The sequence below is a fragment of the Kitasatospora sp. NPDC127116 genome (assembly GCF_042677365.1).
Lineage (GTDB): Bacteria > Actinomycetota > Actinomycetes > Streptomycetales > Streptomycetaceae > Kitasatospora > Kitasatospora lactacystinica.
Genome location: NZ_JBHXTL010000082.1, coordinates 1 through 46,204, shown reverse-complemented (window position 1 = coordinate 46,204; position 46,204 = coordinate 1). Strand labels below are relative to the sequence as shown.

At 73.7% G+C, this 46,204-nt stretch carries 41 protein-coding genes and 2 pseudogenes; 25 read left to right on the top strand and 18 right to left on the bottom strand.

Annotated features, from left to right (window positions below):
• Positions 1–140 precede the first annotated feature (140 nt).
• The 7 genes from ACFVHV_RS28690 to ACFVHV_RS28660 all read right to left on the bottom strand — a co-directional run bounded on the left by ACFVHV_RS28690 (position 141) and on the right by ACFVHV_RS28660 (position 6,221).
• On the bottom strand, positions 141–1,526 hold the full coding sequence (locus tag ACFVHV_RS28690) for an 8-oxoguanine deaminase (RefSeq protein ID WP_380354696.1): 1,386 nt from the start codon (positions 1,524–1,526) through the stop codon (positions 141–143).
• Positions 1,527–1,605: 79 nt separating this feature from the next.
• Positions 1,606–3,093 (bottom strand): nucleobase:cation symporter-2 family protein, encoded by a 1,488-nt coding sequence (locus tag ACFVHV_RS28685; RefSeq protein WP_380354693.1) that lies wholly within the window; start codon positions 3,091–3,093, stop codon positions 1,606–1,608.
• A 359-nt stretch (positions 3,094–3,452) separates the two neighbouring features.
• A complete protein-coding gene (gene pucL / locus ACFVHV_RS28680; RefSeq protein WP_359911801.1) occupies positions 3,453–4,373 on the bottom strand; it encodes a factor-independent urate hydroxylase in 921 nt (306 codons plus the stop codon).
• Between the two features lie 33 nt (positions 4,374–4,406).
• On the bottom strand, positions 4,407–4,742 hold the full coding sequence (gene uraH / locus ACFVHV_RS28675) for a hydroxyisourate hydrolase (protein WP_359911797.1): 336 nt from the start codon (positions 4,740–4,742) through the stop codon (positions 4,407–4,409).
• Between the two features lie 95 nt (positions 4,743–4,837).
• The gene (gene uraD / locus ACFVHV_RS28670) at positions 4,838–5,341 is read right to left on the bottom strand and encodes a 2-oxo-4-hydroxy-4-carboxy-5-ureidoimidazoline decarboxylase (RefSeq protein WP_380354688.1); all 504 of its coding nucleotides are present in this window, start codon (positions 5,339–5,341) and stop codon (positions 4,838–4,840) included.
• Between the two features lie 248 nt (positions 5,342–5,589).
• The gene (locus ACFVHV_RS28665) at positions 5,590–5,970 is read right to left on the bottom strand and encodes a helix-turn-helix domain-containing protein (RefSeq protein ID WP_359911791.1); all 381 of its coding nucleotides are present in this window, start codon (positions 5,968–5,970) and stop codon (positions 5,590–5,592) included.
• Positions 5,967–6,221 (bottom strand): thiamine-binding protein, encoded by a 255-nt coding sequence (locus ACFVHV_RS28660; RefSeq protein ID WP_359911788.1) that lies wholly within the window; start codon positions 6,219–6,221, stop codon positions 5,967–5,969. Before ACFVHV_RS28660 ends, ACFVHV_RS28665 begins: the two co-directional genes overlap by 4 nt.
• Positions 6,222–6,405: 184 nt before the next feature.
• On the opposite strand from ACFVHV_RS28660, the gene ACFVHV_RS28655 reads away from it, so the two are divergent.
• The 14 genes from ACFVHV_RS28655 (at position 6,406) to ACFVHV_RS28590 (ending at position 21,734) form a co-directional block, all read left to right on the top strand.
• The gene (locus ACFVHV_RS28655) at positions 6,406–7,272 is read left to right on the top strand and encodes a TIM barrel protein (RefSeq protein ID WP_380354684.1); all 867 of its coding nucleotides are present in this window, start codon (positions 6,406–6,408) and stop codon (positions 7,270–7,272) included.
• A 167-nt stretch (positions 7,273–7,439) separates the two neighbouring features.
• A complete protein-coding gene (locus ACFVHV_RS28650; protein ID WP_359911782.1) occupies positions 7,440–8,348 on the top strand; it encodes a 2-hydroxy-3-oxopropionate reductase in 909 nt (302 codons plus the stop codon).
• 544 nt (positions 8,349–8,892) lie between these two features.
• Positions 8,893–10,035: a glycerate kinase gene (locus ACFVHV_RS28645; RefSeq protein WP_359911779.1), complete on the top strand. Its 1,143-nt coding sequence runs from the start codon at positions 8,893–8,895 to the stop codon at positions 10,033–10,035.
• A 147-nt stretch (positions 10,036–10,182) separates the two neighbouring features.
• Positions 10,183–11,571 (top strand): allantoinase AllB, encoded by a 1,389-nt coding sequence (gene allB / locus ACFVHV_RS28640; RefSeq protein WP_359911776.1) that lies wholly within the window; start codon positions 10,183–10,185, stop codon positions 11,569–11,571.
• Between the two features lie 10 nt (positions 11,572–11,581).
• Positions 11,582–12,778, top strand: coding sequence for an allantoicase (gene alc / locus ACFVHV_RS28635; protein ID WP_380354679.1), 1,197 nt, complete (start codon positions 11,582–11,584; stop codon positions 12,776–12,778).
• 112 nt (positions 12,779–12,890) lie between these two features.
• On the top strand, positions 12,891–14,351 hold the full coding sequence (locus ACFVHV_RS28630; RefSeq protein ID WP_359911770.1) for a catalase: 1,461 nt from the start codon (positions 12,891–12,893) through the stop codon (positions 14,349–14,351).
• A 253-nt stretch (positions 14,352–14,604) separates the two neighbouring features.
• The gene (locus tag ACFVHV_RS28625; RefSeq protein ID WP_359911767.1) at positions 14,605–15,384 is read left to right on the top strand and encodes an IclR family transcriptional regulator C-terminal domain-containing protein; all 780 of its coding nucleotides are present in this window, start codon (positions 14,605–14,607) and stop codon (positions 15,382–15,384) included.
• 207 nt (positions 15,385–15,591) lie between these two features.
• A complete protein-coding gene (locus tag ACFVHV_RS28620; protein ID WP_359911764.1) occupies positions 15,592–16,506 on the top strand; it encodes a metal-dependent hydrolase in 915 nt (304 codons plus the stop codon).
• A 39-nt stretch (positions 16,507–16,545) separates the two neighbouring features.
• Positions 16,546–17,634 (top strand): PDR/VanB family oxidoreductase, encoded by a 1,089-nt coding sequence (locus tag ACFVHV_RS28615; RefSeq protein ID WP_359911761.1) that lies wholly within the window; start codon positions 16,546–16,548, stop codon positions 17,632–17,634.
• Positions 17,635–17,648: 14 nt separating this feature from the next.
• Positions 17,649–18,581 (top strand): M24 family metallopeptidase, encoded by a 933-nt coding sequence (locus ACFVHV_RS28610; RefSeq protein WP_380354674.1) that lies wholly within the window; start codon positions 17,649–17,651, stop codon positions 18,579–18,581.
• Positions 18,578–20,338: an SDR family oxidoreductase gene (locus ACFVHV_RS28605; RefSeq protein WP_380354671.1), complete on the top strand. Its 1,761-nt coding sequence runs from the start codon at positions 18,578–18,580 to the stop codon at positions 20,336–20,338. Before ACFVHV_RS28610 ends, ACFVHV_RS28605 begins: the two co-directional genes overlap by 4 nt.
• Before the next feature lie 95 nt (positions 20,339–20,433).
• Positions 20,434–20,628 carry a type II toxin-antitoxin system VapB family antitoxin gene (locus ACFVHV_RS28600; protein ID WP_359911752.1) on the top strand — a complete coding sequence of 65 codons (195 nt, stop codon included), beginning with the start codon at positions 20,434–20,436 and terminating at the stop codon, positions 20,626–20,628.
• The gene (locus ACFVHV_RS28595; protein ID WP_359911749.1) at positions 20,625–21,041 is read left to right on the top strand and encodes a PIN domain nuclease; all 417 of its coding nucleotides are present in this window, start codon (positions 20,625–20,627) and stop codon (positions 21,039–21,041) included. The genes ACFVHV_RS28600 and ACFVHV_RS28595 overlap by 4 nt, the downstream gene beginning before the upstream one ends.
• 72 nt (positions 21,042–21,113) lie before the next feature.
• Positions 21,114–21,734 (top strand): LysE family translocator, encoded by a 621-nt coding sequence (locus ACFVHV_RS28590; protein WP_359911746.1) that lies wholly within the window; start codon positions 21,114–21,116, stop codon positions 21,732–21,734.
• 21 nt (positions 21,735–21,755) lie between these two features.
• Here the strand turns inward: ACFVHV_RS28590 and ACFVHV_RS28585 are convergent, their stop codons facing one another.
• The 6 genes from ACFVHV_RS28585 to ACFVHV_RS28560 form a co-directional block, all read right to left on the bottom strand.
• On the bottom strand, positions 21,756–22,049 hold the full coding sequence (locus ACFVHV_RS28585) for a hypothetical protein (RefSeq protein WP_359911743.1): 294 nt from the start codon (positions 22,047–22,049) through the stop codon (positions 21,756–21,758).
• A 100-nt stretch (positions 22,050–22,149) separates the two neighbouring features.
• Positions 22,150–23,355: an XdhC/CoxI family protein gene (locus ACFVHV_RS28580; protein ID WP_359911740.1), complete on the bottom strand. Its 1,206-nt coding sequence runs from the start codon at positions 23,353–23,355 to the stop codon at positions 22,150–22,152.
• 119 nt (positions 23,356–23,474) lie between these two features.
• Entirely contained in the window at positions 23,475–24,971 is a 1,497-nt protein-coding gene (locus tag ACFVHV_RS28575) for an NCS2 family permease (RefSeq protein ID WP_380354666.1), read from the bottom strand.
• Between the two features lie 248 nt (positions 24,972–25,219).
• Entirely contained in the window at positions 25,220–27,598 is a 2,379-nt protein-coding gene (gene pucD / locus ACFVHV_RS28570) for a xanthine dehydrogenase subunit D (RefSeq protein ID WP_380354663.1), read from the bottom strand.
• Positions 27,595–28,083 (bottom strand): (2Fe-2S)-binding protein, encoded by a 489-nt coding sequence (locus ACFVHV_RS28565; protein WP_359911731.1) that lies wholly within the window; start codon positions 28,081–28,083, stop codon positions 27,595–27,597. The genes pucD and ACFVHV_RS28565 overlap by 4 nt, the downstream gene beginning before the upstream one ends.
• Positions 28,080–28,967, bottom strand: a complete 888-nt coding sequence (locus ACFVHV_RS28560; protein ID WP_359911728.1) for an FAD binding domain-containing protein — start codon at positions 28,965–28,967, stop codon at positions 28,080–28,082. The genes ACFVHV_RS28565 and ACFVHV_RS28560 overlap by 4 nt, the downstream gene beginning before the upstream one ends.
• 299 nt (positions 28,968–29,266) lie before the next feature.
• Between ACFVHV_RS28560 and ACFVHV_RS28555 the strand changes: the two genes are divergently transcribed.
• The gene (locus ACFVHV_RS28555; RefSeq protein ID WP_359911725.1) at positions 29,267–30,859 is read left to right on the top strand and encodes a helix-turn-helix domain-containing protein; all 1,593 of its coding nucleotides are present in this window, start codon (positions 29,267–29,269) and stop codon (positions 30,857–30,859) included.
• 106 nt (positions 30,860–30,965) lie between these two features.
• Entirely contained in the window at positions 30,966–31,094 is a 129-nt protein-coding gene (locus ACFVHV_RS28550) for a hypothetical protein (protein ID WP_380354659.1), read from the top strand.
• Between the two features lie 23 nt (positions 31,095–31,117).
• Here the strand turns inward: ACFVHV_RS28550 and ACFVHV_RS28545 are convergent.
• Positions 31,118–31,897 (bottom strand): annotated as a pseudogene (locus tag ACFVHV_RS28545) (alpha/beta hydrolase); the annotation flags it as partial.
• A 484-nt stretch (positions 31,898–32,381) separates the two neighbouring features.
• Between ACFVHV_RS28545 and ACFVHV_RS28540 the strand changes: the two are divergent.
• From ACFVHV_RS28540 to ACFVHV_RS28510, 7 genes are all read left to right on the top strand, one after another.
• Positions 32,382–33,401 carry a substrate-binding domain-containing protein gene (locus ACFVHV_RS28540; protein ID WP_359915496.1) on the top strand — a complete coding sequence of 340 codons (1,020 nt, stop codon included), beginning with the start codon at positions 32,382–32,384 and terminating at the stop codon, positions 33,399–33,401.
• On the top strand, positions 33,398–34,444 hold the full coding sequence (locus tag ACFVHV_RS28535; RefSeq protein ID WP_359915494.1) for an ABC transporter permease: 1,047 nt from the start codon (positions 33,398–33,400) through the stop codon (positions 34,442–34,444). Before ACFVHV_RS28540 ends, ACFVHV_RS28535 begins: the two co-directional genes overlap by 4 nt.
• 8 nt (positions 34,445–34,452) lie before the next feature.
• Complete coding sequence (locus ACFVHV_RS28530) at positions 34,453–35,313, top strand: ATP-binding cassette domain-containing protein (protein ID WP_359915492.1); 861 nt, start codon at positions 34,453–34,455, stop codon at positions 35,311–35,313.
• Positions 35,310–36,416 (top strand): ROK family glucokinase, encoded by a 1,107-nt coding sequence (locus tag ACFVHV_RS28525; protein ID WP_380354654.1) that lies wholly within the window; start codon positions 35,310–35,312, stop codon positions 36,414–36,416. The genes ACFVHV_RS28530 and ACFVHV_RS28525 overlap by 4 nt, the downstream gene beginning before the upstream one ends.
• An 81-nt stretch (positions 36,417–36,497) precedes the next feature.
• The gene (ggt, locus tag ACFVHV_RS28520) at positions 36,498–38,288 is read left to right on the top strand and encodes a gamma-glutamyltransferase (protein WP_359913308.1); all 1,791 of its coding nucleotides are present in this window, start codon (positions 36,498–36,500) and stop codon (positions 38,286–38,288) included.
• Positions 38,289–38,362: 74 nt separating this feature from the next.
• A complete protein-coding gene (locus ACFVHV_RS28515; protein ID WP_359913305.1) occupies positions 38,363–39,211 on the top strand; it encodes an exodeoxyribonuclease III in 849 nt (282 codons plus the stop codon).
• Positions 39,212–39,378: 167 nt separating this feature from the next.
• Positions 39,379–40,002, top strand: coding sequence for a hypothetical protein (locus ACFVHV_RS28510; protein WP_380354650.1), 624 nt, complete (start codon positions 39,379–39,381; stop codon positions 40,000–40,002).
• 77 nt (positions 40,003–40,079) lie between these two features.
• Here the strand turns inward: ACFVHV_RS28510 and ACFVHV_RS28505 are convergent, their stop codons facing one another.
• The gene (locus ACFVHV_RS28505; protein WP_380354647.1) at positions 40,080–40,835 is read right to left on the bottom strand and encodes a lysoplasmalogenase; all 756 of its coding nucleotides are present in this window, start codon (positions 40,833–40,835) and stop codon (positions 40,080–40,082) included.
• Between the two features lie 456 nt (positions 40,836–41,291).
• Between ACFVHV_RS28505 and ACFVHV_RS28500 the strand changes: the two genes are divergently transcribed.
• The gene (locus ACFVHV_RS28500) at positions 41,292–42,851 is read left to right on the top strand and encodes a DUF2398 family protein (protein WP_380354644.1); all 1,560 of its coding nucleotides are present in this window, start codon (positions 41,292–41,294) and stop codon (positions 42,849–42,851) included.
• Between the two features lie 189 nt (positions 42,852–43,040).
• On the opposite strand, the gene ACFVHV_RS28495 is transcribed toward ACFVHV_RS28500, so the two are convergent.
• The 3 genes from ACFVHV_RS28495 to ACFVHV_RS28485 all read right to left on the bottom strand — a co-directional run bounded on the left by ACFVHV_RS28495 (position 43,041) and on the right by ACFVHV_RS28485 (position 45,521).
• Positions 43,041–43,220: a hypothetical protein gene (locus ACFVHV_RS28495; RefSeq protein ID WP_359913294.1), complete on the bottom strand. Its 180-nt coding sequence runs from the start codon at positions 43,218–43,220 to the stop codon at positions 43,041–43,043.
• Between the two features lie 120 nt (positions 43,221–43,340).
• A complete protein-coding gene (locus ACFVHV_RS28490) occupies positions 43,341–44,972 on the bottom strand; it encodes a BCCT family transporter (RefSeq protein ID WP_359913291.1) in 1,632 nt (543 codons plus the stop codon).
• Positions 44,973–45,131: 159 nt separating this feature from the next.
• Entirely contained in the window at positions 45,132–45,521 is a 390-nt protein-coding gene (locus ACFVHV_RS28485) for a MerR family transcriptional regulator (RefSeq protein ID WP_380354640.1), read from the bottom strand.
• Positions 45,522–45,832: 311 nt separating this feature from the next.
• On the opposite strand from ACFVHV_RS28485, the pseudogene ACFVHV_RS28480 reads away from it, so the two are divergent.
• A pseudogene (locus ACFVHV_RS28480) lies at positions 45,833–46,204 on the top strand (hypothetical protein); the annotation flags it as partial.

Below are 46,204 nucleotides of genomic sequence, written 5' to 3'. Positions count from 1 at the left end.
GGGGGGGGGCCGGGCGCCGGCCCCCCGGCGGCCCCCCTCACCCCCGCGGTCCCGCGGGCCCCGCGGACCGCACACCCGTCGGGGTGTGCGGAGTCCGGGGGCGCACCGTCCCTGGGCGCTCCCGGAGTCAGGGGTGGGCGTCAGAGCGGACGGGCCGCCAGTTCGCGGGCGGCGCGGGCGCAGTCGCGCGCGATCCGGTCCTCGTCGACGGTGGCCAGGCGCCCCTTCTCGACCACCGCGTTGCCGTTGACGAAGAGCACCGACAGCGGCGGGAGCGCCCCGAAGGTGAGCGCGGCGACCGGGTCGGCGATGGACGAGTGCATGATCCCGTCGATCTTCCACAGCGCCAGGTCGGCGAGCTTGCCGGGCTCGATCGAGCCGATCTCGTGCTGTCGGCCGAGCACCCGGGCGCCGCCCATGGTGCCCAGGCGCAGCGCCTGCCGCCCGGTCAGTGCGGTGGGGGAGCCGTGCAGGCGGTTGATCAGCAGCGCGTTGCGCAGCTCCGTGCCCAGCTCGCCGGATTCGTTGGAGGCGGTGCCGTCGACGCCGAGCCCGACCGGGACGCCGGCCCGGAGCATGTCGGGCACCCGGGCGATGCCGGCCGCCAGGCGGGCGTTGGAGGACGGGCAGTGGGCGACGCCGGTGCCGGTCTCGGCGAACTTGGCGATGTCGGAGTCGTTCATGTGCACGCAGTGCGCCATCCAGACGTCCTCGCCGAGCCAGCCCACCGACTCGAAGTAGTCGGTCGGCCCCATGCCGAACAGCTCCTTGCAGAACTGTTCCTCCTCGGCCGTCTCCGAGCCGTGGGTGTGCAGCCGGACGCCCTTTCGGCGGGCGAGTTCGGCGGACCGGCGGAGCAGGTCGGTGGAGACGGAGAAGGGGGAGCAGGGCGCGATGGCGATGTGCAGCATCGAGCCGAAGGAGGGGTCGTGGTACCGGTCCACGGCGGCCTCGGAGGCGGTCAGGATGTCGTCCAGTTCCTCGACCGCGTGGTCCGGCGGCAGCCCGCCGTCCTTCTGGGAGCGGTCCATCGAGCCGCGCAGCGCGGTGAAGCGCAGGCCGAGTTCCCGGACGGCCTCGATGGAGGCGCCGAGGACGTCGCCGCCACCCTTCGGGAAGACGTAGTGGTGGTCGGAGGCCGTGGTGCAGCCGGACTTGAGCAGTGCGGCGGCGGAGCCCTGGGCGGCGGCGTGCACGAGCTTCTCGTCGATCCGGGCCCAGGTCGGGTAGAGGGCGACCAGCCAGTCGAACAGGATGTGGTCCTGGGCCAGGCCGCGGGTGATCCACTGGTAGAAGTGGTGGTGGGTGTTGACCAGGCCGGGGGTGATCAGGTGGCCCTCGCCGTTGATCCGGCGCACCACGTTGTCCAGCCACGCGGGGGCGGGGCCGTCGCCCACCGTCTCGATGGTGTTGCCGAGGACGACCACGTGGCCGCGGGCGTACTCGGTGTCGTTCGCGTCCACGGTGGCGATCGCGGCGTTCTCGATCACGATCCGCTGGTCGGCGGGCGGGGGCTGGACTGCCATGGTGTGACTCCTTGGGGGAGGGCCGGGGAAGGGCCGGGGGAGGGCGTGCACCGCACGGTGCACGCCCCTCCCGGGCCGGTCAGGACGGTGTCGCCGTCGGTACCGTCGGTACCGTCGCGCCGGGGGCCTGGCCGGACCCGGACCGGCGGGCGGCTCCGACGTGGTGGAAGAGCAGGTTGAGCAGGACGGCCATCACGCAGCCGGCCGAGATCCCCGAGTGCATCAGGGTCCGGACGGCCTCCGGGAAGGAGTCGTAGAACGTCGGTACGGCGATCGGGATGATGCCGACACCGAGCGAGACCGACACCAGGATGGTGTGCGAGCCGGACTCCATGCCGGCCTCCGCGAGGGTGCGGATGCCGCTGGCCGCGACCGTGCCGAAGAGCACGATCCCGGCGCCGCCGAGGACGGGCTGCGGAACCAGGGAGACGACCGAGCCCAGCACGGGGAACAGCCCCAGCAGGACCAGGATGCCTCCGCCGGCCGCGACCACGAAGCGGCTGCGGATCTTCGTCAGCGCCACCAGCCCGATGTTCTGGGCGAAGGCGCTGGCGGCGAAGCCGTTGAGGACGGGACTGAGCGCTGTGGCCAGACCGTCGGCCCGCAGGCCGGCGGCGAGGGTGGGTTCGTCCGCCTCGCGGTCGACGATCCTGCCGAGGGCGAGCATGTCGGCGGTGGACTCGGTCATCGCGACCACCATGACGATGCACATCGAGACGATCGCGGCGGCGTCGAACACGGGCGCGCCGAAGTGGAACGGCGAGGGGAGCGCGAAGACCTTCGCGTCCCGGACCGCGCCGAAGTCGGCCAGCCCCAGCGGGAAGGCGATCAGGGTGCCGAGCGCCAGACCGATGAGCAGGGACAGCTGCTGCCAGAAACCGCGCAGCAGCCGGTTGCAGAGCACCACCGCGACGAGGGTGATCGCGGCGAGGCCGACGGCCCGCGTGGAGCCGTACCCGGGGGCGCCCGGCGAGCCGCCGCGCGCCCAGTTGACCGCCACCGGAAGCAGGGACACCCCGATGAGGGTGATCACGGTGCCCTGGACGACCGGGGGGAAGAACCGGATGAGCTTGCAGAAGTACGGTGCCGCGAGGAAGCACAGCAGCCCCGCGACGATCACCGCTCCGAAGATCACCGGGAGGGCGTCCTTCGGTCCCCCCGTCTTCTCGATGGAGCCCTTCGCTATGGCGATCATGGGCGCGACCCCGGCGAAGGAGACGCCGTTCACGAACGGCAGCCGCGCGCCGATCCGCCAGATGCCGAGCGTCTGGAGGAGGGTGGCCAGTCCGGCGGTGAACAGGCTGGCCGAGATGAGCAGGGCGAGTTCGGCGGGGGAGAGCCCGACGCCGGCGCCGACGATGAGCGGGGGTGCGACGACTCCCGCGTACATCGCGGCGACGTGCTGCAGTCCGGTGGAGAACAGCTTCACCGGGGGCAGCAACTCGTCCACGGGGTGGGTCCCGGGTCGGGGCGGCCCGCCGGGGAGGTGGTCCGCCGCGCCGTCCGGGCCGTGCGTTCCCGCCGAGGTGGAACCGCCGTCTGTACTGCTGGTGCTGCTGGGTGCCATGTCGAGCCCCTCTTGTGCCCGTGGCTCCCGGCGCGCCCGTGGCGCTGGAGTGCGGCTGGTGCTGATGTGACCGAGGACGGGACGGCGGTGCGAGGATCCCTCGGCCGGCCTCTCCAGTGCCCCGGGCCGGCCGCCGCGAGGCAGGCACGAACTCCGGTGGGTGGGGGTGGGGGTGGAGAAACCGCTGGTGCGGACGGAACCGCTGGAGCGGATGGAACGGCTGGTGCGGGTCGAACGGCTGGTGCGGGTGGCACCGCGGGAGCGGTTGCCGTGGATGGAGCGGTCCGCCCGCACCCGACCGGTCCGTGGGGGCCGGAGGGTGCGGCGATTTCCGGGCGGCGTCCACCGGGTGGGGGAGGTCAGGCGACCGGGATGACCGGGACGACGCCCTCGCGGTGCACGGTGCCCTCGATCAGGCCGTACATGCGGTCCGCGGCGAAGTAGACCTCGTTGTCGTTCTTGAGGCCGAACGGTTCCAGGTCGACCAGGAAGTGGTGCTTGTTCGGCAGTTCGAGGCGGACCTCGTCCACCTCGGCGCGGTTGTCGAGGACCCGGGTGCCCATCGCGTGCAGGGTCTGCTGCAGCGAGTAGGAGTAGGTCTCGGCGAAAGCCTCCAGCAGGTGCCGCCTCACCCGGGTGTAGGAGCGGTTCCAGTGGGGCTGGGCCTCGCCGTCCTTCCCGCTGTAGCCGAACTTCCAGCGGGCGGTGACCTGGGTGGCGAGGATGCGGTCGTACGCCTCCTGGAGGGTGGTGTAGCCGTCCTTGATGTAGCCCCAGAACTCCGAGTTGGTGGAGTTCATGACGACGAGGTCCTTCAGGCCGGAGACGACCTGGACGGACTCCCCGTCGTAGACGATCTCGCTGGTGCGGACCTCCTGGCCGCTGCGGACGAAGGAGTGGCCCACCTCCTCCGAGCCGATGAAGCGGGCCGAGCTGTCCGGCGTCCTGATCCGGTCCCAGGCGTACTCCTCGATCCGGATCCGGGCGCTGTGCACGACGCCGCGCTCGGTGTCGTCGACGAAGTGGCGTGCCAGGAGGATGCCGAACGCCTCGGCCGACTCGATGCCGTGCTCCTTGGCGAAGGCGTAGACGGTGTTCTTGGTGGTGTCGGTGGGGAGGCAGTTGGCGTTGGACCCGGTGAGGTGGACGTCCTCGAACTCGCCGCGGAGCGAGACCGAGACGTTCAGGTCCTTGATCTCGTGCCGGGAGGAGTCGCGGTGGATCCGGACGATGCGGTTCTCCGCCTTGCCGTACTGGTTCTGACCGAGCACGTGGGCCATGACGTGGCTCCTAAGCTTTTCAAGGTCGGTCCACTAGCTTCCGCGGTAGACCGAGTATCCGAACGGGTTGAGCAGCAGCGGCACGTGGTAGTGGTGCTGTTCGGGCGCGACCGTGAAGACGATCGAGACCTCGGGGAAGAACGGCGGTTCGGCGGACTTGAGCGCGTGGTACGCGCCGGTGCCGAAGAGCAGCCGGACGACCGAGCCCGCCTCCACGGCCGGCAGGTCCGCGACCCGGCCGTCGGAGTCCGTGGCGGAGGTGCCGAGCACCTGCCAGCCACCCTCGGTGTGCAGTGCGAGCTCGACCGGGACGCCTTCGGCCGGTCGGCCGAGGCTGGTGTCGAGCACGTGGGTGGAGATGCCAGTCATGGGTGAAGTGGCCTTACTGATGGCAGAGGTGATGATGTGTCAGATTTTCGGTGGGATTCCCGGGAGGGTTCGGTGCGACGGCGTGTGACGGTACGTCAGAAAGTGTCGAGCAGACGGTCGAGCCGGATGTCGTTGATCTTGCGCAGCTCCTCGCGGACGGTCTCCGCCTCGGCGGCGGCGTCGTTGGGGAGGCGCTCGCGCAGGGCGGCGAGCATGCCGACCGCGGTGCGGCCGGTCGCGCAGACCAGGAACACGTGGCCGAACTCGGCCTCGTAGGCGGCGTTGGCCTCGCGCAGTTCGTCGAGGACCGCTTGGTCCGCGCCCCGGATCCCGGCCTGTTCGCGCTCGGAGGTGGCGTCGCCCGCCACGGGCGTGCCGATCCGGGCGTGTCCGGCCATCGCGTCGCGCAGGTCCTCGGTCGTCAGCGACGCCATGGCCGCCGCGTTGGCGGCGAGCAGGGCCTCGCGGTCGGACCACGGCCCGGCCGCGGCGACCGCGGCGGCCCAGCGGGGGCTGGAGCACACCTCCAGCAGGATCTCTTCCAGCTCCGCGGCGTCGGCCGCGGCCAGGGCGTCAAGGGCGTGGGGGTGGTTGGTCACGGGTGGACCTCCTGAAGAGTGGTGCCACCCGGAAAAGCTAGATCGGCCCCACCCGGCCGTCAACACTTTGTTGAACTGTTGGTGGTTACGTTTTGAACCGGGCCGCGATGCCGGGCCCTTTCGTGTGCGATTCGCCAAGTGTGCCCCGCCGCAGGCCGATCCACTCCTGCCGTGCCGGCGGGGTCACCCGTTCGGAAGCCCCCGGGGCGGGGGCCCGCACGTGCCCCGGAGGGCGTCGAACCGGGGCGTCAGGACGGCTTCGCGCCGTCCTGGCGGTTCAGGTAGTTGTACACGGTGAAGCGGCTGACGCCCAGGGCGGAGGCGACGGTCTCCACGCCGTGGCGGACGGTGAAGGCGCCGCGCTCCTCCAGCAGGGCGACGACCCGCTGCTTCTCCAGCCGGTCGAGCTCGGCCAGCGGGCGGCCGTCGAACTGGCGGGTCATCTCGGTGAGCAGCCGGTCCAGTGCGCTGCCCAGGTGGGGCAGTCGGACGGCCAGGGCCGGGACGCCCTCCCACTCCAGGACCACGTCGTCGGGCTTCGCCTCGTCCAGGGGGACGGGCGTCGCGCCGACCGCGGCCAGCAGCGGCTTCACCGCCGCGGCGAGCGGGTGTTCCACGTTCTCGGTCACGGCGTACCGTCCTCCTCGCCCAGCACGCTGACCTGGACCGAGATCCGGGTCGCCCCGGCGTCCAGGGTCTCCCTGAGCAGCTTGGTCACCGCCGCGAGGACCTGCTCGGCCCCGCCCTCGGCGCCGGTGCCGAAGGGGCCGACCGACACGGCCAGGCCGGCCTCGTCGACGACCTTGCGGGCCGCCGCGGCGTGCTCCGGGAACGTGTCCAGTTCGAACGGTTCTGTCGTGAACTCCACCATCAATCGCACGGGGTCACTGTAGCGAGCGGGGGTGCGGGCGGGCAGGGCCCGGGTGATCGAACAGTCCGGCCCAGGGGGCGGCATGGCCATGAGGCGGCTTCAACAAATTGTTGCGACTCCCTTGACACTCGCTCGGCGGGCCGGAGATGCTTCCACCACACAGAATCCCTCTTCCGGATCGTGGAAGTTGCGGATGAAGGAAGAGAGAAGAGAGGTGAGCGACGTGACGGCGGCAGCCCAGTACGGCTTCACGGTCAACCTGTCGATCCTGTTCGGCGAACTGCCGCTCCTGGAGCGCCCCGCCGCGGCCGCCGCGGCCGGCTTCACGGCCGCCGAACTGTGGTGGCCCTTCGGGGCGGAACACGACCCCTCGCAGGCCGAACTGGACGCGCTGCGCAAGGCGTTCACCGACGCCGGCGTACGGCTCACCGGCCTGAACCTCCTGGACGACCTGAGCCTGGGCGCCCGCGGCACCGTCTCGGTGCCGTCCGAGCGGGACCGCTTCCGCGCCAACCTCCCGGTCGCCGCGGAGCTCGCCGCCTCGCTCGGCGCCACCGCGCTCAACGCGCTGTACGGCAACCGGGCCGAGGGCGTCGACCCGGCCGAGCAGGACGCGCTCGCGCTGGAGCACCTGGTGCTCGCCGCGCGGGCCGCCCACGGGATCGGCGCGATCCTGCTCGTCGAGGCCCTGAACAAGGACGAGTCGCCGCACTACCCGCTGGTCTCGGCCGCCGCCGCCGTCGAGGTCGTCGACAAGGTCAACGCCGCCACCGGCCTCGGGAACGCCAGGTTCCTCTGCGACCTGTACCACCTGGCCAGGAACGGCGAGGACCTGCCGGCGGTCATCGACGCGTACGCCGACCGGATCGGCCACGTGCAGATCGCCGACCATCCGGGCCGCAACGAGCCCGGCACCGGCGACCTGGACTTCGAGGACCTCTTCGCCAGGCTCACGGCCGCGGGCTACAGCGGTTCGATCGGCCTGGAGTACCGCCCCTCCACCGGCGTCAGCGCCGACGGCTTCGGGTGGCTGCCGCGCGAGCTGCGCGCCGTCAGGTAGCCGGCCGCGCGGCGGAGCCGATGAGCGCCGCCGAGCCGCAAGCCGCCGACGTGCGCGTCACCGAGCCGTGTGCCGCCGCCTCGCGCGGCGCCGACTCGCGCGGCGCCGCCGGGCCTCGCCGCCGACCCACCCGACCTCCCACCCGCACACGTAAGGAACTCGACGCGATGAGCCGCAAGATCGCCTTCATCGGCCTCGGCATCATGGGCAGCCCGATGGCCGCCAACCTGGTCGGGGCCGGCCACCACGTCACCGGCTTCAACCTCACCCGGCCGCCGATCGACGCCCTGGTCGCGGCCGGCGGCCACGGTGCCACCAGCATCGCGGAGGCGGTGAAGGACGCCGAGGTGGTCATCACCATGGTCCCGGCCGACCCGCAGGTCGAGCAGGTCGTCCTGGGCGAGGGCGGGGTGCTGGAGAACGCCGCGCCCGGCACCCTGGTGATCGACATGTCCTCGATCACCCCGCAGACCTCGATCAAGGTCGAGGCCGCCGCCAGGGAGAAGGGCGTCCGCACCCTGGACGCCCCCGTCTCCGGCGGCGAGGCCGGTGCCGTCGAGGCCGTCCTGTCGATCATGGTCGGCGGTGCCGCCGAGGACTTCGCCGAGGCCCGGCCGCTGTTCGACGCGCTGGGCACCACGGTCGTCCACGTCGGCCCGGCCGGCGCCGGCCAGACCGTCAAGGCCGCCAACCAGCTGATCGTCGCGGTCAACATCCAGGTGCTCGCCGAGGCCGTCGTGTTCCTGGAGAACGCCGGCGTCGACCTGGCGGCCGCGCTGGACGTGCTCGGCGGCGGCCTGGCCGGCTCCACGGTGCTCAACCGCAAGAAGGCGAACATGCTGAACCGCGAGTTCGCCCCCGGTTTCCGGATCGACCTGCACCACAAGGACATGGGCATCGTCACCGACGCCGCCCGCGCCGTGGGCGCCGCGCTGCCGGTCGGCGCCGTGGTGGCCCAGCTGGTCGCCTCCGCCCGGGCCAACGGCGACGGCTCGCTCGACCACTCGGCGCTCCTGCGCGGCGTCGAGCGGCTCTCCGGGCGCGGGGCCGCACGGGGCGGGTCCGACCGGCCCTGATCCCCGGGGGCTCCCGCGCGGAGCCCCCGGTCCGAGCTCCTCCTGGCGGCGTGTACCCATTCCGGTCGTGCCCGCGCCGCCAGGAGGCCAGGCCCGGCCGGCGTGCGGGCCGGGGCTCATCCGCCCGCCCGCCGGTCGCTCCGAGCCGGTGACGCGTACGTCCCCCCTGGGGGCACTTCGGTCGTGCCCGGTACGCGTCGCCGGGCCTCCTCCCCGCCGAGGGGAGCCCCCCGAACGTCGGAAGCGGGACGGGGGACGGCGGGGAGGGGGCGCACCCCTCCGACCGGTCCCCTCCGGACGGTCCCCTCCGACCGGTCCCCTCCGACCGGTCCCCTCCGACCGGTCCCCTCCGACCGGTCCCCTCCGGACCGCTCCTCCGGACGGCCTCTCCGGGCCGATGCCCCCGGATCGCCCCGGCCGGACCCCCGCCGGGCGGCCCGCCGGCCGCCCCGGCCCGGGCACTGGCCCCCCGGGACACCCGGGCCCATGCTGGACGCACACCGCAGAGCCACCGCCAGACCCGTACGGAAGCGAGGACCGCGCCATGCCCGCCATCCCCCACCAGGGCCATGTGGTCGTCGCCCCCGACAAGTTCAAGGGCAGCCTGGAGGGCGCCGAGGCGGCGGCCCGGATCGCCGCCGGCATCCGGCGTGCCGCGCCCGGCACCGAGGTGCGCGAACTGCCCGTCGCCGACGGCGGCGAGGGCACCCTGGCCGCCGCGCTCGCGGCCGGGTTCAGCCGGGTCCCGGCCAAGGTGGCCGGCCCGACCGGCCTGCCGGTGGACGCCGCGCTGGCCGTCCGGGACGACACCGCCGTGGTCGAGCTGGCGCAGGCCTCCGGCCTCGCCCGGCTGCCCGGCGGCCGCGCCGCCCCGCTCGCGGCCGGGTCCTACGGGGTCGGCCAGCTGATCGCCAGGGCGGTCTCGCTCGGCGTGAAGCGGATCGTGCTGGGCCTGGGCGGCAGCGCCGGTACGGACGGCGGCGCCGGCATGGTGCAGGCGCTCGGGGTACGGCTGCTCGACGCCGCCGGCGTCGAACTGCCGCCCGGCGGCGCCGCGTTGCGCCGGCTCGCGGAGATCGACCTCGGCCCGCTGGCCGAGGCCCTGGGCGGGGTCGAGGTCGTGGTGGCCTGCGACGTGGACAACCCGCTGCTCGGCCCGCGCGGCGCCCCGGCCGTCTACGGCCCGCAGAAGGGCGCCGACGGCGAGGACCTGGTGGTGCTGGAGGAGGGGCTGACCCGGTTCGCCGACCTGGTGGCCGAGGCCACCGGGCGGGACCTCCGGGAGGCGCCCGGCGCCGGCGCCGCGGGCGGGGTGGGCTTCGCGGCCCTGGCCCTGCTCGGCGCCACCATGCGCCCGGGCATCGAGCTGCTGCTCGACCTGCTGGGCTTCGACGGGGCCGTGCGTGGGGCACGCCTCGTCGTGACCGGCGAGGGCTGCCTGGACGCGCAGACGCTCCACGGCAAGGCCCCCGCCGGAGTCGCCGCCGCGGCCGCCCGGGCGGGGGTTCGGGTGGCCGCCGTGGCGGGCCGGCTGGAGCTGTCCGAGCCCGAGTGGCGGGCCGCCGGTTTCACCGCCGCGATCGCCCTGACCGACCTGGCCGAGCGGCCGGGGGAGAGCATGACCAGGGCCGGTGAGCTGGCCGAACTCGCGGGGGAGAGGCTGGCCGGCGAGCTGCTGCCGGGCTGAACCCCGGCGCGTACCGGACCGTCCCGCGGGCCCGGGCCCCGCGCGTCCAACCATTGACGTTTTGTTGAAGGCGGGCCTAGGCTCCCGGCAATCCTTCGCCTCCACCCTGCTCCACCACCCTCGACTCCCAGGTTTCGGAGGTCCCCCATGCCTTTCGGCCAGCCCACGGTGATCCGCTCCCGCCGGGCGGTCCTGCCCGACGGCGAGCGCCCCGCGGACGTGCTGATCCAGGGCGGGACGATCGCCCGCACGGCCCCGCACGGCTCGCTGGCGGTCGCCGGGGGCGAGCTCGTCGACCTCGGTGACACCGCCCTGCTGCCCGGCCTGGTCGACACCCACGTGCACGTCAACGAGCCCGGCCGCACCGAGTGGGAGGGCTTCGCCACCGCCACCCGGGCCGCCGCGGCCGGCGGCGTCACCACGATCATCGACATGCCGCTCAACTCGATCCCGCCCACCACCACGGTGGCGGGGCTGGCGCTCAAGCGGAAGGCAGCCGAGGGCCAGGCCTGGGTCGACCTCGGCTTCTGGGGCGGCGCCGTCCCCGGCAACGTCGCCGACCTCGAACCGCTCTACCGGGAGGGCGTGTTCGGCTTCAAGAGCTTCCTCGCCCCCTCCGGGGTGGACGAGTTCCCGCACGTCGAGGCCGCGGACCTGGAGGCGGCGCTGGCGGAGCAGACCCGGATCGGGGCGCTGGCGATCATCCACGCCGAGGACCCGGCCGTGCTCGCCGCCGCCCCGCAGCAACCCGGTGTCCACTACCGGGACTTCCTGGCCTCCCGGCCCGTCGACGCGGAGACCGCGGCGGTCGCCCGGCTGCTCGACGCGGCCCGGCGCACCGGCGCCCGGGTGCACGTCCTGCACGTCTCCTCCGCCGCCGTCCTGCCGCTGCTGCGGCAGGCCCGCGAGGACGGCGTACGGGTGACCGCCGAGACCTGTCCGCACTACCTGACGCTCGCGGCCGAGCAGGTGCCGGACGGCGACACCGCCTTCAAGTGCTGTCCGCCGATCCGCGACGAGTCCAACCGGGACGCGCTCTGGGAGGCCCTGGCGAACGGCGAGTTCATCGCCGTCGTCTCCGACCACTCGCCGTCCACCCCCGACCTCAAGCTGCTGCCCGAGTACGGCGGCAGCGGCGACTTCGCGGCCGCCTGGGGCGGCATCGCCTCGCTCCAGCTCGGCCTGCCGGCCGTCTGGACCGAGGCCCGCCGCCGCGGCCGCACCCTGTCCGACGTGGTGCGCTGGATGTCCGCCGGACCGGCCGAACTGGTCGGCCTCACCGGCACCAAGGGCGCCATCGCCGCCGGTCACGACGCGGACCTGGTCGCCTTCGACCCCGAGGGCGGCTTCGCCGTCCGGGCGAGCGGGCTGCACCACCGCAACCCCGTGACCCCCTACGCCGGCCGGACCCTCACCGGTGCGGTGCGCACCACCTGGCTGCGCGGCCGCGAGGTGGACCCCGCGGCCCGCCCCTTCGGCCGGCAGCTCGCCCGGCCCCGATCCCGTCCCGCCACCACCCCGCCCGTACGCGCCTAAAGGAGAGTCAGTGACCACTGCCGACACCCCGAGTGCTCCCTTCGCCGAGCTGGTCAACCTGGCCTCCCGACTGCTCGGCGCGGGCGTCGTCGCCACCAACGAGGACACCTTCGCGGACGCCGAGAACCTGCTGGTCGCCAAGCCGGCCGAGTTCCGCCCGCACACCTTCGGCCACAAGGGCCAGATCATGGACGGCTGGGAGTCCAAGCGCCGTCGCGGGGTCTCCGCCGAGCAGCCGCACCCCACCGACGAGGACCACGACTGGACGATCGTGCGGCTCGGCGTCGCCGGGGTGGTCCACGGCGTGATCGTGGACACCGCCCACTTCACCGGCAACTACCCGGAGTCCGCCTCGGTCGAGGCCGCGTCCGTCCCCGGCCACCCCTCGCCCGAGGAGCTCCGGGGCGCCGAGTGGACCACGATCGTGCCGCGCACCGCGCTGAGCGGCGACACCGCCCACGAGTTCGCCGTCGCGGACGGCACCCGCTTCACCCATGTGCGGCTGAACATCTTCCCGGACGGCGGCGTCGCCCGGCTGCGGGTGCACGGCGAGGTGCTGCCCGACCCGCGCGAACTGGACGGCCTCACCTTCGACCTGGCCGCCCAGGAGTACGGCGGCGTGGCCGAGGCGGCGTCCGACCGCTACTTCTCCTCCCCGCACAACCTGAACGCTCCCGGCCGTGCCTCCGTCATGGGCGACGGCTGGGAGACCCGGCGTCGGCGCGACAAGGCCAACGACTGGGTGCAGATCGCCCTGGCCGGGGGCGGTGAGGTCCTGGCCGCCGAAGTGGACACCTCCTGCTTCGTCGCCAATGCCCCCGGCTGGGCCGACCTGATCGGCTTCGACGCCTCGACCGGGGCGGACCCGGCCGACGGCGAGTGGTTCGAACTCCTGCCCCGCACAAGGCTCCAGCCCGACACCCGGCACCGCTTCCGGCTCGACGCCGGCCGCCCGGTGACCCACGTGCGCATCAACGTCCACCCGGACGGCGGCCTGGCCCGCCTCCGGCTCACCGGCCGCCTCACCGGGGCCGGCCGCGCGGCCCTCGCGCTGCGCTGGTTCAACGCCCTCCCGGCCGCGGAGGCCGTCGCGGCCCTCACCGGGGCCGGTGTCGCCGCGCAGGAGGCCGCCGCGCTGACCGCCGCCCGTCCCGCGGCCGACCCGGTGACGGCCGCGGCCGTCGTCCGGAGCCTGTTCGGCGGCTGACGATCCGTCGGATCCCTCGCCCGGAGCCCGTGGAACCCGTCCGGGCGGGGATCTGACGATGCGTCACCCATTTCTCCGCGCACCGCCCTTATCGACACCCGAAGGACCCTCCATGCCCAAGATCCTGACCACGGAGTCCGGTGCCCCGGTCGCCGACAACCAGAACTCGGCCTCGGCCGGCGCGTACGGCCCGCTGCTGGTCCAGGACCAGCAACTGCTGGAGAAGCTGGCCCGGTTCAACCGCGAGCGGATCCCGGAGCGCGTCGTGCACGCCCGAGGCTCCGGCGCGTACGGCTACTTCGAGGTCACCGACGAGGTCGCGCGGTACACCCGGGCGGGCTTCCTCTCCGAGGTCGGCAGGCGCACCGAGGTCTTCCTGCGCTTCTCCACCGTGGCCGGCAACCTGGGCTCCGGCGACGCGGTGCGCGACCCGCGCGGCTTCGCCGTGAAGTTCTACACCGAGGACGGCAATTACGACCTCGTCGGCAACAACACGCCGGTGTTCTTCATCAAGGACCCGGTCAAGTTCCCGGACTTCATCCACTCGCAGAAGCGCGACCCGTACACCGGCGTGCAGGAGGCGGACAACGTCTGGGACTTCTGGGCCCACTCGCCGGCCTCGACCCACCAGATCACCTGGCTGTTCGGCGACCGCGGCATCCCGGCCTCGTACCGCCACATGAACGGCTACGGCTCCCACACCTACCAGTGGGTCAACGCCGACGGCGACGCCTACTGGGTGAAGTACCACTTCAGGACCAACCAGGGCATCCGCTGCCTGGACGGCGGCCAGGCAGCCGAGGTCGTCGGCGGCGACGCCGACTCGCACCAGCGCGACCTCCACCAGGCCATCGAGCGCGGGGTGTTCCCGTCCTGGACCCTCCACGTCCAGTTGATGCCGGTCGCCGACGCCGCGGACTACCGCTTCAACCCCTTCGACCTCACCAAGGTCTGGCCGCACGCCGACTACCCGCTGGTCAAGGTCGGCCGCCTGGTCCTCAACAGGAACCCGGAGAACGTCTTCGCCGAGGTCGAGCAGGCCGCGTTCTCGCCGAACAACTTCGTGCCCGGCATCGGCCCGTCCCCGGACAAGATGCTCCAGGGGCGCCTGTTCGCCTACGCGGACGCCCAGCGCTACCGCCTCGGCGTCAACCACACCCAACTGCCGGTGAACGCCCCGCGCGCCACCGAGGCCGCCAACTACGGCCGGGACGGCCTGATGGCGGTCAACGGCGCCGGCCGCGGCAGGAACTACGAGCCCAACTCGTACGGCGGGCCGGCCCAGACCGGCGAAGCGCTGTCCGCGCCGGTCGAGGTGGCGGGCCGCACCGGCACGTACACCACCCCGGCGCACACCAAGGACGACGACTTCTTCCAGGCCGGCGAGCTGTACCGGCTGATGTCGGCCGGCGAGAGGTCCCGTCTGATCGACAACCTCGCGGGCTCCCTGGCGCAGGTCTCGCGGGACGACGTGGTGGAGCGCAACCTCGCCCACTTCCGCGCCGCGGACGAGGAGTTCGGCGCCCGGCTGGCCGCCGCCGTCACCACCCTGCGGGCGGGCGACGAGGGCTGAGCGCCGACGGCGGGCCGGCCCACCATCCGCACCACCGTCCCCACGGCCGCCGGGCCCGCACCCGGCGGCCCCGCGGGCGGGCCCCTCCCCCCTGGGCAGTGGGGGAGGGGCCCGTCGCGTCGTCCCAGGTCGGGCGGTGGGGCGCCACGGATTGTCCACGGATATGCACGGACGGCAGCCGTCGGAGCCGCCGGGTCGATAGGCTGGTGGGTGCCCGCGGTCGCTCCGTGGGGGGACATCGGAAGGGGACGACATGTCGACACCAGCCCCGGGTCGTCACGCCGCTTTGGACCAGGGCCCGACGGGCTCGTTCACCTCCCTCCAGCACGCCCTCAGACTGCTGGAGGCGGTCGACCGCCACCCCGACGGTGCCACCCTGGTGGCCCTCGCCCGGGAGACCTCGCTCGGGCTGCCCACCGTGCGCCGGCTCGCCGAGATCCTGGAGGTCGAGGGCTATCTCCAGTGCCAGGACGGCGGTTGGCTGCTGGGCGGCACCTTCGCCCTGCTCGGCCAGCACAACCGGGAGCAGCTGGTGAAGGCCCGGCTCAACCGCAAGCTCGCCGAACTCCGGGACGAGCTCGGCGCCGCCGTGTACTTCAGCCGGTACCACGACGGCGAGTTGTCGGTGGAGGCGGTCTCGGCCGCCGACTACGCGCCGGCCGTGCAGGAGTGGGTGGACTTCCGGGCCACCGCGCACGCCAGCGCGATCGGCAAGTGCCTGCTCGGTCAGCTGGACGCGGACGCCCGGCGGGACCACCTCTCCCGGCACCCGGTCGCCCGGCTCACCTCCCGCACCGTCACCGACGCCGACCAGCTGATGCACCGGTTGGAGCGGCAGCCGGCCACGGTGCCGGTGCTGGACATCCAGGAGTACGCGCTGGGCACGGTGTGCGCGGCGGTGCCGATCACGGCGGGCAGTACGGTCGGCTGCCTGGCCACCTCGATGCCGGCGGACAGCGTGCACAGGCTGAAGGCGGCCGCCGAGCTGCTGGCGGCCCGGGCGGCGCCGCTGATGCTGGCGATGGCGGTCTGACGCCAAGCCGGCGGTCGCGCAGACGAGTTCGAGGAGGCCCTGCCGGGAGACCGGTGGGGCCTCCCGCGTTTCCCGTGGTGGCCGCCGGTGCGCGTCACTTATTAGACTCGATGTCGATAAGGGTCGCCGAACCCCTTGTCCTGACGGCTACCCGCGAGTACGTTTCCCTGGAGCCGAGCCGCCGCCCCCAGGTCAGGAGGGCCTGCCATGCCCCGTTCCACCCCCGTCCCCGCCCTCGCCGCCCCCGCCGCGCGCGTGCACGACAGCCTCGTGCTGGAACCCCGGGACGTCCGCTTCGACTGGGCCCAGCTGCCGCTGCACTGGATCCCGGACGAGCCGATGGCCACCCACGTCATCAACGTGCTGCACCTGCTGCTGCCCGAAGGGGAGCGGTGGTTCGTCAAGGTGTTCAAGGAGGCGCTGCCGCTCGTCCGGGACGAGCAACTGCGCGAGGAGGTCCTCGGGTTCATCGGACAGGAGGCCATCCACGCCGAGGCGCACCAGGAGGTCCTGGACCACCTGCTCGGCCAGGGGCTCGACCCGCGGCCGTACGTCCGGCAGATCTCCTGGCTGTTCCGGCGCGTCCTCGGCGACAAGCCGGGCCTGACGCCGGACCGGCAGCGGGAGAACGTCATCGAGCGGGTCGCCTTCATCGCGGCGATCGAGCACTTCACCGCCTTCCTCGGCAACTGGGCGCTCAACTCCCCGGGCCTGGACCGGGCCAAGGCCGACCCGACGATGCTCGACCTGCTGCGCTGGCACGGCGCGGAGGAGGTCGAGCACCGCAGCGTCGCCTACGACCTGATGGTCCACCTGGACCCGGGCTACCTGCGCCGGGTGCGCGGAATGGCGGTCTCCGGGCCGCTGCTCGTCCACCTCTGGGTGCGCGGCGCCCGCTTCCTGCTCGCCGCCGACCCCTCCCTCGAAGGCCGGCTCAAGCCCACCTGGCGGGAGGCGGGCCGGATCGCCAGGCGCGGACTGCTGCCGGACCCGGTCAAGTCGATCCGCTCCGGACTGCGCTACCTGCGACCGGGCTACCACCCCACCCAGGAGGGCTCGTCCAGCCAGGCGCTGGGCTACCTCGCCACCTCCCCGGCCGCCCGCGCGGCCGCCGGGCGCTGAGCCCGGTCCCTCTCCCACCCACCCCGAGGACCCCGCCGGATGGACCAGCTCACCCCGCCCCCCGACCTCTACGGCCGCCCCCGCCCCGACGGCTTCATGCGCCGGCTCACCGCCTTCGGCGACCGCTACTCCCCGGCCCTCGGCGGCCCGCTGCTGCGCCGCAACCCCCGCCGGCCGCTCAGCCGCCCCACCCCGCCGCTCCAACTGGTCGTCGCCGAGCGCCGCCGACCGGCCGTCGACGTCGTGGAGCTGCTCCTCGCCGACCCCTCCGGCGGCCCGCTGCCCGGCTGGCAGCCCGGCGCCCACCTGCGCCTCGTCCTGCCCTCCGGCCGCGAACGCCACTACTCCCTCAGCGGCGACCCGGCCGACCGCACCCACTACCGCGTCGCCGTCCGGCGGCTGCCCGAGGGCGGCGGCGGATCCGTCGAGGTCCACGACGCCCTGCACCCCGGCACCCGGCTCACCGCCCGCCGCCCGCGCAACGGCTTCGCCTTCTGCGCCGAGCCCGCCGTCCTCCTGCTGGCCGGCGGCATCGGCATCACCCCGCTGCTCCCGATGGCCCGCGAGGCGCAGCGGCACGGCCTGGACTGGCGCCTGGTGCACGTCGGCCGCAGCGCCGACACCCTCCCGTACACGGACGAGCTGCGCGCCCTCGACCCGCGCCGGGTGGTGCTGCGCACCGACGACGAGCACGGCGGCGTCCCCACCGGAGCCGAACTGCTCGCCCACGCCCCGCGCGGCGCCGCCGTCTACTGCTGCGGCCCGGCGCCGATGCTCACCGCCGTGCAGCGCGCCCTGGACGCCTCCCCGGCCGCCTCCCTGCACTTCGAGCGCTTCGGCGCCGCCCCGGTCACCGACGGCGAGCCGTTCGCCGTCCGCCTCGGCACCGACGGTCCGGACCTCGACGTCCCCGCCGACCGCTCCGCCCTCGACGTGCTGCGCGAGGCCCGCCCGGACCTCCCGTACTCCTGCCACCAGGGCTTCTGCGGCACCTGCGAGGTCCGGGTGCTGGCCGGCACGCCCGACCACCGGGACCGCCGCCTCACCCCCGAGCAGCGTGCCGCCGGCGCCCTGCTGCCCTGCGTCTCCCGGGCCGCCGAGGGCGAGACCCTCGTGCTCGACCTCTAGAAGGAGCCCTCTCCATGGCGAAAGCGACCCCCGCCTTCCGCTACACCGAGCGCGACCTCGCCCGCTTCCGCGAGACCCAGCAACTCGCCTACGCCTGCGCCGAACAGGTCGCCGCCTGGATCGAGCCCGGCGTCACCGAGCGGCAGGCCACCGCCGAGCTGCGCCGCCGCCTGGTCGCCGCCGGGGTGCAGGACTTCTTCCACGTCCCCTTCGCCTGGTTCGGCGACCGGACGGCGTTCCGGCACTTCCGCACCCCACTGCAGTTCTTCGCCGGCAACCGCCGTCTGGAGGAGGGCATGCCGTACGTGCTGGACTGCGCGCCCGTGGTGGACGGCTACACCGCCGACATCGGCTACGGCGGCAAGGTCGGCGAGAACCGGGTCTGGGACCGCCTGGCCGCCGACCTGAAGGTGTACCGCGAGCTGATCCTCGACGAGGTGCGGGCCCGCAGGCCGCTCGCCGAGGTGTACGCGGCGGTGGACGCCCAGATCGCCGCGCACGGCTACGACAACCGCCACCAGGTCTACCCGGGCCGGGTGATCGGTCACCAGGTCACCCGCAACACCGCGCGCGGCCCGGCCGGGGTGAACGTCCTCGGCTTCGGCGTGCGCACCCTCCAGACCCTCGGCCGCGAGCTGATCTCCGAGCGGCTGCACGGCCGTTCACCGCTCTGGGCGGACGGCCGGTCGTCCCGGCACGCGCCCACCCCGGGCCTGTGGGCGGTGGAGCCGCACATCGGCTTCCGGGGCGTGGGCATCAAGTTCGAGGAACTGCTGGTGGTCACCGAGGACGACGCCTACTGGCTCGACGACGACCTGCCGCACGTCCGACGCTGGACCGCCGGGACCGGGCAGACTGCCACCGGGCAGGCGTCCCTCCCGGCCGCCGAGCCGACCACGGCCGCCCCGACCGCCGCCGCCCCGACCACCCTGGAGGCCACCCGATGACGAGCCCGACGAAGCGTCCGGCGCAGCCCCCGGCGGCGCCCCCGGTCCGCCGCCGGACCGTCCGCTCCGGCGGCCTCCCGCTCGCCGTCTTCGAGCAGGGCGACCCGGACGCCCCCACCGTCCTGCTCGTGCACGGCTACCCCGACACCCACGCCGTCTGGGACGACATCGCCGCCGACCTCGCCCGCGACCACCACGTGGTCCGCTACGACGTGCGCGGCGCCGGGGAGTCCGCCGCCCCCGCCGACCGGTCCGGCTACCGCCTGGAGTACCTCGCCGAGGACCTGTTCGCCGTCGCCGACGCCGTCAGCCCGGACCGCCCGGTGCACCTGGTCGCCCACGACTGGGGCTCGATCCAGTCCTGGGAGGCCGTCACCGAACCCGGCGCCGGGCGCCGGATCGCCTCGTACACCACCCTGTCCGGCCCCAGCCTGGACCACATGGGCCACTGGCTGCGCCACCGGGTGCGCCGCCCCACCCCCCGCCACCTCGGGCAACTGCTGCACCAGGGCCTGCACTCCTGGTACATCACCGCCTTCCACCTGCCCTACCTCGCCCCCGGCATCTGGCGGCTCGGCCTGGCCCGGGCCTGGCCGCGGGTGCTGCGCGACCTGGAGCACGTCACCCCGCGCGCCGACCACCCGCAGCCCACCCTGCGCCGCGACGCGGTCCGCGGCATCGAGCTGTACCGGGCCAACTTCCGCCCCACCCTGGGCAGTCCGCGCGAGCGGCCGACCGAGGTGCCGGTCCAGCTGATCACCCTCACCCGGGACCGGTACGTCGGCACCTACCTCTCCGAGGGGCTGGAGCGCTGGGTGCCCGACCTGACCCGCAGGACGCTGCACGCCGGCCACTGGTCGGCGCTGCTGGAGAAGGGACCCCTCGTGGCCGGAATGGTCCGCGAGTTCACCGCCCGCATCGACGCGGGGCAGGCCCGACCGGCCGGGGACGACGGCCGGCTGGTCGTGGTGACCGGCGGCGGCAGCGGCATCGGCCGGGCCACCGCGCTCGCCTTCGCCGAGGACGGCGCCCGGGTGGTGGTCTGCGACCTCGACCTCGCGGCCGCCGAGCGCACCGCCGAACTCGCCTCGCTGATCGGCCCGAAGGCGCACGCCTACCGGGTGGACGTCTCCGACGGCGCCGCGATGGACGCCTTCGCGCAGACCGTCGCCGCCGAGCACGGGGTGCCCGACGTCATGGTCAACAACGCCGGCATCGGCCACTCCGGGACGTTCCTGCAGACCACCGAGAAGGAGTGGCAGCGGGTCCTGGACGTCAACCTCTGGGGCGTGATCCACGGCTGCCGCGCCTTCGGCACCCTGATGGCCGACCGCGGCCAGGGCGGCCACATCGTCAACGTCTCCTCCGCCGCCGCCTACCTGCCGTCCAAGGCGCTCACCGCCTACGCCACCAGCAAGGCCGCGGTGTTCATGCTCTCCGACTGCCTGCGCGCCGAGTTCGTCGGCCACGGCATCGGCGTCTCCACCATCTGCCCGGGCATCGTCAACACCAACATCACCCGCACCTCCACCTTCTCCGCGACCACCTCCACCGAGCAGGCCGCCAAGCAGGCCCGCGCCGCGAAGCTCTACGCCCGCCGCGGCTTCCCCCCGGAGAAGGTCGCGAGCGCCATCCTCACCGCCGTCCGCACCGGCAGGCCCGTCGTCCCCGTCACCCCGGAGGCCAAGGCCGCCCGTTTCCTCTCCCGCCTCAGCCCCGGCCTGCTGCGCCTCGCCGCCCGCCTCAACATCACCTGAGCGGGTGAACATCGGCTGATCAGGGCATATGGGTTTGCGATATCAAGTATCTTCGATATTGATATCGCAGGCCCGCTCCGCTTGGGAGGCCGACCATGGCCCGTACCGTGATAGACGTCAACGACCAACTGCTGGCCGAGGCTGCCGAGATCCTTGGTACGACGACCAAGGTGGCCACGGTCAACGCCGCCCTTGAAGATCTCGTGAAGCGCCGCAAGCGTGAGACTTTCATGGACTGGCTCGCCGAGGGCGGACTGCCTGACCTCACCGGACCGGTGGAAAAGGGATGAGTGAGCGCTTCCTGATCGACAAGTCGGCTTTCGCTCGCTTCTCCAAGCCGACCGTCAGGTCGGTCCTCAGGCCGAGGATCGTCAGAGGGCTCGTCGCCATCTGCGGCGCTGTCGAACTGGAGATCATGCACAGCGCCCGTTCCAAGGCCGACGCCCTTCGGATCCGGGAGGGCCTGAGCGGCTTCGACTGGTTGCCCACGCCCGACGAGGTGTGGGACCGGGCCATCGAGGTGCAGGCCCTCCTGACCTCGTCGGGCAACTGGCGGGCGCTGTCGGTGCCGGACCTCGTCGTCGCGGCCACCGCCGAGCGTCACGGGGCCACGGTGCTCCACTACGACGGTGACTTCGACATGATCGCCGCCGTCACCGGCCAGCCCACCGAGTGGGTCGTGCCCCCGGGGTCGGCGGACTGACGGATCGGGCGGCCCGGTGGCCCCCGCCCCGGCGGGCGGCGGCCGGCCGGGGCTGTGAGAGCATCGAGGTCCATGGAGATGACAACGGCTCTGTGGTCCTTCGCCCTCGTCGTGGGGCTGCTCACCCTCACCCCCGGTCTCGACACCGCGCTGATCCTGCGGACCTCCGCCCTGGGGCGGCGCCGGCAGGCGTGGGGGGTCGTGCTGGGGATCCAGACCGGGACGCTGCTCTGGGGGACGCTGACCTCGGCCGGGGTGACGGCGCTGCTGACCGCCTCGCAGGTCGGGTACGAGATCCTGCGCTGGGCGGGCGCGGCGTACCTGGTGTGGATGGGCATCGGGATGCTGCGCAACCGGGGCGGCGAGGCGGCGGCCGAGGAGGAGCCGGAGGACGGCGGGTTCGCGCACGGCTGGCGGCGGGGTACGTTGACCAATCTGCTGAACCCCAAGGTCGGGGTCTTCTACGTGGCCGTGCTGCCGCAGTTCATCCCGGCCGGGGCCCCGCACTTCGCCGCCGGTGTGGCGCTGACCTGCGTGCACGTCGTGGAGGGCCTGCTCTGGTCGACGGTCCTGGTGGGCTTCGCCCAGGTGCTGCGCGGCTGGCTGCGCCGCCCGGCCGCCCGGCGGCTGATGGACCGGGTGACCGGCGCGGTCGTGGTGGGCTTCGGCGTGAAGCTGGCGCTGAGCGACTGACCTCCGTCCGTGCCCTGCCGCTCAGCCGCCGAGCCGCTTGAGCCCCTCCATGAGTTCCTCGGCGTTCATGCAGGGGCGGATGTCGACGGTGGCGTTGAGCTGCAGCCAGAACGGCTCGGCGAGGGACGGGATCGAGGCCTCGTCCGCGATGTCGACGACGAAGATCATGGCCCGGTGCCCGTTGCGGCTGAGGAAGTAGGCCGCCTCCGGCTTGAGTTGGGCGAGGGTCTGCTGGATTCCCTCGCCGATCGTTCCATCGGTGATGAGCTTGTTCGAGGTCGCGGTGTCGAGTTCGACCTCCAGCAGGGCACGCATGATCCCTGCTCCTTCCCCGGGCTCGGGGTGAGTCCGCAACTCCAGCCTCCCGCCGTGCCGGTGGCCACGCAACGTGAGTGGTACCGGAGCCGATCCCGGTTCAGGCCGCGTGGGGGCGGGGTGCCGGGCCGTCGGCCGTGCGACCCTCGTCACCCTCCGTTCCCGTCCGCGACAGGTCGTGGTGGATCGGCCCGTCCGAGGCGCTCAGCGGCAGGCAGCTGCCGCCGCGCCGGTGGGCGACGATCTCGGCGGCGACCGAGACGGCCGTCTCCTCCGGGGTGCGCGAGCCGAGGTCGAGGCCGATCGGGGAGCGCAGCCGGGCGAGTTCGGCCTCGGTGATCCCGGTCTCGCGCAGCTTGGCCACGCGGTCCCGGTGGGTACGGCGCGAGCCCATCGCGCCGACGTAGCCGACCGGCAGTCGCAGGGCGCGCTCCAGCAGCGGGATGTCGAACTTGGCGTCGTGGGTGAGTACGCAGAGCACGGTGCGCCCGTCGATCCGGCCGAGCTGGGAGTCCAGGTAGCGGTGCGGCCAGTCGACCACCACCTCGTCGGCGTCGGGGAAGCGACGGGCGGTGGCGAAGACCGGCCGGGCGTCGCAGACGGTCACGTGGTAGCCGAGGAACTTGCCGATCCGCACGACCGCGGCCGCGAAGTCGATCGCCCCGAACACCAGCATCCGCGGCGCCGGTACGTACGACTCGACGAAGCAGGTGACGGTGCCCCGCCCGTGTTCGTCGCAGGGGCGTCCGTCGAGGCCGAGCACGAGCCGGCCGGTGCGCCCGGCCTCCAGCATCGCCCGGGCCCGGGCGACGATCGCCCGCTCCAGCCCGCCGACCGTGGAGGGCGTCGGGGAGAGCGCGCCGGTGACGCCGTCGGCGGTGACCGCCAGGGTGGCCCCGACCAGGCCGCCCGGTCCGGCGATCACCCGGACCAGCGCCACCGGGGTGCCGGCCGCGATGCGGGCGATCGCGGCGTCCAGCCCGGCGTCGGCCCCCGGCACCACCGGCTGGACGAACACGTCCAGGACGCCGCCGCAGGTCAGACCCACCGCGAAGGCGTCCTCGTCGCTGTACCCGAAGCGTTCCAGCACCGGCTCGCCGCTCGCGATCGCGGCCTGGCACAGCTCGTACACCGCGCCCTCGACGCATCCGCCGGAGACGCTGCCGACCGCCTCGCCGTCCGCGTCCACGGCCAGCGCCGCCCCGGGGTCGCGCGGTGCGCTGCCGGAGACGCCGACGACGGTGGCCACGGCGAAGGAGCGGCCGGCCGCGTGCCAGGCCCGCAACTGCTCGGCGATGTCCTGCATGGGGGCTCCTTACACGGTTTCGACAGTAGCGGGAGACGCCGCCGTACGGGAAACGATCCCGGACGGCGGCGGTGGTGCCCAAGGGGGTGGGCGCCCGAGCAGCGGCGGGATGCGGCCGACTAGTGCACGCCCAGCCAGGACTTGACCGGCGTGATCGCGAAGTACACCACGAACACCGCGGTGAGGATCCACATCAGCGGCCCGGGCTCGCGCCACCGTCCCAGCCCGGCCTTGATGACGGTGTACGAGATGACGCCGGCCGCGACGCCCGCGGTGATGCTGTACGTGAACGGCATCAGCACGCAGGTGAGGAAGGCCGGGATCGCCACCTCGCGGTCGGACCAGTCGATGTGCCGGGCCTGGCTCATCATCATCGAGCCGATCACGACCAGGGCGGCCGAGGCCACCTCGACCGGGACGATCCCGGCGATCGGCGAGAAGAACAGCATCAGCGCGAACAGGGCGCCGGTGACGGTGGAGGCGAGTCCGGTGCGGGCGCCGTCGCCGACGCCGGTGGCGGACTCGACGAAGACGGTCTGCCCGGAGGCGCCCGCCAGGCCGCCGACCGCGCCGCCCGCGCCGTCGATGAACAGCGCCTTGGACAGCCCGGGCATCCGGCCCTGCCGGTCGGCCAGTCCGGCCTCGGCGCCGACGCCGATGATGGTGGCCATCGCGTCGAAGAAGCCGGCCAGCACCAGGGTGAACACCGCGACCGAGGCGCTGATGGCGCCCATGCCGTGACCGCCGAAGGCGCCGAACAGGTCGACGTGGCCGAACAGGCCGAAGTCGGGTGCCGAGACCGGGCTGCCGGGCCAGACCGGCACCGAGTTCTTCCAGGCCTCGGCCGGTACGTGCGCGGCCCGGTTGACGATCATCGCGAGCACGGTGCCGCCGGCGACGCCGATCAGGATCGCGCCGCGGACGCCGCGCGCCATCAGCACGAAGATCGCCAGCAGGGTGACGCAGAAGACGAGCACCGGCCAGCCGGCCAGCTCGCCGGTGGGGCCGAGCGAGAGCGGAGTGGGGCCGCCGGTGTGCATGAACCCGGCCTTGTGGAGGCCGATCACGGTGACGAACAGGCCGATGCCGATGGTGATGGCGTGCTTGAGCGGCAGCGGGATGCCGTTCATGATCCTCTCGCGCAGCCCGGAGACGACCAGCAGCACGATCAGCAGGCCGTAGATCACGCACAGGCCCATGGCCTGGGCCCAGGTGGTGTGCGGGACGACCAGCGCGGAGACCGCGCCGGAGACGGAGAGGCCCGCGGCGAGGGCGAGCGGGACGTTGCCGACCAGGCCCATCAGGACGGTGGTGACGGCGGCGGCCAGCGCGGTGGCGGTGGTCAGCGCGGCGTGGTCCAGCTTGACGCCGGTGGCGTCCGCGCCGCTCAGGATGAGCGGGTTGAGGAGGATGATGTAGGCCATCGCCATGAAGGTGGTGAGTCCACCGCGCAGTTCGTTGGCGAGGGTCGATCCCCGGGCCGAGATCTTGAAGTAGGCGTCCAGCGCGCCGGTGGGGCGCGGTGCCGGGGACGACGGGTGGGGGCTGTCCGCGGCGGGTCCGCCGTCGGCGGGTCTGTCTTCGGTGGTGCCGGGTTCCGTGGGGATCCTGGTCATGTCCACTCCCAAGTGTCAAAGGGGGTTGGGGTGGGCGAGCCGACCTGACTGCCGGTCAACGAGGCGGCACAGGGGGACGTATCGACTCACGGGGGCACTCGCGGGCAGGGTGGAGTGCTGGCGGTGCGGGCAGGGGTGGTGCTGGTGCGCACCGCTGCGGACCCCGGCGTGGGCAGGGCAGCGGGTGTGGGGGCGTCCCCGGGGCCCCGGGGCGGCGGGGATGACGGTCACCGCCCCGGGGACGGGCCTCAGCCGGGCTGTTCGGTGGTCAGGTGCTCCGGCCGGACCGGGATCCGGTTGAGCGCGAGCCCGGTGGCGTTGCGGATGGCGGCCACGATGGACGGCGTCGCGGAGACGGTCGGCGCCTCGCCGACCCCGCGCAGCCCGTACGGCGCGTTGGGGTCGGGCAGTTCGAGCATCTCCACCGGGATCGGCGGGGTGTCCAGGATGGTGGGGATCAGGTAGTCGGTGAAGGAGGCGTTGCGCACCTTGCCGTCCCGCACGATGATCTCCTCCATCACCGCGAGGCCCAGCGCCTGGGTGCAGCCGCCCTGGATCTGGCCGACCACGGAGAGCGGGTTGAGCGCCTTGCCGACGTCCTGGACGGCGGTGAGCTCGACCACCTTGACCAGGCCCAGTTCCACGTCCACGTCCACCACCGCGCGGTTGGCGCAGAAGGTGTACTGGACGTGGCCGAAGCCCTGGCCGGTCTCCTTGTCGAAGGGCTGGGTGGGCCGGTGGTGGTGCTCGCGGGTCTGCTCGATGACGTCGTCGCCGAGCAGGTCGACGATGGAGACCAGCGTGCCGGCCCCGGCCGAGACCACCTTGCCGCCGGTCAGCACCAGGTCGTCGTGGGTCCAGCCGTAGCGCCGGCGTCCCCGGTCGAGCAGTTCCCGGCGCACCGCCTCGGCGGCCAGCTTCACCGCGCCGCCCGTCATGTACGTCTGGCGCGAGGCGGAGGTCGAACCGGCCGACCCCACCTCGGTGTTGGCCGGGTGGATGGTGACCTGCTCGACGCCCAGCTCGGTGCGGGCGATCTGGGCGTGCACGGTGACGCCGCCCTGGCCGACCTCGGCCATCGCGGTGTGCACCATGGCGACCGGCTCGCCGCCGATCACCTCCAGCCGCACCCGGGCGGTGGAGTAGTCGTCGAAGCCCTCGGAGAAGCCGACGTTCTTGATGCCGACCGAGTAGCCGACGCCGCGCACGATCCCCTCGCCGTGCGAGGTGTTGGACAGGGCCCCGGGCAGCCGGCGGATGTCCGGGTGCTCGGTGTCCAGCGGCGGCGGCAGCGGCATCTCCTTGGCCCGCCGGAGCAGTTCGGCCACCGGCGCGGGCGCGTCGATCTCCTGCCCGGTGGGCATGAAGTCGCCCTGCGAGACGGCGTTGAGCTGCCGCAACTCCACCGGGTCCATGCCCAGTTCGACGGCCAGCTTGTCCATCTGCGACTCGTAGCCGAACGCCGCCTGCACCGCGCCGAAGCCGCGCATCGCCCCGCAGGACGGGTTGTTGCTGTACAGGGCGATGGCGTGCATCCGCACGTTCGGGATGACGTACGGGCCGTGCCCGAGCGAGGCCGCGTTGCCGACCACGGCGGGGGAGGCGGAGGCGTAGGCGCCGCCGTCCAGCACGATCCGGCAGTCGGCGAAGACCAGCCTGCCGTCCCGGGTGGCGCCGTGCTCGTAGTGCATCCGCGCCGGGTGGCGGTGGACGTGGCCGAAGAAGGACTCGTCCCGCGAGTAGACGATCTTGACCGGCTTGCCGGTGTGCTGGGCCAGCAGACAGGCGTGGATCTGCATCGACAGGTCCTCGCGGCCGCCGAACGCGCCGCCGACGCCGGCCAGCGTGAGCCGGACCTTCTCCTCCGGGAGGTCGAGCACCGGGGCCATCTGCTGGCGGTCGACGTGCAGCCACTGGGTGGCGATGTAGAGGTCGATGCCGCCGTCCTCGGCGGGCACCGCGAGGCCGGACTCCGGGCCGAGGAAGGCCTGGTCCTGCATGCCGACCTCGTAGTCGCCGCTGACGATCACGTCCGCCAGCGCCCGCACCTCGTCGGTCACGCCGCGGCCGGAGACCAGCCGCTGCTCGTGGCAGATGTTGCCGTACGCATGGGACTTGTACTCGTGCGGCTCGTGCACGTACCCGTGGGTCTCCGGGTCGAGGCACTGCTCCTCGGTGACGATCGGGGTGAGCACCTCGTACTCGACCGCGATCCTCTTCACCGCGCGGCGGGCCGTCTCCGGGTGGTCGGCGGCGACCAGGGCGATCGCCTCGCCGTGGTACCGGATCCTGTCGATGGCCAGGGCCGGCTGGTCCTGGATCTCCAGGCCGTAGTACTTCGAGCCGGGGATGTCCTCGTGCGTCAGCACCGCGTACACCCCGGGCACCTTGAGCGCCTCGGAGATGTCCACCGAGAGGATGTTCGCCCGGGGGTGCGGCGAGCGCAGCGCCGTGCCCCAGAGCATGTCCTCGTGCCACAGGTCGGAGGCGTAGGCGAACTCGCCCCGGACCTTCAGGTTGCCGTCCGGGCGCAGCGGGGAGCCGCCGATGCCGTCCTTGGAGGCCTGGTTGATGTTCTGGAGGTTCTTCTGTCCCCGGATCGTCCGCCGGACCGTCCGCCCGCTCATTCCGAGGCCCCCGCTCCCGCGCAGGTGCGGGCCGAGGCCAGCCGCACCGCGTCCATGATCTTCTCGTAGCCGGTGCAGCGGCACAGGTTGCCGGACAGCGCCTCGCGGATGTCGTCGTCGCTCGGCTGCGGATCGGCGGCCAGCAGCGCGTCGGTCTGCACCAGCAGGCCGGGCGTGCAGAAGCCGCACTGGACGGCGCCGGCGTCGACGAACGCCTGCTGGACCAGGCCCAGTTCGCCGTCCTCCCCGCCCAGGCCCTCGACCGTGCGCACCTCGCGGTCCTGCACCTGGCCGGCCGCGACCAGGCAGGAGCAGACCGGGACGCCGTCCAGGTAGACCGTGCAGGAGCCGCACTCGCCCTGCTCGCAGGCGTTCTTCGAGCCCGGCAGGCCGACCCGCTCGCGCAGCACGTACAGCAGGCTCTCGCCCTCCCACACGTCGTCGGCCTCGACCGGCTTGCCGTTGGCGGTGAAAGTGACCCTCATGCCGCGCTCCTGATCTGCTTGCCGTAGTCGTTCCAGGTCCAGGTGAGGGTGCGGCGGGCCATCACGGCGAGCGCGTGCCGGCGGTAGTCGGCGGTGCCCCGCACGTCGTCGATCGGCGAGGCCGCGGCCTTGACCAGCTCGCCGAAGCGCTGGACCACCTCGGTGCCCAGCAGTTCCCCGGACTCCCACAGGCCGCGCTCGGCGAGCACGCCCCGGAGGTACTCCTCGGCCTCGACGGCGCGCCGCGGCGTGGGGGCGGCCGAACCGATGCCGGTGCCGACGGTTCCGTTCCTCGGGTGCAGGGCGAAGCCGAACGCGCAGACCGCGATCACCATGGCGTTGCGGGTGCCGATCTTCGAGAACTGCTGCGGCCCGTCCGCCACCGGGATCCGCACGGCCCGGATCAGCTCGTCGGCCTCCAGGCAGTTGCGCTTCACCCCGACGTAGAAGTCGTCGATCGGGATCAGCCGGGTGCCGCGCACCGAGGCCGCCTCGACGAACACGTCCCGTCCGGCCGCCAGCAGCGCCGGGTGCGCGTCGCCGGCCGGGGAGGCCGCGCCGAGGTTGCCGCCGACGCTGCCCCGGTTGCGGATCTGGGGGGATCCGACGGTGCGGGCCGCCAGCGCCAGCCCGGGCAGCGGACCGGACAGCTCCGCGATGATCCGGGCGTACGGGACCGCGGCGCCGAGCCGCACGACGCCGTCGTCGTTCGACCATTCGGTGAGCTCGGTGATGCGGTTCAGGTCGAGAATCGCGGATGGCCGGTGCACGTCGAAGTTCAGCTCGACCATGACGTCCGTACCGCCCGAAAGGGGCAGCGCGGTCGGGTACTCGGCCTTCGCCGCGAGTGCCTCGTCCCAGGTGGCGGGCCGAAGGAACTCCATGCGGGTGTCTCCTCAAGTCTTCGCCCGCCGGGTGTCCGGCGGCGTGTCGCCCAGTGAACCGCTGTGACGCGGCCCACTGGCAGTCACCGATGGCATGAAGCCCCGGCTGTGAGCCCGCCCGGCATCCTGTACGTTCCTCTAAGGAGGGGAATCTCGCAGCCCGGGTGTTCGCCGGGTGCTACCTACGACCGTAGTCCGGCCGGGATGCGCGGGCTACGGACCCGCGCGCACGCCCGCTCGGTCAGGCCCTATCGTTACCCCTTCGCCCCTCCCCCCAAGCCCCGTTAAGGAGTCCGCGGATGCGCGTCCGTGACCTGCTCGCCCCCGGCGCCCCGCGACTGCGCCTGCTCGCGGCCGAGGAAGAGCTGGACCGGCAGGTCAGCGGCGTGATGACGACGGACCTCCAGGACCCGGGCCGCTACCTGCACGGCGGCGAACTGGTGCTCACCGGCATGCTCTGGCGCACCGTCCCGGCCGACTCCGAGCGTTTCGTCCGCACCCTGGCGGCCGGCGGCGCGGTGGCCCTGGCGGCCGGCGAGGCCGAGGTCGGCCCGGTGCCCGAGGACCTGGTCGAGGCCTGCCGGCGGCACCGGATGCCGCTGCTCGCCGTCCCCGACGACATCGCCTTCGGCACCGTCACCGAGTTCATCGGCCGCCAGGTCTCCGCGGACCGCGCGGCCGACCTCGCCGCCCTGGTCGACCGGCACCGCCTGCTGGTCTCGGCGGCCGGCGGCGGCGGACTGGACGCGGTGCTGGACCTGCTCGGCGGTGACCTCGACCTGGACTGCTGGGTGCTCACCCCGACCGGCGCGGTGATCGCCGGCCCCGCCGAACGGCTCTCCGCCCAGGACCGCGACCAGCTGGTCCGCGCCCACCTCGCCGCCCAGCGCCAGCGCCGCCGCCCCCCGCACCGGGCCCGGCTGGCGGCCGGCTCCTACTCGCTGCTGCCCGCCCCGGTCTCCGCCGAGCACGACGCGCCGCTGGTGGACTGGGTGCTCGCGGTGGCCGGCGACGTCACCGAGTGGACCCCCAAGCGCCAGCAGCTCGCCGAGAACCTGGCCCGGCTGGTGGCCGCCGAGCGCCACCGCCGCGACGAGGGCCGCCGGCTGCGCCGCCGCCTCGCCGACGAGGTGCTCGCCCTGCTGCGCCGCGACGCCGACCCGGCCGAGATCAGCCGCACCCTGTACGCCTCCTCGGCGATGGCCGTCGGCTACGAGATCCCCGATCCCAAGTCCCGGGCGCAGGAAGGCTCCTGGCTGGTGCTCAGTGCCGAGGGCACCGGCCTGCCGGAGGGCACCGTACGGGCGGTGCTGGAGGAGGCGCTCGGCGGCGGCGCCGACCGGGCCCTGGTCGCCGGGACGGGCACCGGCGCCGTGGTGGTGCTGCCCGCCCCGGAGGGCCCGGTGCCCGCCGACGCCCTGCGCGAGCTGCTCGCCCCGCTGGAGGCCGGGCTCGGCTCGGAGGGCCGGATCACCCTCGGGGTCTCCGCCCCCGCCTCCGGGGCCGGCGGTCTGCGCGGCGCCCTGGAGGAGGCCCGGCACGCCCGCCGGATCGCCGCCTCCCGGGTCGGCCGGGTCTGCGTCGCGGGCCCCGAGGAGCTCGCCTCGCACGTGCTGCTGCTGGCCGCCGTCCCGGACGAGGTGCGCCGCGCCTTCCGCGGCCGGCTGCTGGACAAGGTGATCGCGTACGACATCGAGCACCAGGCGGACCTGGTCCGCACCCTGGAGGCCTTCCTGCGCTCGGACGGTTCCTGGACCCGTTGCGCCGCGCAGCTGCACGTCCACGTGAACACCCTGCGGTACCGGATCGGCCGGATCGAGGAGCTGACGGGGCGTGACCTCTCCCGGCTGGAGGACCGGGTGGACTTCTACCTGGCGCTGGAGCTGGCCTGACGCCGCGCCCGGACATGCGGCAGGGCCCGGCGGGGCCGCGGGGGGGGGGGGGCCCGCCCCGACGGGTGGCCGCGGCCCGCCCGCCCCCTGGGCCCGGGTGTACGAGGTGAGCCCCAGGAAGGCGGGCCGGGCCAACTTCTTCCACTGCTCGGTGGTGTGCGGGCCGGTGCCCTCCTCGACCTGGACGGTGGTCGGGGCCTTGGCTGCGGCGCGGATCGCCTCGCCGTCCTCGTAGCCGTCGCCCTTGGAACCGCTGACCAGCAGGGCGACCTTCGGCGGCTGCGGGGCGGTCTTCAGGATGTTGACCGGGTTGTTGGCCTCGCGCAGCTTGGCGTCCTTGCCGACCAGGGAGTCCGGCTCCTGGGCCGGGTCGTTGTAGCCGGACATCGCGATGGCGGCCCGGTACCGGTTGGGGTGGGACAGCGACAGCTTGGCGGCGCAGTGCGCGCCGGCCGAGTAGCCGGCGATCGCCCAGCGGTCCGCGGACGGGTCCGCCCGGAAGTTGTCCAGCACCATCTGCGGGACGTCGCGGGTGACCCAGGCGTCGGCGTTGATCTTGCCGGGGATGTCGGTGCAGCCCGCGTCCTGGTTGTTCAGCAGCTTCGTGCGGGGCGAGACCAGGATGAACGGGGCGACCTTGCCCTGCTGCATCAGCGGCTTGAGCTGCTCGGAGACCTTGAGGGTGCCGTACCAGGTGGAGGAGGAGCCGGGGTAGCCCGGGATCAGCTCGACCACGGGGAACTTCTTGTCCTTGAACGCCGGGTCGTTGTACTGCGGCGGCAGCCAGACCAGCACCTCGCCGTCGACCCCGGACACCTGGCCCTTGAGCTCGGTCCGCTGCACGTCGTTCGGGACGAGCGGGTCGTTCACGCCGCCGAAGCTCTGCTTGACCTTCGGCGGCTCCTTGGCGGCCTCACCGCCCTGGCCCGCCGTGGCGGCCGGGTCGACCGGCGCCAGGACGGGCACCGCGCGGACGTGGTTCCCGGTGCCGAGCAGGTCGTCCCAGTTGCCGTAGATCAGGTTGGCGTTGTTGACCATCACGAAGACCATCAGGACGGCCGTGACCTGGCAGAACATGATCATGACGATCCGGGTGAGGTAGCGCACCGGCTGCGGGCCGCCGACCTTCCCCCAGAACAGCAGCGCCACTGTGATGGACACCGGCACCAGGATGACGGTGAGGAGGAAGAATGGCGTACCTGTCAGTTCCATCGAGTTCTCGTATCGGGTCGCACGCCGCCCGGGCCCCACTCGCCCGAACGCACGTCAATGGCATCAGACGGTGATGGACCGATGATCGGTTGCCGTCCGAATCTGTGCGGAACCTGAGAGGAACATCACGTTCTCGCGATGAACCCGTTCGGATCGGCGCCTAAGTCTGCCACCCGGACAGACGTCGTCCGGACCAGATGTTCAGCGAACTACCAGGAAAGGTCCCCCGGGGCACCTTACCTCCCAGGCCATTGGGCCTGCCGGGCGAGGCGGTGCGATCCCGCGCGACCAGGGAAGGGAGACTATGGGGATGAGCATCACCCGCTTTCGCCCGTCCCGCCGCTTCTGGCCCGTGTGCGCCGTCCTGGCACTCGCGGTCACCGCGGCCGGTTGCAGCAGTACCGGAGGCAGACGCGCCGAGGAGGCCCGCGCCAAGGCCGCGGCCACCGGCGGCAGCGCCGTCACCACCCCGCGTTGGAAGGTCGCCATGGTGACCCACGCCGGAGCCGGCGACGCCTTCTGGGACACTGTGCGCAAGGGCGCCGAGCAGGCCGCCGCCAAGGACAACATCACCTTCCTGTACTCCAACGACGCGCAGACCCAGAACCAGGTCCAGCTCGTCCAGGCCGCCATCGACCAGAAGGTCGACGGCCTGCTGGTCACCCTCGCCAAGGGCGACGCCATGGCCGACGTCCTCGGCAAGGCCGAGGCCGCGGGCATCCCCGTGATCACCATCAACTCCGGCCAGGAGTTCTCGCAGAAGTTCGGCGCGCTGACCCACATCGGCCAGGACGAGTCCACCGCCGGCCAGGCGGCCGGTGCCGAGCTGGCCTCGCGCGGCCGCAAGAACGTGCTCTGCGTGATCCACGAGCAGGGCAACGTCGGTCAGGAGCAGCGCTGCTCCGGAGCCCGGTCCAAGGCCGGCGGCGCCTTCCAGGTGCTCTACGTCAACGGCGTCGACATGCCCGACGCCCGCGCCGCGATCTCCGCCAAGCTCCAGGCCGACCCGGCCATCGACACCGTGCTCACCCTCTCCGGCCCGATGGCCGCCACCGGTCTCCAGGCCGTCCAGGACGCCCGCCGCAGCGTCGAGCTGGACACCTTCGACCTGGGCACCCAGGTGGTGTCCGGGCTCAAGTCCGGCAGCGTCGGCTTCGCCGTCGACCAGCAGCCCTACCTCCAGGGCTACACGGGCGTCGACCTGATCTGGCTGTACAAGTACAACCTGAACATGCTCGGGGGCGGCAAGCCCGTCGAGACCGGTCCGCAGATCCTGACCAAGGACAACGCCGACGCGCTCGCCGAGTACGTCGCGAGGGGGACCAGGTGAGCAGCCCCGACCTCCTCGCCCACGACGGCCTGGTCGACGGCCGCCCGGCGGCCCTGCGGCGGCTCCTCGCCCGCCCCGAGCTGGGCGCGCTGATCGCCGCCGTCGCGGTCTTCGCGGTCTTCGCCGCCGTCGCCGAACCCTTCCTGCGGGTCTCCTCGCTGGGCACCGTGCTGTACGCGGCCTCCACCATCGGGATCATGGCGGTGCCGGTCTCGCTGCTGATGATCGGCGGCGAGTTCGACCTCTCGGCCGGCGTACTGGTCACCACCGCGGCGCTGACCTCCTCGATGGTCTCGTACCAGTTCACCGCGGTGACCTGGGTCGGCGTGCTGGTCTCGCTGGCGACCACGCTGGCCGTCGGCTGGTTCAACGGGTGGATGCTCGGCCGCACCAGGCTGCCCAGCTTCATCGTCACGCTCGGCACCTTCCTGATGCTGACCGGCGCCAACCTGGGCGTCACCAAGGCGATCTCCGGCACCGTCTCCACCAAGTCGATCTCCGACATGGAGGGCTTCGCCTCCTGCCGCTGGCTGTTCGCCTCCGAGGTGACCGTCGGCGGGCTGACGATCAAGGCCACCGTCTGGTGGTGGCTCGGCCTGCTCGCGGTCGGCAGCTGGGTGCTGCTGCGCACCCGCTTCGGCAACTGGATCTTCGCGGTCGGCGGCGACGCGGAGGCGGCCCGCGCGGTCGGCGTGCCGGTCGCCCGGACGAAGACCCTGCTCTACCTGGGCGTCGGCTTCGGCGCCTGGGTGCTCGGCCAGCACCTGCTGTTCTCCTTCGACACCGTGCAGTCCGGCGAGGGCGTCGGCAACGAGCTGATCTACATCGTCGCGGCCGTCATCGGCGGCTGCCTGATCACCGGCGGCTACGGCTCGGTGGTCGGCTCCGCGCTCGGCGCGCTGATCTTCGGCATGGTCAGCAAGGGGATCATCTACGCCCAGTGGAACCCGGACTGGTTCAAGTTCTTCCTCGGTGCGATGCTGCTGCTGGCCGCGCTGCTGAACGCCTACGTCAAGCGCCGGGCCGAGCGGGGGCCGCGATGAGCACGGACATGACGAGCGCGGCCGCGGCGGGCACCGAACTGCTCTCCCTGGAAGGCGTCGGCAAGAGCTACGGCACCGTCCGCGCGCTGCAGGACGTCTCGCTGACCCTGCGGGCCGGCGAGATCAGCTGCGTGCTCGGCGACAACGGGGCCGGCAAGTCCACCCTGATCAAGATCATCGCGGGGCTGCACCAGCACGACGAGGGCACCTTCACCGTCGGCGGCGAGGAGGTCCGCCTGGACTCCCCGCGCCAGGCCCTGGAGCGCGGCATCGCCACCGTCTACCAGGACCTCGCGGTCGTCCCGCTGATGCCGGTCTGGCGCAACTTCTTCCTCGGCTCCGAGCGGGGCACGCGCCGCTGGGGCGGCCTGCGGCTGGACGCCGACGGGATGCGCGCCACCACCCGCGAGGCGCTCGCCAGGATGGGCATCGACCTGTACGACGTCGACCGGCCGATCGGCACCCTCTCCGGCGGGCAGCGCCAGTGCGTGGCCATCGCCCGCGCGGTGCACTTCGGCGCCAGGGTGCTGATCCTGGACGAGCCCACCGCCGCGCTCGGCGTCAAGCAGTCCGGAGTGGTGCTCAAGTACGTCACCGCCGCCCGCGACGCCGGGCTCGGGGTCGTGCTGATCACCCACAACCCGCACCACGCGTACCTGGTCGGCGACCACTTCACCCTGCTCAAGCGGGGCCGGATGGCGGGCAGCCACCCGCGGGCCGAGATCGGCCTCGAACAGCTCACCACCGAGATGGCCGGGGGCTCCGACCTCGCCGAGCTCTCGCACGAGCTGGCCCGGCCCTCCGTTTCCGACCCCAGCGACCCCGACCCCCGTGACCCCGACCCAGGCGAGGAGCGTCCGCAGCCGTGACCGGCTCCCAAGGCAGCACCCGGCCACCCGTCCTGCCCACCCTGCTCGGCCTCGGCCCGCGCGCCGAGCGCCGACGCCGCGCCCTGCCCGCCGGGATACTGCGGCTGCCCACCATCGGCGTCGACATCGGCGGCACCAAGGTGGTCGCCGGGGTGGTGGACGGCGAGGGCAAGGTGCTGGAGAAGCTGCGCACGGACACGCCGCACAAGAGCAAGAGCCCCAAGGTGGTCGAGGACGTCATCGTCGAGCTGGTGCTCCAGCTCGCCGACCGGCACGACGTCCACGCCGTCGGCATCGGCGCGGCCGGCTGGGTCGACGCCGACCGCTCCAAGGTGCTGTTCGCCCCGCACCTCAACTGGCGCAACGAGCCGCTCCGGGAGGCGCTCAGCGAGCGGCTGCGCTTCCCGGTGATCGTGGAGAACGACGCCAACGCGGCCGCCTGGGCCGAGTGGCGCTTCGGCGCCGGGCGCGGCGAGGACCACATGGTGATGCTCACCCTGGGCACCGGCATCGGCGGCGCGGTGGTCCGGGACGGCTACGTGGACCGCGGCAAGTACGGCCTGGCGGGCGAGTTCGGGCACATGCAGGTGCTGCCCGGCGGCCACCGCTGCCCGTGCGGCAACCGGGGCTGCTGGGAGCAGTACTCCTCCGGCAACGCGCTGGTGCGCGACGCGCGCGAGCTGGTCGCCGAGGAGTCGCCGGTGGTGCAGCCGCTGCTGGCCCGGGCGGGCGGCACGGTCGAGGGCATCACCGGCCCGCTGGTCACCGAGGCCGCCCAGGACGGCGACCCGACCGCGACCGAGCTGCTCTACGAGGTCGGCACCTGGCTCGGCGTCGGCATCGCCAACCTGGCCGCCGCGCTGGACCCCGGCCGCTTCGTCATCGGCGGCGGGGTCTCCGAGGCGGGCGACCTGCTGCTCGGCCCGGCCCGGGACACCTTCCGCCGCACCCTCACCGGGCGCGGGTTCCGCCCGGAGGCCGCCATCGTGCACGCCGCCCTCGGCAACGAGGCGGGCCTGGTCGGCGCGGCCGACCTGGCCCGGCAGGTGGCGCGGCGCTTCCGCACGATCAAGCGGCGGCGGGTGGAGCGCAGCGCGCTGTAGGCGGGGGCGGGGCGGTGCGGTTGTCGGATCATTCCTCCTGTGGAACAACTGATGAGTTGACGTCGACTCAGGAGGACTCGTATGAGAGCTCTGCCCCGCCTCGCGCCGTCTCTGTTACTCACCACCGCACTGGTCTGGTCCGGCGTCGGGCCGGCCGGCGCCGCGGCCCCGCCGTCGAAGGCGCCGGAGGCGGTGGGCTGGGGCGGTGCGGTGGCCACCGTCGACGCCGACGCCACCGCCGCCGGCATCGAGGTGCTGCGCAAGGGCGGCAACGCGGTCGACGCGGCCGTCGCCGCCGCCGCGGCCCTCGGGGTCACCGAGCCGTACTCCTCCGGCGTCGGCGGCGGCGGGTACTTCGTCTACTACGACCACGCCACCGGACGGGTGCACACCATCGACGGCCGCGAGACGGCCGGCCGCACCGCCGACAGCGGCCTGTTCCTGGAGGACGGCAAACCGCTGGCCTTCGCCGACGCCGTCACCAGCGGACTGTCCGTCGGAGTGCCCGGCACCCCCGCCACCTGGGACGCCGCGCTGCGCCACTGGGGCACCCGCTCGCTCGCCCAGAACCTCGAACCGGCCGAGCGGATCGCCGACAACGGCTTCGTCGTCGACGACACCTTCCGCAGCCAGACCGCCGACAACTACGCCCGGTTCAAGGACTTCCCGGCCACCGCCAAGCTCTACCTGCCGAACGGCAAACCCCCCGAGACCGGCAGCCTGCTGCGCAACCCCGACCTCGCCGCCACCTACCGGCTGCTCGCCAAGGACGGCGTCAAGGCCTTCTACCAGGGTGAGTTGGCCGGGGACATCGTCAACACCGTGCAGCACCCGCCGGTCGACCCGGCCTCCGGCCGCAACGCCCGCCCCGGCCGGGTCGACACCACCGACCTCGCCGACTACCGGGTCCGCGACCAGGCGCCCACCCACGTCTCCCACGGCGCCTACGACGTCTACGCGATGGCCCCCTCCAGCTCCGGCGGTACCACCGTCGGCGAGGCGCTCAACATCCTGGAGGACGGCGGCGACGTCTCCGCGTACAGCAGCACCCAGTACTACCACCACTTCCTGGAGGCCTCCCGGATCGCCTTCGCCGACCGCAACCGCTGGGTCGGCGACCCGGCCTTCAACGACGTCCCCACCAAGCAGCTGCTCTCCGAGCGCTACGCCGCCTCCCGGGCCTGCCTGATCAGCCCGGACCACGCGCTCACCAGCCCGCTCGCCCCCGGCGACCCGCGCCACCCGGCCCCCTGCGCCGACACCGGCCAGGCCGTCGCCGAGCCGTACGAGGGCCCCAACACCACCCACCTGACGGTCGCCGACCGCTGGGGCGACATCGTCTCCTACACGCTCACCATCGAGCAGACCGGCGGCAGCGGCATCACCGTCCCCGGCCGGGGCTTCCTGCTCAACAACGAGCTGACCGACTTCGACTTCACCCCGCTCGCGCCCGGCGTCCCCGACCCCAACCTGCCGGGCCCGGGCAAGCGGCCGCGCTCCTCGATGTCCCCGACGATCGTGCTGCGCGACGGCGAGCCGGTGCTCGCGACCGGCAGCCCCGGCGGCGCGACCATCATCACCACCACCCTCCAGGTGCTGCTCGGGCGGCTCGACCGCGGCCTGAGCCTGGAGCAGGCCATCGCCGCGCCGCGCGCCAGCCAGCGCAACGGCGCCACGACCCAGGCCGAGCCCGGCTTCCTGGCGCTGCCCGAGCGGGCAGCGCTGGAGGGCCTCGGACAGAGCTTCGTCAACGGCGGCGAGATCGGCGCCGCCACCGGCGTGGAACGGCTGCCGGACGGCCGCTGGGTGGCCGCCGCCGAACCCGTGCGGCGCGGCGGCGGCTCGGCCGCGGTGGTCCGGCCCGCGCGCTGATCGGGCCGGACTGTCGGTGCCGGACGGTATGTTCGGGGTGGGCCTCCCGCGCGAGGGCGGCCCACCCCGTCCGCATGCCCGTCCGCACCGAACCACCGGGAAGGCCGCCCGCCGTGACCGTCCGCATCGCCACCTGGAACATCAACTCCGTCACCGCGCGGCTGCCCAAGCTCCTGGAGTGGCTGGAGAGCGCCAAGCCCGACGTGCTCTGCCTCCAGGAGCTCAAGTGCGCGGCCGACGCCTTCCCGTACGAGGCGGTCCGCGAGCTCGGCTACGAGACGGCCGCGCACGGCAACGGCCGCTGGAACGGCGTCGCGATCGTCTCCCGGATCGGCCTGGACGACGTCGTGCGCGGCCTGCCCGACCAGCCCGGCTACCTCGCCGACGGCGCCCTGCTGCCCGAGGTCGAGCCGCGCGCCGTCGCCGCCACCTGCGGCCCGGTCCGGGTCTGGTCGGTCTACGTGCCCAACGGCCGCGAGGTCGGCCACCCGCACTACGAGTACAAGCTGGAGTGGCTGGAGGCGCTGCGCAAGGCCGCCACCGAGGACGCCGCGGGCTCCCGCCCGTTCGCCGTCCTCGGGGACTTCAACATCGCCCCCACCGACGAGGACGTCTTCGACGCCGCCGCCTTCGAGGGCCTCACCCACGTCACCCCGGTCGAGCGCGCCGCGCTGACGTCCCTCGGCGAGATCGGCCTCCAGGACGTGCTGCCCCGCCCGCTCAAGTACGACCGCCCCTACACCTACTGGGACTACCGCCAGCTGGCCTTCCCGAAGAACCGGGGCATGCGGATCGACCTCACCTACGCCAACAAGCCCTTCGCCGACGCCGTCACCGACAGCTACGTGGACCGCGAGGCCCGCAAGGGCAAGGGAACCTCGGACCACGCGCCGGTCGTGGTGGACCTGGACCTCGACGTCTGAGCCGCGCCGCGGACGTCACGCCGGGTCACGGGCCGTAACCCGAACGGTCGTGAGCACTGGCCGAGCGCGGGGCGGGTGCCTACCGTCGGTGAATGACCGGGTGCAGTCGCTCGACCAGGTGGACATGGGAGTCCCCGGCTGCGCCCGAGAATCCCGGAGGTTCCGGCATGCGCCCCACGTGTACGGCCGCCGCCGTCCTGATCGGCGCGACGGCGCTGACCGGCCTGACGGCCCCCCTCGCATCCGCCAGGGACGGCTCGGCCTCGGTCAGCCCGTCCCGGGCCGCACCGGGCCAGACCGTGACGGTCACGGTCTCCTGCGAGAAGTCGGACAAGCCCGACGCCAGGACCATCACCGCCCGCTCCGCCGCCTTCGAGGGCGGTCCGGCGACCCTCACCCTGGGCCCCGACGGCAAGCACAGCGGCTCCGCCCGACTGGCCGGCCAGCACGCCGGGGACAGCAAGGTCGACGGCACCTGCCCGGACGGCGGCGCCTTCGCGACCACCGTCACGGTCGCCACCGCGACCTCCACCACCCCGGACAGGAGCACCGACAAGGACGCCCGGACGGACCCCGACAAGAGCCTCGGCGAATGGGGCGAGGCCGCGGGGGAGTGGGCCGGTTCGCTCGGGCAGTCCGGCGCCGGCAGCCAGCAGGTCGCCCCGCACGGCGCGGTGCAGACCGGCCTCGGCGGCTCGGTCGCGGCGAACCCGGCGGAGCTGGCCGGCGGCCTCGCGCTGGTCGCCGGCGGTGTCGGCGGCTTCTGGCTGCTGCGGAGGCGCGGTGCCTGACGGCCCCGCCGCCGCGTGCCCGCGCGCCCCTGCGCCGCGCCGCCGGACCCCGACGGGACCGGCGGCGCGGCGGCGGGTCAGACGGTTCGCGGCGCGGCGCCGCCGTGGCCCCAGCCGGCCTCGAAGCCCTCGACGCCCTCGCGGTGCAGCCGGTCCTGGTGCCGGAGGGTGCCGTCGGCCAGCAGGTACTGGGCCAGCACATAGGTCGCCATGATCCAGAACTGATGGCCCGGCAGCTCCCGCCACTTCGCCAGCTGGGTGGCGATCAACGTGTCGGAGAGCAGGAACAGCGCCCCGCCCAGCCCGGTCCGCCAGCCCAGCCCGGCCGAGGTGACGGCCGTCGAGGCGAGCAGCAGGCTGTAGCCCGCCACCGGGACGCGCAGGTCCCCGAGGTCCGGCCAGAGCTGCCCGACCAGGGTCACCCAGGCCGTCGCGTACGCGGCCGCGACCATCAGCGCCCGGCGGCGGTCGGTGAGCGCGCCGCGCTTGACGAACATCGTCACGTAGCAGACGTGCGCCGCCGCGAACGAGCCCATGCCCGCGAGGAACGCGGGATCGTTCTTCAGCTGGAGCAGCACGTCCCCGCCCGCGCTCAGCAGCAGGGCCGGCGCCAGCAGCTTCGGCGCCTCCTGCCCGGCCTTCCTGGCCGCCGCCACGCTCTGGGCCGCCAGCAGCGGCATCAGGGCCGGCTTGGTGGCGTTCTGGAGCACCGAGGCGCCGGAGACGATCGCGCCCAGGTGCGCCGCCGAGGTGGCCGCGAAGCCGCCCAGCAGGCCGGTGGCCGAGCGCAGGCGTGCCCCGAGGCCGGCGCGGTCGGTGGTACGGACAGTCATGCGTGCGCCTCTCGGTGATCCGCTGCTTCGGACCGACCCTAGAGGAGCCGGACCGGCGGCGGAAGGGCGGGTTACCGGTGCGTAACCCCGGTGGGCGGAGCCGGATGACGGGGCGGCCGGCAGGCGGAGCGCGGGCGACCGCTTCGAGGGCTCCTGCGGAGAGTTCCTCAGGAGGGCGGTTGCTGCCGACGGGTGGCCCGGGCACCGTCTAGTCTGGACCCCGACATGGATCAGCAGGACTACGCGGTCGGCGCCACCCGGGTGGCCGGCAGGCCGGACGGACGCGCGGGCGGGGCAGGACGGGGAACCGCCCACGCCGTCCTCGCCGTACGCGAAGCCGGTCCTGACGGCGGTCCCGCTGCCGGCTCCGCCACCGGTTCCGCCGGCGGACCTGGAACCGGCCCCGCCGACAGGGGACCTGGGACGGGCGCGGCGAGCGGTGCCGACGACGTGCGGGTGACCGACCCCCCGGCCGCCGACGTGACGCTCTCGCCCGATCCGGGGCTGCTGCGCCTGGCCCACTGGTTCGCCGCCGCCGCCCCCGGCACCGCCGACGACCTCTGCGCCGCCTCCTTCGGCCTCTACCCCGCCCGCCACCTCGGCGCCGCCGCCGAGCCCGCCGCCGATCCCGGCGTCAGCTGGTGGCACGGTCCCACCGCGCACTCGGCCGTGCCGGCGCGCCTCCGGGAGGACCGCACCGAGGGCGGCCTGCGCCGCGCCCGGCGCGACGACGCCGCGCTGCCCGTCGTCCGGTCAGGTGCCAAGCCGGGCAGGCCGGGTCGGCACCGCAGGCCCGAGCCCACGCGGGTGACGCCGCCCACCGTCGTGGCCCAGGACCGTTCCGGCGAGGAGATCCCCTCGGCCGAACGCCGGATCGCCGCCCGGCTGTTGCTCGCCCATCCGCTGGTCACCGCCTCCGGTCCGCACGCCGACGGCTTCCCGCTGATCCGCCGTCACCGGGACTGGCTGGCCGAACGGTTCGACACCCTGCTCGGCTACCGCCTCGTCGTCGGCCCCTGGCACGCCCGGCTCTGCAAGGCCGGCCTCGGCCCCGACGCCGCCCGCCGCCTCGAACACCCCGTCACCGGGGCGCCGTTCACCCCGGCAGGGTACGCCCAACTCGCCCTCGCACTGGCCCTGTTGGTCGACGCCCCGGAGGAGCTGGACTACCGGCGGCTGCTCGACGCGATGGGCGCCGCCGCTCCCGAACTCACCGCCGAACCGGCCGACCTCGCGATGGCGCTGGCCGCGCTGGCCGGCTGGCAGGTGCTCGGCGAGCTGCCGCCCGACCCGGCCGACGGCTCCTTCGTGCTGACCGTGGACCGCGAACTCGCCCGTGCCGTCCCGGCCGGCCCGCCCGCCCTCGCCGACGACCCCGCCGACCTGATCCGCCGCGCCGCCGACGCCGAGCCCGCCACCGCCGTCCGCCGGCTGCTCGCCGAGACACCCGCCGTCCTGGCCGCCGACCTCCCCGAGGACCACCGGGCCTGGCTGCAGGACCACCGGCTCAGCGGCCCGGCGGCGCTCGCCGAGTTCCTCGGCCTGGAGGCCGAGCTGCGGGCCGAGGGCGTCGCCCTGCTCGACCCGGCCGCCGAACTCACCGACCTCGCCCTCCCCGGTGCCGACACCGTCGCCCAGGCCGCCCTGCTGCTGGTCGAGCGCCTGGTCGAGGAGGTCCGCCCGCTGCCCGGCGAGGCGGTGGCCGGAGACGTCCCGATCCCGGACGCGCTGATAGACGGCGTCCTCGGCGACATCGCCGACGAGTACGGGCTGCCCGCCCGCTACCTCGCCGACCGCACCGCCCTGCGGCGAGACGCCCTCGACCTGCTCCACCGCCTCGCCCTGATGGCCCCCACCCCCCACCCGACCCGGCCCCCGGCCTGGCGCCTGCGCCCCCCGGCCGCCCGCTACGCCCCGGCTCCCGACCTCCACCCCACCCCCGGCAACGGCCGCCACTCGCGCCCCGGCCCGCTGGTCCCGCCCCCGGCCGGCCCCCGCGCCGAGCAGCGGGCGTAGCGGGGGACGCCGCTCTCCGGCGGCGGGGCCCGGCTCGGGCGGAGGGCGCGACGGGCTCGGGCCGGGAAGCATGGTGGCTCCGGGCCGGGAAACGCGACGGGCTCGGGCCGGGGAGCGTGGTGGTTCCGGACCGGGAGAGCAAGAAGCACCGGGTCCGGGGCGGGACCGCGGTGCCGGGCGGGGCGGTTGCTACTTGCTGGCGGAGGCGCTGGCCAGGGGGCCGTGTTCGACGGTTTCCACGGTGGCGCCGACGCCCAGGGTGCCGAGGGCGATGGAGACGAGGACGGCGGTGGCGGCGAGCAGCCGGCGGTGCCGTTGGGGCAGGGGGAAGCGCGGTTCCTGGTGGGGCGCCTGAGGGTTGGCGTTCATGACAGGGAGGTTTCCAGGGCGGCGTGAACGGTCGGTACGCGCGGGTGAAGTCCCGAGGGGGGTTTGGCGTCGGTTGGCCGCACACGCCCCAACCGTCGCCGGCCGGGGCGTATGCGCAGGTCAGCGGCGTGTGCCGGACTCGCCGACGGCCTCCCGGACGGCGTCCCGCAGGCCGTGCGGCGGCCGGAAGCGGGAGGGTGCGGCGGCCGGGTCCTCGCGGAGCTCCTTCACCAGCGAGACGCACAGCAGCAGCATCACCACCACGAACGGCAGCGCGACCAGGATCGTCGCGTTCTGCAGCGCGGTCAGCCCGCCGGCCAGCAGCAGGGCCGCCGCGACCCCGCCCATCAGCACGCCCCAGACCACCACCAGCCAGGTCCGCGGATGCAGCGAGCCCCGGCTGGAGAGCGAGCCGAGCACCAGCGAGGCCGAGTCGGCGCTGGTGATGAAGAAGGTCATCACCAGCAGCACCGCGACCACGCTGGTCACCGAGCCGAGCGGCAGCGAGCGCAGCATTTCGAACAGTGAGGCCTCCGGGCCCTGCGGGATGGTCGCGACCAGGTCGGCCGCACCGGTGGTGACCAGCCGGATCGCGGTGCCGCCCATCACGCAGAACCAGATGACCGTCGCCCCGCTGGGCACCAGCAGCACGCCGAGCAGGAACTGCCGGACGGTGCGGCCGCGCGAGATCCGGGCGATGAAGGTGCCGACGAAGGGCGCCCAGGAGAGCCACCAGGCCCAGTAGAAGATCGTCCAGGAGCCGAGCCAGCCCTCGTCGGTGAAGGCACCGGTCTGGGTGGACATGGCGAGCAGGTCGGAGAGGTAGCCGCCGACCGAGGAGGGGATCGCGTCCAGCACGAACACGGTCGGACCGACCACGAAGACGAAGACCATGATCAGCGAGGCGAGCACGACGTTCGCGGTGGAGAGCCACTTCACGCCCTTGTGCACCCCGGAGAACGCGGAGACCACGAACGCGGCGCTCAGCGAGGCGATGATGATCAGCTGGGCGTTCTGGGTGTTGCGGACGGACGAGATGTAGCCGAGCCCGTCGGCGACCTGGAGCGCGCCGAGGCCGAGGCTGGTCGCGGAGCCGAAGACGGTGGCGAACACGGCCAGCAGGTCGATCGTCCGCCCGGCCCAGCCGTCCGCGCCGCGCTGTCCGATCAGCGGGACGAAGGCGGCGGAGATCCGGTTGCCCCGGCCCTTGCGGAAGGTGGTGTAGGCGAGGGCCAGGCCGCCGACCGCGTAGATCGCCCACGGGTGCAGGGTCCAGTGGAAGAGCGAGAACTCCAGGGCCTGCTGGGCGGCGGCCGAGCTCTGCGGCTCCAGGCCGGAGCCGGGCTGCGGGGTGGCGAAGAGCTGGAGCGGCTCGCCGACGCCGTAGAACATCAGGCCGATGCCCATGCCGGCGCTGAACATCATGGCGATCCAGGCGACGGTGGAGAACTCGGGCTCGTCGTCGTCGCGGCCGAGCCGGATCCGGCCGAAGCGGCTGAACGCGAGCAGCAGGGCGACGACGAGGAAGACGTCGGCGGCCACCACGAACAGCCAGCCGAAGTTGTGCAGCACCCAGTCGAGCGCCGTGTCGGAGGTGCGGCCGAGCGAGTCCTCGGCGAAGACGCCCCACGCGACCACCGCCAGGACCAGGACGGCGCCGATGCCGAACACCGCCCGGTCGACCGGAAGGGTCGCGGCGGGTTCGTCGGGCTCCTTCGCGGGCGGGTCGGGCTGGGGCGGCTGGCTGCTCATCGGATGGACCTCTCGACATACTCGGCGCGTCCGGAGCGCTCGGACTGTCGGAACGCTCGGAACGCTCGGGATCAAGCTGTATGTCGCACTATGTCCAGTTCACTCCGCCGGTGGCGGGACGGCGCGCCGGGGGAGCGCCGGGTCGGGACCTACGTCCCGTCAGGCCGCCCGCCCCTCGCCGTAGTCGTGCGCGTGCCCGGAGTCGCGCGCGGTGGCGAGGCAGTGGGAGAGCGCCCGGCGGCTGCGGGAGAGGTCCTCGATCCGCGCGTCCAGGTCGGCGAGCTCGTCGTGCAGGGTGGCCAGCAGCTCCGGGCAGGCCTCCAGGACCGGGACGGGACCGGTGGCGCAGGGCAGCAGCTCGACGATGATCCGGGTGCTCAGACCGGCCGCGAGCAGACTGCGGATCTGCCACACCCGGACGGTGTCCTGCTCGCCGTACTCGCGGTGGCCGGCCGCCGTACGGTCCGGCCTGAGCAGGCCCTGCTCCTCGTAGTAGCGGAGCAGGCGGGTGGACACCCCGGTCAGGCGGGCGAGTTCTCCGATGCGCATGACCCGGCGAACGACGCCGCTCGCCGGGGTGTTCCCCGGGGGGCGGTCAGCCCTTGAGGAACTCCAGTGCCACGTCGCGCAGTTCGCACGTCGGCGTGGGCGGCCGGCCAGGAGGTCCGGGAGAGCGGGGTGGCTGACATCGGGTGCTCCTTCGCGGGCCGGGGTTTCGCCGACAGCGGGAACGGTAGGTGTTCACACCAGTGAGAAGGTCGAGCCGGAGAGCGGGAGCCCGCCCGGGACAGCCTTCGGGTCCCGGCTCTGGTCGCGCGCACCGGCGAACCGTCCACGCCGACACGGAAGGAACGCCGTTCATGGACGACGAGGTCCGTACCCCGGACGAAGCAGCCCCGACGCAGGTCGCCGGGACCGCGGCCACCCCGACGCAGGACGCCCCGGCGCTGGATGCCCCGGAGCAGGACGCCCCGGCGCTGGATGCCCCGGACCAGGACGGCCCGGAGCAGGACGGCCCGGCGCAGCCCGTCCGGGACGACGGGGTGGACCGCCGGACGGTGCTGCGGATGGTCTCCGCCGCCGGGGTGCTCGTCGCGCCCGTCCCGGCCGCCCCGCTGCCCGCCGCGGGCCGGGCGGCCGCCGAGGAGGTGCCCGCGCCCGGCCCCCTGCCCGGGCCCGGTTCCCTGCCCGGGCCCGTGCCCGAGGAGGTGCCCGCGCCCGGCCCCCTGCCC

Bases quoted from the DNA above. Each gene is read 5' to 3' on its own strand.
- ACFVHV_RS28625 (WP_359911767.1), top strand. From the start codon at position 14,605: ATGTCGACACCAGCCCCGGGTCGTCACGCCGCTTTGGACCAGGGCCCG.
- ACFVHV_RS28495 (WP_359913294.1), bottom strand. From the start codon at position 43,220: ATGAACGCCAACCCTCAGGCGCCCCACCAGGAACCGCGCTTCCCCCTG.
- ACFVHV_RS28605 (WP_380354671.1), top strand. From the start codon at position 18,578: ATGACGAGCCCGACGAAGCGTCCGGCGCAGCCCCCGGCGGCGCCCCCG.
- ACFVHV_RS28610 (WP_380354674.1), top strand. From the start codon at position 17,649: ATGGCGAAAGCGACCCCCGCCTTCCGCTACACCGAGCGCGACCTCGCC.
- ACFVHV_RS28510 (WP_380354650.1), top strand. From the start codon at position 39,379: ATGCGCCCCACGTGTACGGCCGCCGCCGTCCTGATCGGCGCGACGGCG.
- ACFVHV_RS28490 (WP_359913291.1), bottom strand. From the start codon at position 44,972: ATGAGCAGCCAGCCGCCCCAGCCCGACCCGCCCGCGAAGGAGCCCGAC.
- ACFVHV_RS28540 (WP_359915496.1), top strand. From the start codon at position 32,382: ATGAGCATCACCCGCTTTCGCCCGTCCCGCCGCTTCTGGCCCGTGTGC.
- ACFVHV_RS28485 (WP_380354640.1), bottom strand. From the start codon at position 45,521: ATGCGCATCGGAGAACTCGCCCGCCTGACCGGGGTGTCCACCCGCCTG.
- ACFVHV_RS28560 (WP_359911728.1), bottom strand. From the start codon at position 28,967: ATGGAGTTCCTTCGGCCCGCCACCTGGGACGAGGCACTCGCGGCGAAG.
- ggt (WP_359913308.1), top strand. From the start codon at position 36,498: ATGAGAGCTCTGCCCCGCCTCGCGCCGTCTCTGTTACTCACCACCGCA.
- ACFVHV_RS28655 (WP_380354684.1), top strand. From the start codon at position 6,406: ATGAAGGAAGAGAGAAGAGAGGTGAGCGACGTGACGGCGGCAGCCCAG.
- ACFVHV_RS28580 (WP_359911740.1), bottom strand. From the start codon at position 23,355: ATGCAGGACATCGCCGAGCAGTTGCGGGCCTGGCACGCGGCCGGCCGC.
- ACFVHV_RS28630 (WP_359911770.1), top strand. From the start codon at position 12,891: ATGCCCAAGATCCTGACCACGGAGTCCGGTGCCCCGGTCGCCGACAAC.
- ACFVHV_RS28575 (WP_380354666.1), bottom strand. From the start codon at position 24,971: ATGACCAGGATCCCCACGGAACCCGGCACCACCGAAGACAGACCCGCC.
- ACFVHV_RS28685 (WP_380354693.1), bottom strand. From the start codon at position 3,093: ATGGCACCCAGCAGCACCAGCAGTACAGACGGCGGTTCCACCTCGGCG.
- ACFVHV_RS28645 (WP_359911779.1), top strand. From the start codon at position 8,893: ATGCCCGCCATCCCCCACCAGGGCCATGTGGTCGTCGCCCCCGACAAG.
- ACFVHV_RS28690 (WP_380354696.1), bottom strand. From the start codon at position 1,526: ATGGCAGTCCAGCCCCCGCCCGCCGACCAGCGGATCGTGATCGAGAAC.
- pucD (WP_380354663.1), bottom strand. From the start codon at position 27,598: ATGAGCGGGCGGACGGTCCGGCGGACGATCCGGGGACAGAAGAACCTC.
- ACFVHV_RS28515 (WP_359913305.1), top strand. From the start codon at position 38,363: ATGCCCGTCCGCACCGAACCACCGGGAAGGCCGCCCGCCGTGACCGTC.
- ACFVHV_RS28585 (WP_359911743.1), bottom strand. From the start codon at position 22,049: ATGCGTGCCCTGCTGGAGGTCGAACTCGACACCGCGACCTCGAACAAG.
- ACFVHV_RS28600 (WP_359911752.1), top strand. From the start codon at position 20,434: ATGGCCCGTACCGTGATAGACGTCAACGACCAACTGCTGGCCGAGGCT.
- ACFVHV_RS28595 (WP_359911749.1), top strand. From the start codon at position 20,625: ATGAGTGAGCGCTTCCTGATCGACAAGTCGGCTTTCGCTCGCTTCTCC.
- ACFVHV_RS28555 (WP_359911725.1), top strand. From the start codon at position 29,267: ATGCGCGTCCGTGACCTGCTCGCCCCCGGCGCCCCGCGACTGCGCCTG.
- allB (WP_359911776.1), top strand. From the start codon at position 10,183: ATGCCTTTCGGCCAGCCCACGGTGATCCGCTCCCGCCGGGCGGTCCTG.
- ACFVHV_RS28650 (WP_359911782.1), top strand. From the start codon at position 7,440: ATGAGCCGCAAGATCGCCTTCATCGGCCTCGGCATCATGGGCAGCCCG.
- ACFVHV_RS28620 (WP_359911764.1), top strand. From the start codon at position 15,592: ATGCCCCGTTCCACCCCCGTCCCCGCCCTCGCCGCCCCCGCCGCGCGC.
- ACFVHV_RS28505 (WP_380354647.1), bottom strand. From the start codon at position 40,835: ATGACTGTCCGTACCACCGACCGCGCCGGCCTCGGGGCACGCCTGCGC.
- ACFVHV_RS28530 (WP_359915492.1), top strand. From the start codon at position 34,453: ATGACGAGCGCGGCCGCGGCGGGCACCGAACTGCTCTCCCTGGAAGGC.
- ACFVHV_RS28565 (WP_359911731.1), bottom strand. From the start codon at position 28,083: ATGAGGGTCACTTTCACCGCCAACGGCAAGCCGGTCGAGGCCGACGAC.
- pucL (WP_359911801.1), bottom strand. From the start codon at position 4,373: ATGGCCCACGTGCTCGGTCAGAACCAGTACGGCAAGGCGGAGAACCGC.
- ACFVHV_RS28590 (WP_359911746.1), top strand. From the start codon at position 21,114: ATGGAGATGACAACGGCTCTGTGGTCCTTCGCCCTCGTCGTGGGGCTG.
- uraH (WP_359911797.1), bottom strand. From the start codon at position 4,742: ATGACTGGCATCTCCACCCACGTGCTCGACACCAGCCTCGGCCGACCG.
- ACFVHV_RS28615 (WP_359911761.1), top strand. From the start codon at position 16,546: ATGGACCAGCTCACCCCGCCCCCCGACCTCTACGGCCGCCCCCGCCCC.